64 protein-coding genes and 1 riboswitch (2 of these 65 only partly in view) are annotated in these 55292 nt (G+C 48.2%); of the genes, 15 read left to right on the top strand and 49 right to left on the bottom strand.

The window, feature by feature from the left end:
- Window positions 1-164, bottom strand: partial view of a lipoate--protein ligase family protein gene (locus BCOA_RS31785; protein WP_014098036.1) — the 5' end (the start) only. It extends 673 nt beyond the left edge of the window; 164 of the gene's 837 nt are visible here — the first part of the coding sequence; the start codon lies at window positions 162-164; its stop codon lies off the left edge, out of view.
- A gap of 246 nt (window positions 165-410) precedes the next feature.
- Here BCOA_RS31785 and BCOA_RS31780 point away from each other — a divergent pair, with 246 nt between their 5' ends.
- Window positions 411-797: a rhodanese-like domain-containing protein gene (locus BCOA_RS31780; RefSeq protein WP_014098035.1), complete on the top strand. Its 387-nt coding sequence runs from the start codon at window positions 411-413 to the stop codon at window positions 795-797.
- Between the two features lie 34 nt (window positions 798-831).
- On the opposite strand, the gene gcvPB is transcribed toward BCOA_RS31780, so the two are convergent.
- Genes gcvPB through gcvT form a run of 3 tightly spaced genes read right to left on the bottom strand, consistent with a single transcriptional unit; the run spans window position 832 to window position 4752 of the window.
- Complete coding sequence (gene gcvPB / locus BCOA_RS31775) at window positions 832-2292, bottom strand: aminomethyl-transferring glycine dehydrogenase subunit GcvPB (protein WP_014098034.1); 1461 nt, start codon at window positions 2290-2292, stop codon at window positions 832-834.
- Window positions 2282-3634, bottom strand: a complete 1353-nt coding sequence (gcvPA, locus tag BCOA_RS31770) for an aminomethyl-transferring glycine dehydrogenase subunit GcvPA (protein WP_041818157.1) — start codon at window positions 3632-3634, stop codon at window positions 2282-2284. Before gcvPA ends, gcvPB begins: the two co-directional genes overlap by 11 nt.
- Window positions 3631-4752, bottom strand: a complete 1122-nt coding sequence (gcvT, locus tag BCOA_RS31765; RefSeq protein WP_014098032.1) for a glycine cleavage system aminomethyltransferase GcvT — start codon at window positions 4750-4752, stop codon at window positions 3631-3633. Before gcvT ends, gcvPA begins: the two co-directional genes overlap by 4 nt.
- 168 nt (window positions 4753-4920) lie before the next feature.
- A riboswitch (glycine riboswitch) is annotated at window positions 4921-5011 on the bottom strand.
- A gap of 218 nt (window positions 5012-5229) precedes the next feature.
- Here gcvT and BCOA_RS31760 point away from each other — a divergent pair.
- Window positions 5230-6933 carry a DEAD/DEAH box helicase gene (locus tag BCOA_RS31760; RefSeq protein ID WP_014098031.1) on the top strand — a complete coding sequence of 568 codons (1704 nt, stop codon included), beginning with the start codon at window positions 5230-5232 and terminating at the stop codon, window positions 6931-6933.
- Entirely contained in the window at window positions 6902-7693 is a 792-nt protein-coding gene (locus tag BCOA_RS31755) for a YqhG family protein (protein ID WP_014098030.1), read from the top strand. Before BCOA_RS31760 ends, BCOA_RS31755 begins: the two co-directional genes overlap by 32 nt.
- Before the next feature lie 32 nt (window positions 7694-7725).
- On the opposite strand, the gene BCOA_RS34860 is transcribed toward BCOA_RS31755, so the two are convergent.
- The 9 genes from BCOA_RS34860 to comGA form a co-directional block, all read right to left on the bottom strand.
- The gene (locus tag BCOA_RS34860; RefSeq protein WP_014098029.1) at window positions 7726-7902 is read right to left on the bottom strand and encodes a YqzE family protein; all 177 of its coding nucleotides are present in this window, start codon (window positions 7900-7902) and stop codon (window positions 7726-7728) included.
- Window positions 7889-8446, bottom strand: a complete 558-nt coding sequence (locus BCOA_RS31750) for a shikimate kinase (protein WP_014098028.1) — start codon at window positions 8444-8446, stop codon at window positions 7889-7891. The genes BCOA_RS34860 and BCOA_RS31750 overlap by 14 nt, the downstream gene beginning before the upstream one ends.
- Window positions 8443-8811: a competence type IV pilus minor pilin ComGG gene (comGG, locus tag BCOA_RS31745; protein ID WP_014098027.1), complete on the bottom strand. Its 369-nt coding sequence runs from the start codon at window positions 8809-8811 to the stop codon at window positions 8443-8445. The genes BCOA_RS31750 and comGG overlap by 4 nt, the downstream gene beginning before the upstream one ends.
- On the bottom strand, window positions 8808-9293 hold the full coding sequence (gene comGF / locus BCOA_RS31740; protein ID WP_014098026.1) for a competence type IV pilus minor pilin ComGF: 486 nt from the start codon (window positions 9291-9293) through the stop codon (window positions 8808-8810). Before comGF ends, comGG begins: the two co-directional genes overlap by 4 nt.
- Window positions 9256-9564, bottom strand: coding sequence for a type II secretion system protein (locus tag BCOA_RS31735; protein WP_014098025.1), 309 nt, complete (start codon window positions 9562-9564; stop codon window positions 9256-9258). The genes comGF and BCOA_RS31735 overlap by 38 nt, the downstream gene beginning before the upstream one ends.
- Entirely contained in the window at window positions 9551-9994 is a 444-nt protein-coding gene (gene comGD, locus BCOA_RS31730; protein ID WP_014098024.1) for a competence type IV pilus minor pilin ComGD, read from the bottom strand. The genes BCOA_RS31735 and comGD overlap by 14 nt, the downstream gene beginning before the upstream one ends.
- Window positions 9991-10302: a competence type IV pilus major pilin ComGC gene (gene comGC, locus BCOA_RS31725; RefSeq protein WP_014098023.1), complete on the bottom strand. Its 312-nt coding sequence runs from the start codon at window positions 10300-10302 to the stop codon at window positions 9991-9993. The genes comGD and comGC overlap by 4 nt, the downstream gene beginning before the upstream one ends.
- A 68-nt stretch (window positions 10303-10370) precedes the next feature.
- Window positions 10371-11333, bottom strand: a complete 963-nt coding sequence (gene comGB / locus BCOA_RS31720) for a competence type IV pilus assembly protein ComGB (protein WP_014098022.1) — start codon at window positions 11331-11333, stop codon at window positions 10371-10373.
- Window position 11334: 1 nt separating this feature from the next.
- On the bottom strand, window positions 11335-12459 hold the full coding sequence (comGA, locus tag BCOA_RS31715) for a competence type IV pilus ATPase ComGA (RefSeq protein WP_014098021.1): 1125 nt from the start codon (window positions 12457-12459) through the stop codon (window positions 11335-11337).
- 194 nt (window positions 12460-12653) lie between these two features.
- On the opposite strand from comGA, the gene BCOA_RS31710 reads away from it, so the two are divergent.
- Both BCOA_RS31710 and BCOA_RS31705 read left to right on the top strand, forming a co-directional pair.
- A complete protein-coding gene (locus BCOA_RS31710) occupies window positions 12654-13361 on the top strand; it encodes a helix-turn-helix transcriptional regulator (protein WP_014098020.1) in 708 nt (235 codons plus the stop codon).
- 77 nt (window positions 13362-13438) lie between these two features.
- A complete protein-coding gene (locus BCOA_RS31705) occupies window positions 13439-13681 on the top strand; it encodes a DUF2626 domain-containing protein (protein WP_014098019.1) in 243 nt (80 codons plus the stop codon).
- A gap of 68 nt (window positions 13682-13749) precedes the next feature.
- On the opposite strand, the gene BCOA_RS31700 is transcribed toward BCOA_RS31705, so the two are convergent.
- The gene (locus tag BCOA_RS31700; RefSeq protein ID WP_014098018.1) at window positions 13750-14379 is read right to left on the bottom strand and encodes an MBL fold metallo-hydrolase; all 630 of its coding nucleotides are present in this window, start codon (window positions 14377-14379) and stop codon (window positions 13750-13752) included.
- A gap of 129 nt (window positions 14380-14508) precedes the next feature.
- Here BCOA_RS31700 and BCOA_RS34855 point away from each other — a divergent pair, with 129 nt between their 5' ends.
- A complete protein-coding gene (locus BCOA_RS34855; protein ID WP_014098017.1) occupies window positions 14509-14682 on the top strand; it encodes a DUF2759 domain-containing protein in 174 nt (57 codons plus the stop codon).
- Window positions 14683-14986: 304 nt separating this feature from the next.
- Here the strand turns inward: BCOA_RS34855 and BCOA_RS31690 are convergent, their stop codons facing one another.
- The 5 genes from BCOA_RS31690 to rpmG all read right to left on the bottom strand — a co-directional run bounded on the left by BCOA_RS31690 (window position 14987) and on the right by rpmG (window position 18256).
- On the bottom strand, window positions 14987-15955 hold the full coding sequence (locus tag BCOA_RS31690) for an ROK family glucokinase (protein WP_014098016.1): 969 nt from the start codon (window positions 15953-15955) through the stop codon (window positions 14987-14989).
- Complete coding sequence (locus tag BCOA_RS31685) at window positions 15948-16169, bottom strand: YqgQ family protein (protein WP_013859652.1); 222 nt, start codon at window positions 16167-16169, stop codon at window positions 15948-15950. The genes BCOA_RS31690 and BCOA_RS31685 overlap by 8 nt, the downstream gene beginning before the upstream one ends.
- Window positions 16170-16450: 281 nt before the next feature.
- Window positions 16451-17605, bottom strand: a complete 1155-nt coding sequence (locus BCOA_RS31680; protein ID WP_041818155.1) for a rhomboid family intramembrane serine protease — start codon at window positions 17603-17605, stop codon at window positions 16451-16453.
- 105 nt (window positions 17606-17710) lie between these two features.
- Window positions 17711-17887 (bottom strand): hypothetical protein, encoded by a 177-nt coding sequence (locus BCOA_RS35415; RefSeq protein ID WP_014098014.1) that lies wholly within the window; start codon window positions 17885-17887, stop codon window positions 17711-17713.
- Window positions 17888-18106: 219 nt separating this feature from the next.
- Window positions 18107-18256: a 50S ribosomal protein L33 gene (rpmG, locus tag BCOA_RS31675; protein ID WP_014098013.1), complete on the bottom strand. Its 150-nt coding sequence runs from the start codon at window positions 18254-18256 to the stop codon at window positions 18107-18109.
- A gap of 273 nt (window positions 18257-18529) precedes the next feature.
- On the opposite strand from rpmG, the gene BCOA_RS31670 reads away from it, so the two are divergent.
- Window positions 18530-18886 carry a hypothetical protein gene (locus BCOA_RS31670; protein ID WP_014098012.1) on the top strand — a complete coding sequence of 119 codons (357 nt, stop codon included), beginning with the start codon at window positions 18530-18532 and terminating at the stop codon, window positions 18884-18886.
- Between the two features lie 46 nt (window positions 18887-18932).
- Here the strand turns inward: BCOA_RS31670 and BCOA_RS31665 are convergent, their stop codons facing one another.
- From BCOA_RS31665 to sodA, 3 genes are all read right to left on the bottom strand, one after another.
- Entirely contained in the window at window positions 18933-21116 is a 2184-nt protein-coding gene (locus BCOA_RS31665) for a peptidoglycan D,D-transpeptidase FtsI family protein (protein ID WP_014098011.1), read from the bottom strand.
- A gap of 102 nt (window positions 21117-21218) precedes the next feature.
- The gene (locus tag BCOA_RS31660) at window positions 21219-22433 is read right to left on the bottom strand and encodes an MFS transporter (RefSeq protein WP_014098010.1); all 1215 of its coding nucleotides are present in this window, start codon (window positions 22431-22433) and stop codon (window positions 21219-21221) included.
- Window positions 22434-22555: 122 nt separating this feature from the next.
- Complete coding sequence (gene sodA, locus BCOA_RS31655) at window positions 22556-23164, bottom strand: superoxide dismutase SodA (protein WP_014098009.1); 609 nt, start codon at window positions 23162-23164, stop codon at window positions 22556-22558.
- 182 nt (window positions 23165-23346) lie between these two features.
- Between sodA and BCOA_RS31650 the strand changes: the two genes are divergently transcribed.
- The 3 genes from BCOA_RS31650 to BCOA_RS31640 all read left to right on the top strand — a co-directional run bounded on the left by BCOA_RS31650 (window position 23347) and on the right by BCOA_RS31640 (window position 25604).
- Window positions 23347-23679, top strand: a complete 333-nt coding sequence (locus tag BCOA_RS31650) for a hypothetical protein (protein WP_014098008.1) — start codon at window positions 23347-23349, stop codon at window positions 23677-23679.
- Between the two features lie 107 nt (window positions 23680-23786).
- The gene (ispG, locus tag BCOA_RS31645) at window positions 23787-24887 is read left to right on the top strand and encodes a flavodoxin-dependent (E)-4-hydroxy-3-methylbut-2-enyl-diphosphate synthase (protein ID WP_128890997.1); all 1101 of its coding nucleotides are present in this window, start codon (window positions 23787-23789) and stop codon (window positions 24885-24887) included.
- A 123-nt stretch (window positions 24888-25010) separates the two neighbouring features.
- Window positions 25011-25604, top strand: coding sequence for a 5' nucleotidase, NT5C type (locus BCOA_RS31640; protein WP_014098006.1), 594 nt, complete (start codon window positions 25011-25013; stop codon window positions 25602-25604).
- Window positions 25605-25841: 237 nt separating this feature from the next.
- Here the strand turns inward: BCOA_RS31640 and BCOA_RS31635 are convergent, their stop codons facing one another.
- The 3 genes from BCOA_RS31635 to BCOA_RS31625 are packed head-to-tail and all read right to left on the bottom strand — an operon-like array spanning window position 25842 to window position 27906.
- Window positions 25842-26273: a Fur family transcriptional regulator gene (locus BCOA_RS31635; RefSeq protein WP_014098005.1), complete on the bottom strand. Its 432-nt coding sequence runs from the start codon at window positions 26271-26273 to the stop codon at window positions 25842-25844.
- Window positions 26274-26275: 2 nt separating this feature from the next.
- Complete coding sequence (locus BCOA_RS31630) at window positions 26276-27133, bottom strand: metal ABC transporter permease (protein ID WP_014098004.1); 858 nt, start codon at window positions 27131-27133, stop codon at window positions 26276-26278.
- A 14-nt stretch (window positions 27134-27147) separates the two neighbouring features.
- Entirely contained in the window at window positions 27148-27906 is a 759-nt protein-coding gene (locus BCOA_RS31625; RefSeq protein WP_014098003.1) for a metal ABC transporter ATP-binding protein, read from the bottom strand.
- Between the two features lie 208 nt (window positions 27907-28114).
- On the opposite strand from BCOA_RS31625, the gene BCOA_RS31620 reads away from it, so the two are divergent.
- The gene (locus BCOA_RS31620; RefSeq protein ID WP_014098002.1) at window positions 28115-28369 is read left to right on the top strand and encodes a DUF2624 domain-containing protein; all 255 of its coding nucleotides are present in this window, start codon (window positions 28115-28117) and stop codon (window positions 28367-28369) included.
- Between the two features lie 41 nt (window positions 28370-28410).
- Here BCOA_RS31620 and BCOA_RS31615 read toward each other — a convergent pair whose 3' ends face one another.
- The 3 genes from BCOA_RS31615 to BCOA_RS31605 form a co-directional block, all read right to left on the bottom strand.
- Window positions 28411-29781 (bottom strand): C40 family peptidase, encoded by a 1371-nt coding sequence (locus BCOA_RS31615; RefSeq protein ID WP_014098001.1) that lies wholly within the window; start codon window positions 29779-29781, stop codon window positions 28411-28413.
- Between the two features lie 263 nt (window positions 29782-30044).
- Entirely contained in the window at window positions 30045-30944 is a 900-nt protein-coding gene (locus BCOA_RS31610) for a deoxyribonuclease IV (RefSeq protein ID WP_014098000.1), read from the bottom strand.
- A 15-nt stretch (window positions 30945-30959) separates the two neighbouring features.
- Window positions 30960-32270, bottom strand: a complete 1311-nt coding sequence (locus BCOA_RS31605; protein ID WP_014097999.1) for a DEAD/DEAH box helicase — start codon at window positions 32268-32270, stop codon at window positions 30960-30962.
- 211 nt (window positions 32271-32481) lie between these two features.
- Between BCOA_RS31605 and vrrA the strand changes: the two genes are divergently transcribed.
- Together vrrA and BCOA_RS31595 are read left to right on the top strand one after the other, a co-directional pair.
- Complete coding sequence (gene vrrA / locus BCOA_RS31600) at window positions 32482-33120, top strand: VrrA/YqfQ family protein (protein WP_017550547.1); 639 nt, start codon at window positions 32482-32484, stop codon at window positions 33118-33120.
- 290 nt (window positions 33121-33410) lie between these two features.
- Window positions 33411-34376, top strand: a complete 966-nt coding sequence (locus tag BCOA_RS31595) for a 4-hydroxy-3-methylbut-2-enyl diphosphate reductase (protein WP_014097996.1) — start codon at window positions 33411-33413, stop codon at window positions 34374-34376.
- A gap of 265 nt (window positions 34377-34641) precedes the next feature.
- Here the strand turns inward: BCOA_RS31595 and BCOA_RS31590 are convergent, their stop codons facing one another.
- From BCOA_RS31590 to rpsU, 19 genes are all read right to left on the bottom strand, one after another.
- Complete coding sequence (locus BCOA_RS31590; RefSeq protein ID WP_014097995.1) at window positions 34642-35760, bottom strand: Nif3-like dinuclear metal center hexameric protein; 1119 nt, start codon at window positions 35758-35760, stop codon at window positions 34642-34644.
- On the bottom strand, window positions 35757-36455 hold the full coding sequence (locus BCOA_RS31585; RefSeq protein WP_041818152.1) for a tRNA (adenine(22)-N(1))-methyltransferase: 699 nt from the start codon (window positions 36453-36455) through the stop codon (window positions 35757-35759). Before BCOA_RS31585 ends, BCOA_RS31590 begins: the two co-directional genes overlap by 4 nt.
- A gap of 90 nt (window positions 36456-36545) precedes the next feature.
- The gene (gene cccA, locus BCOA_RS31580) at window positions 36546-36917 is read right to left on the bottom strand and encodes a cytochrome c550 (protein ID WP_014097993.1); all 372 of its coding nucleotides are present in this window, start codon (window positions 36915-36917) and stop codon (window positions 36546-36548) included.
- Between the two features lie 218 nt (window positions 36918-37135).
- Window positions 37136-37672, bottom strand: coding sequence for a hypothetical protein (locus tag BCOA_RS31575; RefSeq protein ID WP_014097992.1), 537 nt, complete (start codon window positions 37670-37672; stop codon window positions 37136-37138).
- Window positions 37673-37822: 150 nt separating this feature from the next.
- Entirely contained in the window at window positions 37823-38956 is a 1134-nt protein-coding gene (gene rpoD / locus BCOA_RS31570) for an RNA polymerase sigma factor RpoD (RefSeq protein WP_014097991.1), read from the bottom strand.
- A 77-nt stretch (window positions 38957-39033) separates the two neighbouring features.
- Complete coding sequence (dnaG, locus tag BCOA_RS31565) at window positions 39034-40839, bottom strand: DNA primase (protein ID WP_014097990.1); 1806 nt, start codon at window positions 40837-40839, stop codon at window positions 39034-39036.
- A gap of 463 nt (window positions 40840-41302) precedes the next feature.
- On the bottom strand, window positions 41303-42103 hold the full coding sequence (locus BCOA_RS31560) for a pyruvate, water dikinase regulatory protein (RefSeq protein ID WP_014097989.1): 801 nt from the start codon (window positions 42101-42103) through the stop codon (window positions 41303-41305).
- 17 nt (window positions 42104-42120) lie between these two features.
- Window positions 42121-42762 carry a helix-turn-helix transcriptional regulator gene (locus BCOA_RS31555; RefSeq protein WP_014097988.1) on the bottom strand — a complete coding sequence of 214 codons (642 nt, stop codon included), beginning with the start codon at window positions 42760-42762 and terminating at the stop codon, window positions 42121-42123.
- A 236-nt stretch (window positions 42763-42998) separates the two neighbouring features.
- Entirely contained in the window at window positions 42999-43766 is a 768-nt protein-coding gene (gene recO / locus BCOA_RS31550; protein WP_014097987.1) for a DNA repair protein RecO, read from the bottom strand.
- Between the two features lie 39 nt (window positions 43767-43805).
- Window positions 43806-43949 carry a YqzL family protein gene (locus BCOA_RS34850; protein WP_014097986.1) on the bottom strand — a complete coding sequence of 48 codons (144 nt, stop codon included), beginning with the start codon at window positions 43947-43949 and terminating at the stop codon, window positions 43806-43808.
- Window positions 43950-44067: 118 nt separating this feature from the next.
- Window positions 44068-44976: a GTPase Era gene (gene era / locus BCOA_RS31545; RefSeq protein WP_014097985.1), complete on the bottom strand. Its 909-nt coding sequence runs from the start codon at window positions 44974-44976 to the stop codon at window positions 44068-44070.
- 495 nt (window positions 44977-45471) lie between these two features.
- Window positions 45472-45867 carry a diacylglycerol kinase family protein gene (locus tag BCOA_RS31540; RefSeq protein ID WP_014097984.1) on the bottom strand — a complete coding sequence of 132 codons (396 nt, stop codon included), beginning with the start codon at window positions 45865-45867 and terminating at the stop codon, window positions 45472-45474.
- Window positions 45851-46321, bottom strand: coding sequence for an rRNA maturation RNase YbeY (ybeY, locus tag BCOA_RS31535; RefSeq protein ID WP_014097983.1), 471 nt, complete (start codon window positions 46319-46321; stop codon window positions 45851-45853). Before ybeY ends, BCOA_RS31540 begins: the two co-directional genes overlap by 17 nt.
- Window positions 46322-46355: 34 nt before the next feature.
- A complete protein-coding gene (locus tag BCOA_RS31530) occupies window positions 46356-48452 on the bottom strand; it encodes an HD family phosphohydrolase (RefSeq protein ID WP_014097982.1) in 2097 nt (698 codons plus the stop codon).
- 136 nt (window positions 48453-48588) lie between these two features.
- Complete coding sequence (locus BCOA_RS31525) at window positions 48589-49542, bottom strand: PhoH family protein (protein ID WP_014097981.1); 954 nt, start codon at window positions 49540-49542, stop codon at window positions 48589-48591.
- Window positions 49539-50732: a sporulation protein YqfD gene (yqfD, locus tag BCOA_RS31520; protein WP_014097980.1), complete on the bottom strand. Its 1194-nt coding sequence runs from the start codon at window positions 50730-50732 to the stop codon at window positions 49539-49541. Before yqfD ends, BCOA_RS31525 begins: the two co-directional genes overlap by 4 nt.
- 12 nt (window positions 50733-50744) lie before the next feature.
- Entirely contained in the window at window positions 50745-51029 is a 285-nt protein-coding gene (gene yqfC / locus BCOA_RS31515) for a sporulation protein YqfC (RefSeq protein WP_014097979.1), read from the bottom strand.
- 192 nt (window positions 51030-51221) lie between these two features.
- A complete protein-coding gene (locus tag BCOA_RS31510; protein WP_026104524.1) occupies window positions 51222-51668 on the bottom strand; it encodes a GatB/YqeY domain-containing protein in 447 nt (148 codons plus the stop codon).
- A 14-nt stretch (window positions 51669-51682) separates the two neighbouring features.
- The gene (gene rpsU, locus BCOA_RS31505; RefSeq protein ID WP_014097977.1) at window positions 51683-51868 is read right to left on the bottom strand and encodes a 30S ribosomal protein S21; all 186 of its coding nucleotides are present in this window, start codon (window positions 51866-51868) and stop codon (window positions 51683-51685) included.
- Window positions 51869-52068: 200 nt separating this feature from the next.
- On the opposite strand from rpsU, the gene BCOA_RS31500 reads away from it, so the two are divergent.
- Together BCOA_RS31500 and BCOA_RS31495 are read left to right on the top strand one after the other, a co-directional pair.
- On the top strand, window positions 52069-52353 hold the full coding sequence (locus BCOA_RS31500) for an acylphosphatase (RefSeq protein WP_014097976.1): 285 nt from the start codon (window positions 52069-52071) through the stop codon (window positions 52351-52353).
- A gap of 66 nt (window positions 52354-52419) precedes the next feature.
- Window positions 52420-53343, top strand: a complete 924-nt coding sequence (locus tag BCOA_RS31495) for a Na/Pi symporter (protein ID WP_014097975.1) — start codon at window positions 52420-52422, stop codon at window positions 53341-53343.
- Between the two features lie 159 nt (window positions 53344-53502).
- Here the strand turns inward: BCOA_RS31495 and mtaB are convergent, their stop codons facing one another.
- Together mtaB and BCOA_RS31485 are read right to left on the bottom strand one after the other, a co-directional pair.
- Entirely contained in the window at window positions 53503-54855 is a 1353-nt protein-coding gene (gene mtaB, locus BCOA_RS31490; RefSeq protein WP_014097974.1) for a tRNA (N(6)-L-threonylcarbamoyladenosine(37)-C(2))-methylthiotransferase MtaB, read from the bottom strand.
- 5 nt (window positions 54856-54860) lie between these two features.
- On the bottom strand, window positions 54861-55292 hold the 3' portion of the coding sequence (locus BCOA_RS31485; RefSeq protein WP_014097973.1) for a 16S rRNA (uracil(1498)-N(3))-methyltransferase. The gene runs 321 nt beyond the window's last position; only the last 432 of its 753 coding nucleotides appear in the window; its start codon lies beyond the right edge, outside the window; the stop codon is at window positions 54861-54863.

Genomic DNA, 55292 nt, shown 5'->3' with positions numbered 1-55292 from the left:
TGGAAATACCCGATTGAAAGGGTGGCCGGATCCCAGCCGTAAAAGCGGATGGCTGGCGGGATCTCCCCTTTGCTGTGCCAGTCAAGCAGGGCCTCATCCAGCGCCATGTTAAAAAACGGCGGACAGTGGCCTGAATCTACAAACAACCAGGTTTCTTTTCCCATATGTACCCCTCTTCTTTAAAATATCACTTTACCAGTTTACCAAAAAACGACGAAAAACGGCAAAGCCCCGCTCAAGTTTGTGCCGATTTTTCCGCTGGTGCTTAAAACAGAACGGTTACGGGCTTTTCAGACGGAAAAAACGGAAAAAATAGCGGTGACATGTTTCTTAAAAAAAGATTTTGATTCAGAAGCGCAACACGAATATAATAGTAGATAGCGCATCAGGTAAGAAAGGGGGCACGAAAGATGTCACAATCGTGGTACACACTCATCATTGTTATTGTTGCGGTAGTAGCATATACTCTCGCCAGATACTACCGGCAGAAAAAAATCCTGAAAAGCTTGACGGAAGAAGAATTCAAGGCGGGTTACCGCAAAGCGCAGCTCATTGATGTGCGCGAACCGAATGAATTTGCAAACGGACATATTTTAGGCGCACGCAATATTCCGCTGTCTCAGCTGAAAATGAGATTAAAAGAGATCCGGACCGATAAACCGGTTTATTTATATTGCCAGAACGGGACGCGCACCGGGCGCGCCGCTGAAATGCTTTATAAAAACGGCTGCCGCGACCTTTACCAGTTGAAAGGCGGCTTTAAAAACTGGACAGGCAAAATCAAATCAGGGAAATAAAAAATGCCGCGGCAATGCTGCGGCATTTTTCTTTTTATTTTTTCACATAACGCAAAACCGGTTTTCGTGCCGCCCGCGTTTCATCCAGGCGTTTGACAATGGTTGTATGCGGGGCTTCCTGGACGATTTCCGGATTTTCCTCCGCTTCTTTTGCGATTTGGATCATCGCGTCAATAAAGGCATCCAGCGTTTCCTTCGACTCTGTTTCCGTCGGCTCAATCATCATGCACTCTTCCACATTGAGCGGGAAATACACAGTTGGCGGATGGAAGCCGAAATCAAGCAGCCGCTTGGCAATATCAAACGTCCGCACCCCGAGTTTTTTCTGGCGCCTGCCGCTTAACACAAATTCATGTTTACAATGGCGGTCATACGGCAGGTCGTAATACGGCGCCAGTTTCCTCATCATATAATTGGCATTGATCACCGCATTCTCGGTCACTTCCCGCAAGCCATCCGGCCCCATTGAACGGATATACGTATAGGCCCGGACATTGATGCCGAAATTGCCGTAAAACGGCTTTACCCTGCCGATCGATTGCGGCCGGTCTTCATCCAGCACATAGCGGTCGCCTTTTTTCGCAACAACCGGCACCGGCAAAAACGGGATCAGCTCTTTTTTGACGCCGACCGGACCCGAACCCGGGCCACCGCCGCCGTGGGGGCCTGTGAACGTTTTATGAAGATTCAGGTGGACAACATCGAATCCCATATCGCCCGGGCGCGCCTTCGCAAGCACGGCATTCAAGTTGGCACCGTCATAATACAGTTTGCCGCCCGCGTCATGGATGATCTCCGCCATTTCAAGGATATGCGCTTCAAACAGCCCGAGCGTATTCGGATTGGTAAGCATGAGCGCCGCGGTATCTTCCCCGGCAATTTTTCTTAAGTCGTCGAGATCGACAAGCCCTTCTTCATTCGACTTCACAGTGACCGTTTCGAAGCCGGCAACGGACGCGGAAGCCGGGTTGGTGCCGTGGGCGGAGTCGGGAATGATCACTTTTGTCCGCTTTGTATCCCCGTTTGCTTCATGGAAAGCACGGATCAGCATCAGCCCGGTCCATTCCCCGTGGGCGCCGGCAGCAGGCTGCAAGGTCACCTCATCCATGCCGGTAATCTCTTTTAAATGTTCCTGCAAGTCATACATCAGCCCGAGCGCCCCCTGGACGGTGCTTTCATCTTGAAGCGGGTGGATATGGGCAAATCCCGGAAAGCGCGCAACCGTTTCATTGATTTTCGGATTGTATTTCATCGTGCAGGATCCGAGCGGGTAAAAGCCGGAATCGACGCCGTGGTTGTTTTCTGACAGCTTTGTGTAGTGCCGCATTAAATCCAGTTCCGACACTTCCGGCAGTTCCGCATCCTGTTTGCGGACGTATTCAGGCGGAAAAATGTCAAAAGCGTCCACTTCCGGCACGTCCATTTCCGGCAAGCTGTACGCGATCCGGCCCGATTTGGACCGTTCAAAAATGAGCGGCATTCCTTCATTCGCCATCACACACGACCCCCATTTCTTCAGCCAATTGGTCAATTTCTTCTTTTGACCGCAATTCCGTCACGGCAATGAGCATGCAACCGGCAAATTCCGGGTAATCCTTGCTCACATCATAACCGCCGATGATTTTTTTCTGCAATAAATGTTCATTTACTTCTTGAACACTTTTTGGCAATTTCACGGGAAACTCATTGAAAAAAGGAGACGAAAACGGAATTTCAAACCCTTTTTCCGCCAATTTCTTTTTTGCGTACTGTGCTTTTGCCATATTGGCCAGTGCCATTTCTTTTACGCCTTTTTTGCCGAGGGCGCTCATGGCCACCGATGCGGCAAGGGCATTGAGCGCCTGGTTAGAGCAAATATTGGACGTCGCTTTATTGCGGCGGATATGCTGTTCGCGCGCCTGGAGCGTAAGCACATACCCCCTTTTCCCGTTCTCGTCGACCGTTTCGCCGACGAGCCGCCCCGGCATTTTCCGCATTAGTTTTGACGTTGTAGCAAAGTAGCCGCAATGCGGGCCGCCGAATGCAGTTGGAATGCCGAAAACCTGGCAATCGCCGGTTGTAATATCGGCGCCGAAATCCCCCGGCGGCGCAAGCACCCCAAGGGCAAGCAGATTGGCGGATACAACAAACAAAGCTTTTTCGGCATGGGCCAGTTCGCCGATTTCTTTTAACCGTTCAAGCGAACCGAAAAAGTTCGGGTACTGGACGATGACAGCAGCTGTCCCGCCGTCTATTTGTTTTTTAGCTGCTTCCAGATCGGTGCAGCCGTCTGCGAGCGGTATTTCTTCCACGGTGATGCCTTTTCCCTTGGCATAAGTATGTAAAACGGCCCGGTACTCCGGATGGACAGCTTTTGAAACCAATACTTTCTTTCTCTTCATCTGCCCGGCCGCCAGCATGGCCGCTTCAGCCATGGACGTGCCGCCGTCATACATCGAGGAGTTGGCCACATCCATGCCGGTCAGCTCGCATATCATCGTCTGGAATTCAAAGATAGCCTGCAGTTCACCTTGCGAGATTTCCGGCTGGTAAGGTGTATAGGCCGTATAAAATTCGGATCTTGAGATCACATGGTCCACGACCGTTGGAATATAGTGGTCGTAAACCCCCGCCCCCAAAAAAGAGGCATATTCTTTTAAATTGGCATTTTTCCCCGCAAGTTCTGACAGTTCTTTTAACAGCGCCGTTTCCGATTTTGCTTTTTTGATCCGGTAATCCCCTTTAAACCGCACTTTTTCGGGAATGTCGGAAAACAGTTCCCCGACGCTTCGGACTCCGATCGCATCCAGCATCTCACGTTTATCTTCTTCCGTCATCGGCAGGTAGCGATGCATCACTTTTCCCCTCCTCCGTTTTTTGGCTTTTTATAGAACGGTGTTTGGACAACGACGGCTTTAATCTTTTTGGAACGGACGTCCACTTCTACTTCGGTGCCGGGTGCGTCCCACGGTACACGCAAAAGGGCAAGACCGATATTTTTCTTTAAAGTCGGCGACTGTGTCCCGGTTGTCACCGTGCCAATCCGCTCATCCCCTGCATAAACGCTGTATCCGTGGCGCGGAATGCCGCGACCGATCATTTCAATCCCAGCAAGGCGCCGTTTCAGGCCTTCTGCTTTCTGTGCAAGGAGCGCCTGCTTCCCGATAAAATCCGCTTCCTTCTTAAGCTTTACAGCAAAACCGATGCCGGCTTCAAGCGGGGAAATGTCTTCCGCCAGCTCCTGGCCGTAAAGACAGAGCCCGGCTTCAAAGCGGAGCGTATCCCTTGCTCCGAGCCCGCACGGCAAAACGCCTTTTTCCCGGCCTTTCGCCAATATCTCATCCCACAGCTTCAGCGCATCTTCACTGCGGCAGTAAATTTCAAAGCCGTCTTCGCCCGTGTAACCGGTTCTTGAAAGCAATACTTTACAACCGGCAACCTTTGCGTTTTCAATAAATGAAAACGTTGGAATGGAGAAAACATCCGCTTCTGGCGCAAGTTTTTGCATCACTTCCGTAGCAAGCGGCCCCTGGAGCGCGAGCTGGGCAACCGATGCGCTGATGTCCGTTATGGAAACATCCTCCGTCCGGTGTGAAACAAGCCACTTATAATCTTTTTCCGTATTGGCGGCATTCACCACGAGCCAATACCGGTTTTCGCCCAATTGGTAAACCAGCAAATCATCGACTGTGCCGCCGGCTTCATTGCACATGGCGGTATATTGGGCAGCACCCGGCTTCAATTTGGACACATCGTTCGTCATCATTTTTTGAAGAAAGCCAAGGCTTTGAGGCCCCTCCACCAGGATTTCGCCCATATGCGAAACATCAAACAGGCCTGCCCGCGTACGGACGGCTTCGTGTTCGGCTTTAATGCCCGAAAATTGCACCGGCAGTTCCCAGCCGCCGAAATCGGTCGTTTTTGCACCGTATTTCCGGTATACATCATATAATGGCGTCCGTTTTAATTCCGGCATTCGTACCCCTCCATTTTGTTTTTTATCCGGACGTGGATCCGGGGGCAAAAAAACAGGGAATATTCCGCCTGCTTCACGAAATATTCCCTGTCCTTGCACCTGAAAGTTTACCGAAAGACGGTTTTCCCCTTTGGTGGCTTCCCGAAAAGAAGCGCTCTCCAGAGATGCGTCAAATTAAGAGTCTTTTTGCCTGAGAGATTCACGTTTCCGCTTGCTCCGTCGGCGCTGCAAAAAATGCAGTCTCTCCTCTTATTCTCATCCGCCAATATTCAGTTCAAAATCGGGCATACTAAAGTTAAAATGCCTGATGCAGGCTGTTCGATACGATTTTTCCCTGTATAACCTGTAAAAACTCTTGATCAGTTTCATCGTATCATGACACCATTCTGAAAATCAATTGAATTTTTTAAAATAAAAAGCGGCTGTAAGAAATCGAAAACGATGATCGGGGACGATTGGAAAAGGAGTGCAGGCAGCATGGAAGTCAACATTGAATTTGACCGCTCATGGGAAACGGGATTGATGGAACGCTATCAGGACGACGGGCCGTGGGGAAAATGGGAACTTTATAAGCTTGCAGTGGAAATGGAAAAACGGCTGGTCATTCCTGAATTTGAAGGATTGCAGGCGCCAAAGCATCTGGCCAATGTCAAACCGCTTGCGCACCAGCTGGAGGTTGCCCGCCAGGTCGTTGAAAAAATGAACGGCAAAGCCATTTTGGCGGATGAAGTCGGGCTTGGAAAAACGATTGAAGCCGGCCTTATTTTAAAAGAATATATGATTCGCGGGCTAGCAAAAAAAGTGCTCATTTTAGTTCCGGCGTCGCTCGTATCGCAATGGGTCGCGGAACTGAACAGCAAATTCCATATCCCCGCTGTCGGGCAAAAGAAAAGTTATATGTGGGAGCAGTATGACTGTGTTGTCTCTTCCATTGACACCGCAAAAAGAAGCCCGCACCGTGACATCATTTACAAGCAGCAGTATGACATGATTATTATTGACGAGGCGCATAAGTTAAAAAATCCGAATACAAAAAATTACGCCTTTGTTCAAGGCTTAAAGAAGAAATTCTGCCTGCTTTTGACGGCAACACCGATTCAAAACCGGATCGATGAAATCTTCCACCTTGTCTCCCTTTTAAAGCCAGGCCATTTAGGCAGCGAATCGAATTTCAGCAAAAAATATAAAAAAGGGGACAGGCAGGTGAAGGAAGACGAACATTTGCGGGAGCTGGTCAGCAAAGTGATGATCCGGAACCGGCGCACAAACACCGGGGTGGAATGGACAAAACGGCGCGTTGAAACGGTGCTGATTGACTTCAGTAAAGAAGAGCGCGAACTGTATGACGCGCTGCAAACGATCCGGCAAGGCAGCGAATCGTACAGCCGCGCCGGCTTTTCGCTGTTGACGCTGCAGCGCGAGGCGTGTTCGAGCCGGGAAGCCGTTTTTGTAACCTTAAAAAACCTGCTGAAAAAAACGGAGCAGCCCTCGCCCGTTTTAGAAGAAACCGTTGCTGCGCTGATCCAGAAAATTGAAGCGGTAAAAACCAATTCAAAAGCGGAAAAAGCGCTCGAGCTGATCCAAAACATTGATGATAAAGTGATTATTTTTACGGAATACCGGGCAACACAGCTTTACCTGCAATGGTTTTTAAAACAACACGGCATTTCATCCGTCCCGTTCCGCGGCGGCTTTAAGCGCGGCAAAAAAGACTGGATGCGGCAGCTGTTTGAAAACCACGCCCAGGTGCTCATTGCGACAGAAGCGGGCGGTGAAGGGATCAACCTGCAATTTTGCCACCATATGATCAATTTTGACCTGCCGTGGAACCCGATGCGGCTCGAGCAAAGGATCGGGCGCGTCCACCGCCTCGGCCAGGAAAAGGACGTGCATATTTACAACTTTGCGACCAAAAATACGGTTGAAGAACATATTCTGAAACTGTTGTACGAAAAAATCCATTTGTTTGAGCGGGTGATCGGGGAACTCGATGAAATTCTGACCCGGCTCGAATTCGGAAAACTGGAAGACCATCTGCTGGATGTCTTCCAAAACTCGCAATCAGAAGGCGAAATGAACATCAAAATGGAAAATCTCACCCAAATGATCGAATTTGCGGAAGCGATACGGAAAGAGGAGGGGCATGCGGATGCTGCAGGAAGAAATACATCAATATCTTGAACGCTTTTTTGAAGCAAACGGCGCTGTATTGGTTGAAAACCGCCCCGGCTGGATGACGGTGCAATTAACCATTGAACTCGATAAAGCGTTAATGAACCGGCCGTTTTACTGGTCCTATCTTGAAAAAACAGGCGGCATCCCGAATCCGATGACCGTCACGTTCATTACGGACCGGGAAAAAGCACCGGATACGGTGAAAGGAGAGCCGGTCCATTTTGGAAGCCCCCGCCTGAACCAGATTTTCGAGACGGCAAAGCAGTTTTCCCGCTATATCCGCCTGTTTGAAGACGTCCATCCCGGGCAGAAACAGGTGCCGCTTTACCCTTGGCTTGGGATGAATGTTAAAATTTCGTACCGCTGTGATTTAAAAAAAGATGTGTTCCGTTCGATCGGGTTGAATTTGATCCACGGCACAATGGCTGAAAATTTTCAGGACTTGTTGGAGCAGCGGACGCTGGCGCCGAAAATTCCGGATTATTGTTTTACCCTGACGCCGATCATCATGCTAAAAAGCGCCGTCAAAAGGATTGAACATTATATCCGGCAGGGCCTGGCGAAAGAGCCGCATCATTGGGCGGAAGAAGCGGTAAAACGGTGGCACCAGGATCTCGCGCTGTTGGACCATTTTTACGAAGATATGGAAGAGTGCCCGGAATCGTATGAAATTGAAAAACAGGCGCTAAAGGAACAGTATGAGCCGAAAATTACCGTTCATGTCCTAAACGGTGGCCTCTTTTATTTAAAAGATGCGTTTATATAAGCAGGCAGCCCTCAAAAAAGGCTGCCTGCTTTCTACTGTTTTCTTTTGAAAAAGAGGAAAAAATAAGGGAGGATACCGAACCATCTTTCGGCAAAAGGCGGCATCTCTTCCTTTTTCTCGTTCCGCTTTTTCTGCCGCTCGCTTTTTGGCGTGCTCACATGCTGCATCCATGTTTGTGTCAGCAATTTGACATAATCATTTGTCGACATTGGCGCCACCGTCCTTACAGGCGCCAGTATACCCGAAAGCTTCCGTTTTTATGCGGCCGGAAATTTCCGCAACAATTTCCGCCACCGATTTTCCCGTCGTATCAATAACCAAATCGGCACAAGAAAGGTAAAACGGCCGCCTTTTTTTATAAAGGGAGATGATCTCCTCCTTTGTCCTTCCTGCTGCAACAGGTCTTGAGGGGTCATTTTGAATGCGTGAAACCAATATTTCCGGATCGCAATCCAGAAAAACCGTCACGCCGTCTCGTTTTAATAGACAGACGTTTTCTTCCCGCATGACAATTCCCCCGCCTGTCATGATCACCCCTGCAAGCGATGTGGCCCGTTTCAGCATCTCTGTTTCTTTCCGGCGAAAATAGGCTTCTCCTTTTACAGCGAAAATGGCAGCGGGCGGCATTCCTTCCTCTTCTTCAATCCAGCGGTCCAAGTCCGTCGCCCTACTTCCCAAGAGCGAGGCGAGCGCATGGCCGACAGTCGTTTTTCCGGCACCCATAAACCCGGTCAAATAGATCCTTTTGTTCATCGTTCCTCCCATTGAAACACCTTTTTTTCTGTCTGATTATATCGTATCGTACTTTTAAACGGTTCACCACTCTCATTTTCCGCAGTTAAAGAAATCACTGCAGTATCTCCGTCCTGTTTGATACTGTAAGACACCTTTCCGTCTGAAAAACGGAGTTCCCCCGGGCTTTTGTCGCCTTTTTCCAATTTTTGCGCCGCCTCCCTGATGGCGAAAAGCGACATGGTATTCCGCAAATAATATTCCTTCACCAGCACGGCATATTTCTTTTCGCCGAGATAAATGTCCGTTCCCGAAATGACCATACTGCATGCGGCAAGCGCCAAAAACAGCACCACTGGCAAAATAAACCCTTTTTGCCTGTTCATCGGGCAACGCCTTCCGATTGGCCGGGATCAACCGCATGGCGGGAAAGAAAGGTCATTTCCGCTGTTCTTTCCGCGCCATTCGGATAAACGGCGGCCACTTTGACCCCGTTTCCTGTTGCCGCAAATTGGATGGACTGCACATTTTGAAGCACAATTTGATGCCCTTCACCGTCCACTCTCCGCCGCAGACTGTTCTGGTATGGTTCATACGTAATCGTCCTTCCTGCCTCGTTCAGTTTCAAAGTATTTTGGGCTGCCTGGCACGAGGTGCTTATCCGGATTTCTTTACGCAACTGCATGAGAAAAAGATTCCACTCTTCATCTTCTTCCGGCCGGAATGCTTCCCCGGCTGTCCCGAATGTTTTCACTGCCAGGGGAAAAAGTGAGAACAAGGAAGTGACGAGAAGCAGTACGCACACGCTTTCAAGCAGCGTAAAGCCTTTTTCATTGCTGGAGCGAAACGCAAGTCGTGTTTTGTTCATGTTTGACACATGCCTTTCTGCCATTGTCTTTGATTTGAAATGTCCATGTGGCCCCGCCCGCCTTTTTTTCTTTTTCAACGACTTTTCCGGTAAAAATCCATTCCTCCGTTTTTTCGTATAAAAAACGGGATGCCTCCATCTCCTGCTTTGTCTCTTTGATTTGACCAAGCATATGGAGAAACGGCGGGAATAAGCAGGCCGCCATCAGGCAAAATACGGCAAACGCAGCGATGACTTCCGGAAAAGTAAAGCCCCGTTCATTCTTCGACATAAAACCGCCCGCTTCCAATATGCGTAACCAGCTTGATTTGTTCTTGGCCGGACTGGAAATAGAGCGTGCCGAACTGGGTGACATTCCCGTCCGGCCCAATTGCATAGGAATGAAAGCTGCCGTTTTCGAACATTTTGATGCCTTCCGGAAGCCTTCTTTTTATAATCGTCGCATTTTTCCTCGCTTCGAAAATGGAGTACATATTGTTCTGGCGGAAAAATTGGACGTATACATTCGTCTGGCGGGAAATCGCGTCCGTTTGCGCCAGATACAAATCATTTTCAAGCTGGTTAATGAACATTTTTTTGACGATCGTATGTTTCACCGGCTTAAAACCGGCAAACGCAAGGGCGGTGATCACGGATACAATCAACAAAACAACGAGCATTTCCGGAAAGGTAAAACCGGCTTCATTTTTTGGCCGTTTCACTTTGCAACCTCCGTTACTTTCCCGTCCGCCCCGATGTTCACTCCGTTTCCATTCGGGCAGCTCGTTTTCGATACATAGCCGCCGTCTTTTAACTGGTTGATAGATGACGGATATTCATTGTGGTCCATTTCATACGCCTGCACCTGTCCCTGCACCATCGCAATGAACGCATCGCAGCCTTTATTATTGATCGCATCGGTATGCTTGGAAATGTTCGGAATCATCAAAAACAAGAGAACCGTAATGACGAGCAAAACAATCAGCATTTCGATCAGCGTAAACCCTTTTTCATTTTTGATAAAAGACATGGGCAATTTCTCCTTTCTTTTTTTAGGGGGAAGGCTTGAAGCCCCGCCATCCGGCACGCCTTCCCCGGTTAAACCGCGTCAATCATCTGGAACATCGGCAGCATGATCGACAAATAAATGGCGACCAAAAAGAAACCGATGAAAATAAACACAACCGGTTGAATCAGCCCGAACAGGCTTTGGATTTTCTCTTCCATTCTTTTCAAGCTAATTTGGCTGTAATAATAGAGCTCCTGATCAAGGCGCCCGTTTTTCTCCCCGTGGCGGACCAAAATGACCAGCTGTGGCTCGATAAACGGGACAGAAGCCAGGGCCCGGGAGAACGTCTCACCAGCAAGCAGTTTTTCGCGCAAATATTTTGCAGTATCGCGCCAAAGCGGCTTAAAATTTTGCGATTCCATGACATGCAAAATTTCATAGACGGAAAAACCGCTTTTCAGCATAAAGCTCCATTCTCTTGCCAAAAACTGGCTGTAATAGCTGGTATAGTAAAAGCGGGATACCGGCAGCCGCGAAAGCCACGCCGCCTGCCTCAGCGGTTTTTTTCGTTTAAAATAGAGAAAAAAGAGTGTGAAAAATAGGAAGAGAAAAATACTTGAAACCAGGATAACATGCGGGGCCTGTTCCATGATAGTAAGGAACAGCCGGAGATTTCGCGAAGGTTTGTAGTCCATTGCGACATACATATGTTCAAATTGCGGCAGCAACACGTTTCTCACAAAAGCCGTGGCGATAAAAAGCGCGGCTGCCAATAGGAGCGGATAACGGATCAGTTTCCAAAAGGCAAGGGCATCCTCATGCTTTTTCAATAAGTAAGCGCCCGCCTCTTTAAGGGCAGCAACCATCTCCCCGTGCCGTCCGGCAAAATAAATTTGCATGCATGCATTGGCATCAAACCGGTGTTTCAGCAGCACGTCATGGAGCGGTGTTCCGTTTTGCAGCTGTTTGTTCATGGAACGCGCATCCAGTTCGCCGTCCACATGCCCGAGAAAATCGATAGCATCTGCAATTGGAAATCCGTTTTCGAGCATTTCACCGACCCGGGTAAGAAAGCGCCCCTGCAGTTTGAGGCTTATCCGCTTCTTCCTCTTCGGCAATCCAGCGGTGATACTCTTCTTCAGAAATGTATCCAAGCACAATCCCCTTTCTGAGCCATTCTTTCAGTGTCGGATAATGATAGTAGACCTGTTCCCCCTTTGCTTCTTTCAGCACTCGCTGCAAATTTTTCCCGTACAGCAGCTCATATACCGCGGTTTGCCGCTTTTCTCGGCTGCGTGGGCAATCTTGCGAATCATGCGGACAGCGGATCCCACCGCATACCGGGCATCGCAATGTAATCAGCCGCTGTGCGCTGACTGCGAGCAAAGTCTGCTCCATTTCGTGGATGCTCACCCCAAATTCCATCAGCCTGTAAATCGCGCCCTTTGCGTCACGCGTATGCAATGTCGTCAGCACGAGATGGCCGGTGAGTGATGCGCGGATCGCAATTCTTGCTGTTTCGGCATCACGGATTTCCCCCACCAGGATAATATCCGGATCATGGCGCAAAATCGCTTTCAGCCCTGTGCTGTAAGTAATACCTGCTTTTTCATTCACCTGTACCTGCAAAAACGAGTCGCTTTGTTTTTCAACAGGGTCTTCCAGTGTAATCACATTCCGTAAAAACCGTTTTGCGCAGTGCTCAACAAGCGTATACATCGTCGTAGACTTGCCGCTTCCAGTCGGGCCGCTGAAAATCAGCATCCCATGCGAATGGTTGAGCAGCGCCATTAATTTTTTTGTGCTCGATGGAAAAAGTGAAATTTGGCTGAGCTGGAATTTTTCTTCATGGGGCAAGATCCGAATAACGAGGCTCTCTTTGGAAAGAGAGGTTGGCAGCGTCGAAATTCTTAAGGAGATCGTCTGCTGCAAAACATTCATGGCGAACGACCCGCTTTGGGGTTTCCGTTTTTCACTGATATCCATGGAAGACATAAATTTCAAATGGGATATCAGCCTTTCCCCGGCTTTCGCGGAAAGGTTGCGGTGGGGGTACAGCCTTCCGTACTGCCGGAACTGGACATGGTAATGCTTTTCTTTCGGAACGATATGGACATCGGTCACATTGTTTTTTACCGCCTGTCCGATCAAAAGTTCCGCAATTTTTTCAACTGACATAATCCATCACATACCACCTTTCTTTTTGGGATATTCTCTCATTTCGACACGGCTTTCAAAATTCCTGCTTTAAAACAAAAATTTTTTCGCTATTTTTTCTCTTAGCGACAAAAAAGTGTGTGATTTTTGTCACAAATTTTGGCGTTGTTATCATTTATAATATAAATAGGATAAAAAATATAGAGGTGTTTCATATGGAACCAACATTAAAAGTGATCAATGCCCTTTCTGACCCGACCCGCTACTCGATTTACCAATTTGTACTGAAGAAACGGAGCGAAGTATCCGTCCAGGAAGTGGCCAATGAATTTCATATTCATCCGAATGTGGCAAGGCTCCATTTGTCCAAGCTCGAAGATGTTAAGGTGATTTCATCTGAACTGAACAAAACCGGGAAAGGCGGGCGCCCGGCAAGGCTGTATAAAAGCTCTGAACAAGTGGTAGAACTCTCCTTCCCGCACCGTGAATACAAATTGCTGTCCAACATTTTGCTTGAAGCAATCAACAAAATGAAACTGGCAGATGCAGGCCTTTTGAAAGATATCGGCCGGGAGTACGGAAAACGGATCATCGAAAACATCTTAAAAAACATGAATAAAACAAAAGACCAGCTGACATTTAACGAAAAATTATCTGTGCTCGCAAGCGTGTCCACCGTGGACGGATATTGCATCGAAACGCTGGAAACAACAGACAAGAACGAACTCGATTACCATGTATACAACTGTCCGTTCCGGGAATTAATCCATCACTCGGCGGATGTTTGCGAGATGCATGTCGCCTATATTCACGGGTTGTTTGAGGCACTGTTTGACGATTTCGACATCAACCAGCAGGAAACGATGCTCCATGATTGCAGCGAATGCATTTATCATGTGAAAGTTGCTAAAGTTGCGAATTAAGCACCGGTTGTGTTTACACCCCTTCTTTATTCCTTTATAATAAAACTTGATGGACATAAAAAGAAGGGGTGGTTCATTTGGATCGTATGTACCGCGTACTGGGTTTCTGGACTGGTGTAATGGCCGTCATGTTTTTTCTCGGCGGCATGAAAGAAACCGCTTTATTGTTTCTGGCCCAGACCGGTTTCTTTGTGCTTGTCAGCTACTTGAAACTGTCCGAACGCATGTATATGTACATCTTTGGGGCATATTTAACGATTTTCTTCGCCGGCTTTACGTACTACACCACGTTTATACTCACACCCGGCTTCGGCGAATAACCTGTTCCTCTTAAAATCTGCTTGCTTTTTTCTTGCACTAAAAAAACCGGCAGCGCATGCCGGTTTTTTTATCCCTCCAAAAACGGGTTGGAGTCTTTTTCCGCCCCGATCGTTGTCTGCGGCCCGTGTCCCGGGAGCACGATCGTGTCCGGATGCAAAACCAATAATTTTGTATGAATGCTTTCCAGCAAAACGCCGTGATTCCCACCCGGTAGATCAGTCCGTCCGATGCTGCCGGAAAAAAGGGCGTCCCCTGAAAAAACAATGTTGTGTTCAGGCAGCCAGTACGAAACACTGCCCGGTGAATGGCCCGGTGTTTCCAGCACGTGAAGCGAAAAAGCGCCGATTTTCAATATGTCTTCCCCGGTGATCAGCTTTTCCGCCCCGCGCGCGCTGATTTCTCCCATCCCGAAAAAATAGGACCCGTTTTGCCCGGGATCCCCAAGCCACATCTCTTCCTTTTGATGGACATAGGCCGGGATCTTGTACGCATCCCGCACTGCATCAAGAGCACCAATATGGTCAAAATGGGCATGCGTTAAAAGCACCGCGTGCGGTTTCAACCCATTTTCCCCGATAAAAGCATGAAGTCTGTGAAATTCAGCGCCGGGGTCAAAAATCAAACAGTCTTTTTCGTCATTCCACAGGATATAGCAATTCGTCTGAATGGGCCCGACCGGCAATTGTTTCCATTTCATTCGTATCCCTCCTGTCCTATTGTATCATGTTTTCATCCGCAAAAAATGCCTGTTCATTTACTCGACAAATCACCAGACTGGTTGTAAAATAAAGATAATTGAATGCCTTTTCATTATAAGGGGGATGTCATGGGTACAGTCATTATTTTCAGTCTCGTCTCCATTCTGTCACTGATTGGTTTCATTACTGCGGCCAAAAACAAAAATATCCTCGGATTTATTTTCGGTATCATTTCTTTTGCCCTTTTCGGCTGGTTTGCCATCATGACCGTCATCCATTCGGGCTACCCGACCTTTACTTAATGCTTAAAAAAGCGGCGCCATGCCGCTTTTTTGCATCTTTGCATCACCAAAAACCGAAGCAAGTTCCCGTAATTCAATTTGTCTTAAAGCTTAGTGCGCGCTAGCACACAAGTTTGCAACAGGCTGCCCGTCTCTAGATGATTCAGTCCAAAAAAACCATTTCTTTTTCTCTGCAGCATAAAGACTTGCGCAAAACGGCCATACCGCCCTTGTAGTACGGAGGCTGGAAAAAAACTCCTCTTTTCAGATATCGCTGTTTCTCGTATGGCAAAATCAGCGCGTATCATGAAAGAGGGAGCTTTCCTTATATTTTATTTAACGCCAACCACGCTGCCCCGAGCACGCCAGCATCGTTTCCCAATGTGGCAAGTTCCAGTTTTGTCGATTTGCCGACCGTGTTGAACGCGTATTTCAAAAAATAAGCGCGCACTGGGTTTAAGAGCGTTTCGCCTGCTTTTGACACCCCGCCCCCTAACACGATTTTTTCCGGATTTAACGTATTTGCCACACTTGCCAGCGCAAGCCCGAGGTATTTTGCCGTTTCGTCCACAATTTCACAGGAAAGGGCATCGCCCGCTTTCGCAAAATCAAACACATCTTTAGCGGTTACCGAGCCGCTTTGGGCATACAAATCTTTTAACGGAGACGCGCTGCTAAATGCAGCCAGTTTCGCCATGGCTGTCCTGACCACGCCTGTTGCAGAAGCGACCGTTTCAAGGCAGCCGGTTTTCCCGCAGTTACACTTTGCCCCGCCTTCCGGAATAACGGTAATATGGCCAATTTCGCCTGCCGCCCCTTTTACACCGTGGACGATGTCGCCGCCTGTAATGATGCCGCCGCCGACACCGGTGCCAAGCGTAACGAAGACCATTTCCCCGGAACCTTTCCCGGCACCCTTCCACATTTCACCGAGTGCCGCAACGTTTGCATCATTATCGATCACCACTTTTAACCCCGTCCATTTTTGCAATGTCCCGGCAGCCGGATAATGCTGTGCCCAGCCGATATTGACGGTTTCATAGATCACGCCGGCTTCCATATCAACCGGTCCCGGTACGCCGAGGCCGATCCCTGTGATATCTTTTTTCTCCCGCTTTACCCGGGCCAATTCGTCCTCAATCGATTTTGCGATATTCGGAAGGATCGCTTCCCCCTGGTTAGCCGTCACAGTCGGGATCTCCCATCTGTGTAAAATATCGCCTGCTTCATTCACAAATGCCAGTTTTGTGGTGGTGCCCCCCAAATCAATGCCAATGATCCATTTCTCAGCCATTTCGCTCACCCTCAATTTTTTTCTCTTTTTCCAACCGTTTTTCCTGCCTGATGATCAACAGGGCGGTTTCGTATTCGCGGTTTTCCAGCACCCTTGCCTGGTACAATTGTCTCAGTTCCAATTCCATCAGCTCGAGATCGGCAAGCCGGTCCCCGATATAGACAATAATGCCGAATTTTTTCAAAAGCTGCTGCACATCATAAAGCGTTCTCATTTCGACCCAGCTTTCGTTTGATAAAAATCTGTTCCAAAGAAAAGTATAATCGATTGTGCAGCTTCTAACAAGCATCAAATTGCGGCAATTTGCCGGATCATTTGGCCGCTCGGCATGGAAGTGCGCTGTGAAACCATGCCCGGAGCATTTTTTGAAGAATGGCCGTGACAACCCGCGGTCTCAAAGAGGGAATTTTTTATCCCGGCAGAATTCGTCCCCCGAAAGGCCCGCGCTTGCACGCCAAAGAAGCGGGCCGGAACCGAAACGGGGGGCATACTTTATTAGACGCTGCGCAGGCCCATATAAACGAGGAAAGCAGCAAGAAGAAGAGCCGGAAGCTGTACACCGATGCGCTTCCGTTTCGGAAAGTGGACGATGCATGCTGCGAGAAAACCGCCGAAAAGCCCGCCAAGATGCCCGAAATTGTCAATGCCGGAAACGGAGAAGCCGAAAACGAGATTTATGATGATGAGCGTAATGACACTCGATCCCATTGTCCGGAAAAAAAGATCGCGATAAGCCGTCCCGATGTAAAGCAATGCGCCAAACAAGCCAAAAATCGCACCGCTTGCGCCGGCGGAAAGGCTTGGCGAAAACAGAAAGCTGGCCAGGCAGCCTGTAAACCCGGCGAACAAATAAATCAGGGCAAAACGCCCCTTGCCGTAAATCCGTTCGACAAGCGGTCCGATATAGTATAGAGAGAGCGAATTCATAAATAGGTGCATGAACCCGATGTGAATAAAAACCGGCGTAATCAGCCGCCAATATTGCCCTTCCATAATCAATGGGTTGTACTTGGCGCCGAAACGGATCAGGTTTTGCGTATTCTGTGTCCCGCCCGTAAGCGACATAACAATAAACACAGCAATCTGTAAGGCCAGAAACACGTATGTAAAAAACGGCCTGCCCGCATCAAACAGCTGCCGTTCCTCCTCTTCCCGGCGCGCCTCGGCTGCAAACACCATCCGCTGTAAGGCATAGGCATCCCCGCCCATGGTTTCGGGTGCAATCGCAAGCCGGCCTTCCGTGAACGGGCGCAGCTTATTGATCCCGGAATCAGGATTCTCCCCTTCAATCAATACGCTGCGGAGTTCCGTTTTTCCGCCATTAATATGCATCGGTTCATCCAAATAAATGTCATAATCGTCAACCGGCGCATACGCACTCACATAAATATTGAGTACGCGCGGAGCAAGCCGCCTTATTTGTTTGCATAAATCTTCAGCCTGTGCGCAACAATCACGAATGTCGCGGTACAACCAGTTGCCCCAGTCGATGTCATACCGCAAAAGACGCACAAGCGGCAAATCCTTCTTTTTTGGATTGACTAGCCACATTTCATCTCGGTTTTCACTCAAAAGCATGATCCGGTACTCATTTTCCACGACAAAATGGCGGCTGATTGCCCAAAACAAAACATCTGCCCTGCTGTTCACGATTTCCCCTGCCTTTTTCCATCCATTTTATCCTAACTATATCGAAAAAAAGAGCGGAGTGTAAAGCGTTTGGCCTTTTACACTTACACCCGCCCTTTTTCGCCGTTATTGAAAAACCTGGCCCATGACGCGTGACCGCAATCCTGGAATCCGCATTGCTGCCGTGACCGCCAATTTTCTCGCAGGGCCGTACCCCAATACAGTGTTTAATACCCGGTAACGGTTCCGGTAAGCTGCTGAAAACAGAAGCAGTACCGCCATCCACTTCAGCCATCTGTTCATGGCGATTCCTCCCCCCAAAAAATTTTCCGCCACTCATTTTTATTTTTCCTGCCGGGAGAAAAATTATCCGCTATATAAAATGAGCGAAACTTCGCTACTTTGTTGCCGGCTGCAAAAAGAAATCTGTGCAAATGGATGACCTTGTTTCAGTGTAAAATATACGTTCATTTTATATGGAAGTCCCGGCAAAAGAAAAAACAGCAGGAAAACGCCTGCTGTTTACTTTGTTTCGCGATGTACGGTTGCACGTTTGTCCCGCGGGCAATACTTTTTCAATTCAATTCGGTCCGGGGTCGTACGTTTATTTTTCGTTGTAATATAGTTACGCTCACCGCATTCCGTGCAAGCCAGTGTAATGTTTACACGCATGTTTCATCCCTCCATCTTTCTCAATCGATCGTGCATACGACTTATCTATCATAGCATTTTTCACAGACGATTGCCAGTATGTTTTTTCGAGCAAAACCGTTCTTCCCGCCGGCTGCCGGAATATGTGAAATTTTCACTTGAATGGGGGCAAGTCCGCCGCTCCCCCTTTTCTTGCACGATTTCGCCCCCTCTTGCCAGAAAGGCGGTACACTTCACCGGAAAATCGTGATATAACTAACAATAGTACTTTGCAATGAAAAAGGAGAGAAATGGATGGTTATGACGCTGATGGTGTTACTGGCGCTTTCTGTGGTATTGTTTCTTATTTCGTTTTTCCGCCAGGACCGCGTGCATCTGGTAGAACAAGAACTGGAAGATTTGTCTTTAAAATTTTTCCAGGAAACGTACCAGATCAAAAAAAGATTACAGACGCTCGAAGAAGAATTCATGGTTCCCGGAGCCGACCCGCTTCTTCCAGATTCGTCCGGCGAAAGGGTGCCGGTGAATGAAATTGTAAAAAACCAGGTGCTCGCTTTGTTCCGGCAGGGCCTTTCATTTGAACAGATTGCAAGGCAGTCCGCCCTCCCTGTAAACGAGGTGAAACGCATCATTACGGGTGCCATGGAATAGAAAACGGATAGCGGGAAACCCCGTTATCCGTTTTTGATCACAGCCATCAGTTCGAACCGCTTGCCTCGTCTGCATTTTCGACTGTTGGTTCGGCCGTGTTGGCAGCATGGCTTTCTTCTTTTTTCTTCAGGTTAAAATAAGCTTTAAACACACGGTTCGCAATCTTTAAATTTGTGTGCGGGTCGGAAGCGCCTCCCATGTAAGACCATGGCACAACAACCGAAATGGCAATTTCCGGGTGATTGTAAGGCGCGTAACCGACAAAGGTGGAATTCCATGCATCTGACCAAATGGAAGGATGTGCCCTTCCGGCCGCATCGTATTTTTCCACCAGTTCACCGCCATAAACCGCCTGTGCCGTCCCGGTTTTCCCTGCCACTTTCAGACTGGAATCAATCCGCCCGTAAGCTGTTCCGTGGGGAACGTTCACCACGTTATAAAAACCTTGTTTGACGCGGTTGATGTATGACTCCTTCATATCCACACGGTTTAAGACCGTCGTGCCGATTTCTTTTTCAACAGGCCCGAGTGTCTTGCCGTCCGGGCTCGGTTCACGGATTTCCTTCGCAATATGCGGCTGCACGCGATAACCGCCGTTTGCAATCGTGGAAACATACTGGCAGAGCTGAAGCGCAGTATACGTGTCAAACTGCCCGATCCCAAAGTCGAGCACGTTCCCGCTGTTCGGCGGGACTTCCGTTTGATAGCCGCCGACTTCACCCGGAAGGTCGATACCGGTTTTAACACCTAGCCCGAATTGGGCAAAATATTTGCGCAATGTCCGGATCGTTTTCATTTTGTCAATATTAAGCGAGCCATTCGGTACATAATTGTGCTGCCCGCCGATCGCCATCACCGTCCGGAACATATATACGTTCGATGAAACCTGCAGGGCCTTTAAGTCGTTAATCGCACCAAAACCAGACGTCACCCACGATTTTTTCACAGGGGTGCTGGCGAAATGGAGCGGCTGGTCGACAAATACACTCCCGGGCGAAATGGCCCCGGTCTGATACCCGGTCAAAACAGTCGCACCTTTCACTGCAGAACCCGAAGGATAAGCAGTTGTCATATTCCCGAGCGCAAAGTCCTTGATTTTCGCAGACCCGTTTTTTGTGACCACCTGTTTGCCGGCCATTGTCAGCACTTCGCCGGTATTCGGGTTCATAACGGTGACAAAGGCACGGTCAACAAGCGGATTGCTTGCGCGGGCCGCTTTGATTTCATCGGTAATAATTTTCTCAACTTCTCTTTGCAGGTCAATGTCAACAGACAAAACAAGGTCGCTGCCCGGCTTCCCTTTGCTGATTACTTTTGAAGAGATGACATTTCCTTTTTTATCCTGCTTCGCTTCTACTTTTTCTTTTTCGCCGTTTAAGACATCTTCATACTGCTGTTCAATGTAACTTTTCCCGACGCGGTCATTGCGGCTGTATCCGCGGGCCGTGTAGTACTGTTCCTTATCGGCAGGCAAACCTTCTTTTTCGGTTGTCACATCACCGAGGATTGACCCTAAAACCGAATCGTTGCTGTTCGCCTCTTTGAACACATAGTTTCGCTCCCAGTCGGTTGTAATATCCACGCCCGGCAGCGCTGAAAGATTCTCGCTCACAGTCGCATACTCTTTATTCGTTACGTCCGTGTTTTTGATAATTTGCGGGGACAGCACATAGCCGGCCGACATTTTGCTGTAGATCGCGAGCACATTGAGATCATCCCGCGACAGTGAATCCAGATCCTGTTTCGTAATCCGATTCAGCTGCAACTTGTATATTTTGTCGCTGTCGTTGTCGAGCTTTGCCTGTTCCGCTTTGGGAACGAGTTGTTTTGCCGCTTTCGGATGGGTTAGGATCCAAAAGTCTTTTTTATCCCGGTCCGTCAGCCGTTTCACATCAGCATCCGGCACTTTGATGATTTCCCCGAGTTTCCTTGCCACTTTCAGCATTTTCCCGCTATCATCCGCCTGGGTTCTCGTATATGTGATCGCCTTCAGCGCTTTATTGCCCACAATCACTTTATAGTTCCGGTCAAGAATTCTTCCTCTTGGAACAGAAGTATGGATCGTCTTGTCTTCCGTCTGTTCAAGTTCTTTTTTGTAATCCTGGCCGTAGACAATCTGCACGATGCCCAGACGCACGACTAAGACCGAAAAAAGCACAAAAACAGCAAAGAACAGCATATTCATTCTAAATGGAATATGCGACCGCTTTTTTCGCTTCTTTTTCTTCAACCTTTTTCTGCTCCTCCCTTCGCCATCGGCTATACATTCCATTTTAGCGAAAAAGTGCGGACATGGCTATAAAAAATACCGCCATTTTTGGAAACGGCAGCCCTACATATTCCCAATCCGGATATTCCTTGTAAAAAGCGAAATGCATAAATGCCCTGCCCCAATCACAAGCATCAGCACGCGGATGCTTACCTGGCTGTTGAAAAAAGTGACAGCCGCAATGAAAAGCAAAATCGAAACGACTCTGCCGGCATTGGTAAATATTTCAAGCACGACAACATACTCAATCCGTGCTTCCGCTGCTTTCCATGCCCTGCCGATCACATCGTATGTCATCGAATTATATGGGACAAGCAGAAGCGGGTAAGCAATCGCAATCGTTGCGGCATAAAGCAGCATTCTCGGATAGGTGACTTCAAAAATAAACAAAAACACGGCCGCATACAGAAGCAGCCCGCCCAAAAAAATGGAGCGCTGGCGGTGCTTGATTTTAATATAACGGGCAACGAGCGTGTACCCGAGAAACTGCAGGCAGGAATTGATCAGCCCGAACGTGCCGAGAGAAAGCTCGCTCCCCGTGGAAAGGAACACAAAAACGGAAATCATAAACACAAACGTGCCATCCCTTAAACCTTGGACAAAATGGGCGCTTGTAATCCGTTTCCAATTCGGGTTGCGATGCCGTTCCTTTACGATTTGCTTAAACAAATAACGGCCGTGTGCAGGTCGTGGTGCAATAAAAAAACTGAGGACGACGGCAAGAGCAAACAGGATGAGGGAGAGCGCAAAAACGACAGTATAACCGCTTTTCCCGATCGCTGAAATGATCAGCCCGGCGGCAAACGGTCCGGCCATGCCGCCGATGGAACCGAATGCCCCCATAAAGCCGTTAAAAAAATCCCTCGTCTCGGGCTCCGTAATTTCAAACGTCAGCACGTTATAGGCGAGCCAATAAAAGCCATAGCCGATCCCGAGCAGCCCGCCAAGCAAAACGATAAAATCGCCGGCATGCCCCCGCGAAAACAGCACGCTTAAATAAAACAGTGCCAAAAAGGCAACCCCGATCCTGAACACCATGACCCTGTCCACTTTTTTCGCCCATCTTCCCGCGATGATAAAAGTAAGCGGCTGCAGGATAACAACCGATAAATTATATACCGCCAGATCTATGTACTTCCCTGTCTGCTTCCATAAATATATGTTAACGAAAGAATTGGACAGCGAAACGCTTAGAGAATAAAGCCCGCCGATCGCAAGTAGCAGCAGCAGATCTTTTGACAGTTCTATATCTCCGAACCATTTTTGCACACGTTTCATAAATCAAAACTCCCCCCATTCCCCTATATTGTTTTGAAAAACGGGGGCGTTTATGCACGAGCGCATGCAAAAAGGGCGTGCACGCAAATGGCGCGGCACGCCCTTTTTTAAATGGATCGCGATTATTTCGCTGCTTCGTACAGTTTTTCCACTTCGTCCCAGTTCACGACATTCCAGAATGCAGAAATGTATTCCGGACGGCGGTTTTGGTATTTCAAGTAGTAAGCATGTTCCCAAACATCAAGGCCAAGAATTGGTTTTTTGCCTTCGGAAAGCGGGTTGTCTTGGTTCGGGGTGCTTGTAATTTCAAGCTCGCCATTATTGACAACAAGCCATGCCCAGCCGGAACCGAAACGACCCGCTGCAGCCGCTGCAAATTGTTCTTTGAATTTTTCAAAGCTGCCGAATTTGCTGTTGATCGCGTCAAGCAGTGCGCCTTTCGGTTCGCCACCGCCATTTGGCGAAAGCAACGTCCAGAACAACGAGTGGTTGGCATGTCCCCCGCCATTGTTGCGAACCGCTGTACGGATTTCTTCCGGAACCGCATTCAAATCCGAAATTAAGTCCTCAACGGATTTGGAAGCAAGGTCGTCATGGCCTTCCAACGCTTTGTTCAAATTGGTGACATAAGTATTATGGTGCTTCGTATGGTGGATGTTCATCGTTTCCTTGTCAATATAAGGCTCCAGGGCATCATACGCATACGGCAATTGCGGTAAAGTGTACGTCATATCTTTATTCCTCCTTTATGTAGTGTTTTGAACCGAAAAGATTCAAAGATTTGTCATATTTAATGTACCAAAACCGATTGATAAATGGCAAATTTTTCGCCTGCATTTTTGAGAATCATCCCGGGTTCTAATTACAGCATACCGGCATATACTGGTAGCACTCATAAAAGGAGGGAATGTCCATGTTGAAAAAAATATTTGCGCTCTTTATCGTTGCCCTTATCTCTTACAGCATCTACTACGATCTCCACGCAGGCACAATCCCGACGAATGCTAAAGAAACAACCGAAAAAAACGTTGCCATACAACCTGAAACAACCCACGGTCCGTATGTCACAGCCAAGGTCCATTCCGGTGACACGGTGCTTACGATTGTCAAAAAAATATCAGGCGGGACGGCGCCTTCGATTGAAAAAGTGATCCGCGATTTCAGCAAACTAAACGGCGGAATTGCACCGGAAGACATCCAAATTGGACAAACGTACCGGTTTCCCATTTACGGCGAATCCCGGTAAAAACCGGAGTATGTCTTGTCAATCGGGGCAGTAAATTGGTAAAATGTAAGTTGGTAAAATGTTTATGGACTGATAGATCATTAAAGGAGCGAATATCCTTGGGTGAGATCATACACCGTACAAAAACGCGCCCTGTCAAGGTAGGTAACTTGACGATCGGGGGCAGCAATGAATTATTCATTCAAAGTATGACGACGACGAAAACACATGATGTCGATGCAACTGTCCGCCAGATTGAGCGGCTTGAAGAAGCAGGCTGCCAGATCGTGCGCGTTGCCGTCCCGGATGAACGGGCGGCAAGGGCTATTCCCGACATAAAAAAAAGAATCCATATCCCGCTTGTCGCGGATATCCACTTTGATTACCGGCTTGCGTTAATCGCAATTGAAGGCGGCGTCGATAAAATCCGGATTAACCCGGGTAATATCGGCAAGCGCGAAAAAGTCGAAGCGGTCGTGAAAGCGGCAAAAGAGCGCGGCATTCCGATCCGGATCGGCGTCAATGCTGGAAGCCTTGAAAAACCAATTTTGCAAAAATACGGATACCCGACAGCAGACGGCATGGTCGAAAGCGCCCTGCACCATATCCGGATTCTGGAAGACCTGGATTTTCACGACATTATCGTTTCGATGAAAGCCTCGGATGTCCGCCTTGCCATCGAAGCGTACGAGAAAGCGGCCCGGACATTTGACTACCCGCTCCATCTCGGTATTACTGAATCCGGGACGCTGTTTTCCGGCACCATCAAAAGTGCCGCCGGGATTGGGACGCTTTTAAATATGGGAATCGGCAACACGCTCCGCATTTCTTTAAGCGCCGACCCGGTGGAAGAAGTGAAAGTCGCGCGTGAACTGCTGAAAATATTCGGGCTTTCCTCCAATGCCCCGACGCTCGTTTCATGCCCGACTTGCGGCCGGATTGCGATCGATTTAATCAGCATTGCAAACGAAGTCGAAGAATATTTACAGACCATAAAAGCGCCGATTAAAGTTTCCGTCCTCGGCTGCGCCGTTAACGGCCCCGGTGAAGCAAGAGAAGCGGATATTGGGATCGCCGGTGCACGCGGGGAAGGCCTCCTGTTCCGCAAAGGGAAAATCATACGGAAAGTGCCGGAAGATAAAATGGTAGAAGAATTGAAAAAAGAAATCGACATGCTTGCCGAAGCGTATTACCAAAAACAGGCCGCGCAAAACGTGAACCCCGTCTGACCGAAACACCGGCGTAAAACAAGCCGGTGTTTCTTCATGCGCGGCAACTTTTATCTTCCAGGCCTGGCCCGGACAACAGGCGGCACGACCGCTTCACATTCAAAACGGAAAAGGAGGCGCACCATGGTGAAAAAATACCGTTTCGGCATTGACATTGACGGGACTGTGACAGATCCTGAAACGCTTATTCCGTTCATTAACGATGCCTTTCACATTGACCTGAAATATGAAGACTTAACGAAGTATGAGATCACAGATGTCGTCGATATTCCTGCCGGGACATTTGCCGACTGGTTTATCCGCTCGGAGCCTGTGATCTATGCAAAATCCCCGGTTGCAAAAGGGGCAAAAGAAGTGTTAAACAAATGGGCAGACCGGTTTGAGCTGTATTTTATCAGCGCACGCGCATCCTATCTCCTTGATGTGACCAAAAACTGGTTTACAAAACAACAGCTGAAATACCATCATATCGAGCTGATCGGCACGCATCACAAAGTGGAAACCGCAAAAAAGTACAACGTTGATTTGTTTTTGGAAGACAAACATGACAATGCGGCCGCCATTGCGCAAACGCTCGGCATCCCCGTCCTTCTGTTTGACACCCCATACAACCGGGATCCCGTCCCGGACAATGTATACCGGGTGAAAAATTGGAAAGAAGCGGATGACTGGGTCAGACGCTGGATCACCCAGTCCAGCCGCTCCGCACGCGATTAAGGGCTTATCCGGGTTTCTGTAAGGGACAGGCTGGGTTGCGGATAGCTTTTTGCGGTGACCCGCATGCCTGCGCCCGGGTTATTTTTCCCGGAAGGCGTCTTGAAAAATATCCAAAATCATAAAATGAACTTCAGTTTTTCGCGCCAACATCTACTACGATCAGGATCGATATGGATTCTGGCAACACATTCGTTCAACTTATATAGCAAAAACAAACCCTGCCGGAAGCAGGGTTTGTTAAATATTTTGCCGCGTTTCATCTGCCATGCATTCCGGGCACGTGCCGTAAATTTCAAACTTATGGCCGGAAATGGCATACCCTTCCAAACCGCTCACCATTGGCATCGGGCAATCCGGGATTTCTTTCGTCTTCCCGCACGCCAGGCAAATAAAATGGTGATGGTGGTGGTTTGTCGAGCATTTGAAACGGAAATGCTTTTCACCGGACAGCTCTGTCACTTCCAGTATGCCAAGTTCAGCAAAAAGCGATAAATTCCTGTAGATCGTATCAAAACTGAGGCCCGGATACGCATCTTTCATCCATTCGAGCACGTCTTTTGCCGTCAAATACTTATTGCTCTCCGAAAACAAATCGAGCATTTTTTCCCTTTTTCCTGTATGCTTATAGCCGTTTTCCTTCAAGATTTCAATTGCCTCATCCAAAAGCATGTTCACACCTTCTTTTTGTTCAAACCGGCACCGGGCCGGAATCGTTTCATATAAACCGCCAAAAGCAAAATGACGATGGAAATCACCACAATTGTACCACCGGGCGGCAAATTCAGATAAAATGCCGTAACCAGCCCGCCCAAAACGGAAATTTCGCCAAAAAGAACGGAAAACAAAATGGTCTGTTTAAATCCCCGGCTGATGCGGATGCTGGCCGCTACCGGGAGCGTAATCAGCGCGGATACAAGCATAATCCCCACGATCCGCATCGCAGCCGAAATCACAAGCGCAATCAGCACCATAAACAGCAAATGGATCGTTTTCGCAGGAATACCGGACACTTTTGCATATTCTTCATCAAAAGAAAGCAGGAAAAGTTCCTTATACAGCAAAAGGATCACAGCCGCCACAATGACGGCAATCCCCAGAATGAGCCAAAGATCAGCCTGGCTTACCGCGCTTACGCTGCCGAACAGGTAATTCATCAAATCTACATTATACCCTCCGGCCACAGAAATAAAGATCAGCCCGATGCCAATCCCGCCCGACATGATAATCGGAATCGCAAGTTCTTCATAATGCCGGTAAACCCCGCGCAACCGCTCGATCAGCACGGATCCGAGCACGGAAAAGCCGGTGCCAATATAAAGCGGGTTCAACCCGGCAAGAATAGAAAGCTTGCTGCTTAAAAACAGGCTGATCGCAATCCCGGACAATGTGACATGGCTGAGCGCATCCGCAATCAGCGACAAACGGCGTACGACAATAAAACTACCGATCAAAGGGGCAATCAGGCCGATTAAAATGCCGGCCAAAAATGTATTTTGTAAAAAATGATAATGAAAAAGTGCAGCAATCATTCGGTTTCTCCTTCTCACCCATGTTCATGCGCCAGCAACCGGACATCGTGGGCATACCAGGATGAACGTTTTTCTTCATCCAACTGCTGAAACGCGTGGATGTCGCCATGGAAATATAAATGCTGGTTCAAGCATGCAACATGCGTCACTTTGTCGGAAACGGCGCCGATATCATGTGTGACAAGAATCAGGGTAATGCCCCATTCCCTGTTCAGCTGCTCCAGCATTTCGTAAAAAGACCGGACATGGCGCTGGTCCACACCAACTGTCGGCTCATCCAGCATCAAAATCTCCGGCTTGCTGACAATGGCCCGCGCGATAAACACACGCTGCTGCTGGCCGCCACTTAGCTCGCCAATATTTTGATGGGCGTACGCCTCCATCCCGACTGAGCGGATCGCTTCCATTGCTTCTTTTCTGGCGCCGGGGCCAAGGAAACGGAACAGGCCGGTTTTTTTCACCAGGCCGCTTTCGACCACTTCTAAAACGGTCGCAGGATAACCAGTATTAAATGCATTGGCTTTTTGCGAGACAAAACCGATCCGGCTCCAGTCTTTAAAGCGGCTGAGCGGCGTGCCGAAAAGGCGGATTTCCCCTTCCTGCGGTTTTAACAGCCCGAGCATGAGCTTTAGCAGGGTTGATTTTCCGGAACCGTTCGGGCCAATGATGCCGAGAAACGCTCCCTTTGGTATGTTTAAATCGATCTGTTCCAGCACATTCTGCCGGTCATAACGGAAAGAGAGGCCAGAAACTTCTACAACATATTCTTCCATACGCAAACTCCTCAATCAGAATCATTCCGATTTAAACATTATACCTTCTTTCCGAAAGATTGTAAAGCGCGGAGGGGTTCACGTGGAAATGCCGGTAATTGCCGCCTTCTTATCGCTTTTCTTCCTCCGCGGCAATATCCCCTTCCATAAGCATCTGAAACATTTCTTCCCGGCCCGCATATACATGAAGCGGGGAGAGTGATGGATATTGAAACTGATTCAAAATATGGTCAATTATAAGGTGAATATCATTACCGGCGCGGAACTTTTTAAATACGCGCGGCAGTTTAACGTGAAAATCAGCCGCGAAGATGCGGAAAAAATCGCGGATTATGTGCGGGGAAAACAGTTGGACATCTTTGATGACGAGGCCCGCAGCAAAGCACTGAAAGACATTGCAAAAATTACAAGCCCGCTCACCGCAAAAGAAATCAACCGGGTGTTTGTCTTATTGGCAAAATAGAAAAAGAACCGGCCGGAAAAAGCTTTTCGGCCGGTTCTTCCTTATTTCACTACGCGCCTGACAACGCCATTAAAGCACTGTTTCCAGTAACCGCTGCTCATGGTGTCGATGGAAACGCCATCTGAACTATTGCAATCGAGAAATTTGCCGCCGCCCAGGTAAATGCCCACATGGCCGTTGTACTTATAAGTATTGAAAAAGACCAGGTCTCCCCGTTTCATATGCGAAGCACTGACCGCTTGCCCAAGCCCTGCAAGCGTATCCGTATTCGCACCGGAGCCACCCAGGTTCACGCCTGCCTGTGCGTAGGCCCAATGAACAAATGAGGAGCAGTCAAAAAGCCCGTTTGCAATGTCGCTTTTCGTTCTTCCGCCGCCCATTTTATAGGAAGTGTGCCCGATTAAAGCTGAACCGGCGCTGATCGCTTTTTCAACCGTTCCGGAACCGTTGTTTGAAGCGCTGCCGTCATCAGAAAAGGAAGGTACGCGCGCCACATGTTTTGCGCGGGATCCGGACTTTGTCTTTTCCTTCTGTGTATGTGCCGCAGTTTCTCCATTTGAATCGTCTCTTCCGGTGCTCGTGCCGGTAGAGGCGGAATCATCCTGCTTCGATTCCTGAGGCGCGGAAGATTTTGCAGCAGTAGCAGATGGTGCGGTCTCGGTCTCTTTGCTTTCCAGTTCAGCGAGCGCTGCTTTTTCCTGCGCGTTTAAGGAAGCTTCCTTGTCTTTCAGCTTCGCCAATTCAGCTGCAGCAGCTTGTTTTTGCTCCTTCAGCGCCGCTTCTAAGCTTTTCTGGTCCGCAAGCTGGTATTTGTTTGCTTCTTTCAACTCCTCAAGCTCAGCTAAATCCGACTGCACTTTCTGAAGCTTCTTTTCCACTTCAGCTTTTGCTGTATTTAATGTTTTGTTGTCTTTTTCCTGCGCTTTTAAAATGGCGCGGTCTGCTTGGACAAACGTTGTTAACGCTTGCGCTCGGCTGACAAAATCGCTCAGGCTGCTGGATTCAAGCAGCACATTCAGATAACTATCCGCTCCGCCTTTTTGTTGAATGTCACGCGCACGCCGGGCAAGCACGTTGTTGCGCTCTTCTATTCTTTTTTGCGTTTCTTTCATTTTTTCATTTAACGATGCGACCTCGTCTTTCGTCTCTGACACTTCTTGCGTTTTTTCACTGATTTTCTGATTGGTTTGGCGGATCTTAGCCGAAATTTTTTCCATATCCGACTGAAGCTGCTTCGCGTTTTCTGCGATCTTCGCAATCTCGTTTTGCTTGCCGGAAATGCTTTCCTTAACGGCCGACTCCTCGTTTTGAATGCTCTTGACAGCGGTTTCTGCATTTGCTTTGCTAAGCGGGACGAAAGCGCTGCCTGCGATCACTGCAGCAGCGGTTAACGACAAAAACTTCCTATTCACCTTAACGCCTCCATTGCTATGTATCGGCTTTTTCTCATTATGTGTAGATTCCGTTCTATTAATCTATTGATATTTCTGATTATAGCATTGATGGTTTGATAAATAGATTACAGTTATATTTCATTTTGCAAATGGAGGTTTATTTTTAAAAAATCCCGGCCAAACGAAAACCACTGAAACTGTCCAGATGCAAAAAACGATGAGACACTAAGAATGTAGTGTCTCACCGTTTTGTTTCAGCGGCTTTAAAACCTGACCGGGATTCAAGCGGGCTGCTCCACAATTTTGGCCAGCAGATTTTCGTCAAATTTCCTGTTTCTAAGCATGGCAATTTCGTATTTGTACGGCGGCTTGCGGTTCTTTTTGTCTTCGCCGACATAAGGGGTTTCCAAAATTTTCGGGATGTCAGAAAGCGCCGGGTGATGCACGATATAGTCAAGGGCTTCAAATCCGATATGGCCAAACCCGATATTCTCATGCCGGTCTTTGTGCGAGCCGGCTTCATTTTTGCTGTCATTGACATGCAATACTTTCAGGCGGCCAATGCCGATGATCCGGTCAAATTCATCCAGCACTTCATCAAACCGGTTTTTCACATCATAGCCGGCATCATGGGTATGGCAAGTATCAAAGCAAACGGAAAGCTTGTCATTGTATTTGACGCCGTCTATAATTTCCGCCAGTTCCTCAAACGTCCTGCCGCATTCGGATCCTTTGCCGGCCATCGTTTCAAGCGCAATCTGGACGGTTTGCTCCGGAACAAGCACCTCATTCAGCCCTTCAATGATTTTCTTGATCGCTTTTTCCGGCCCTGCACCAACATGGGCGCCCGGGTGCAAAACGATCTGCTTCGCTCCGATCGCCTCCGTCCGCTCAATTTCCGACCGCAAAAAACGGACACCGAGTTCAAATGTCGCAGGATTTGTTGTGTTGCCGATATTGATGATATACGGCGCATGGACGACAATCTCCTCTATGCCATGTTCTTTCATATGGGCAAGGCCGGCTTCAATGTTCAAGTCCTCAATTTTCTTCCGCCTTGTATTTTGCGGTGCGCCCGTATAAATCATGAATGTGTTGGCGCCGTATGAAACCGCCTCTTCACTTGACGCAAGCAGCATTTTTTTGCCGCTCATCGAGACATGTGAACCAATTTTAAGCATGCTGTTTCTCCCCTTTTATTTCCGTTTTTGCAATTTCCTTTGCCGTTTTTTCAGCATTTCGATCTGCCGTTCCATTTTCTTTTTGTAGCCCGGCTTCACTTTTTTCGGCCTGCCGATTGCCTTTCTCGCCGCAGTCTCCGTTTGATCCGCCTTTTTTACCCGCTTTTTGCGGCGGTTCCGATCGCCCAGTTCCACCCATTCGCCGCGGCGCACATCGCGGTAGAGAAATGCAATCCCCATTTTCTCAAGCTGGGTGAGGGCAAACTCATCGGAAGGTTCGTAAATGGTCGCGCATATGCCCGACAGATCGGCGCGGGCCGTTCTGCCGGCGCGATGGACGTAAAACGTTAAATCTTTTGGCAGCTCGTAGTTTACAACATGGCTGACCCCTTCGATATCAATCCCGCGCGCGGCCAAATCAGTGGCAATGATGTACCGGTATTCCAGGTTTTTGATTTGTTTCATCGTTTTCGCCCGTTCCCGCGGCGAGAGGTCTCCGTGGATGCGGGCCGTTTTCATCCCTTTTGCTGAGAGCCCTGCTGCAATTTCATCCACCATCGCTTTTGTGTTTGCAAATACAATCGCCAAGTACGGGTTAAACGCCTCGAGGACATCATGCAACACGTCCATTTTCTCCCGCGCGCGTTTTGGGATCAAAATATGTTCAATTTTTTTCGCTGCGATTTGGCGCGGCGCTACCTGCTCGAATTTCGGATTTTCCATGTACTTTTTTAAAAACGGCTTTAATTTTTCGGGAATGGTTGCCGAAAACACGAGCATTTGCAGTTTTTCAGACATCCTCCCCGCGATTTGGTCGACATCCACGATAAAGCCCATATCGAGCATAATATCCGCTTCATCGACAACAAACGTTTTCGCTGTATGGACAAATAACGCCTGTTCTTTCACAAGATCATTTACCCTGCCCGGTGTGCCAACTACAATTTGCGGTTGTTTTTTCAGTTTGCTGATATCCCGCTGCTTGTCCGTCCCGCCGATAAATAGTTTAGCGGTAAGACGGCCTGTTTCTTCCCATTTTAAAATTTCCTGGATTTCATGGTATATCTGTGCCGCCAGTTCCCGCGTCGGGGCCGTAATCACCGCCTGGACTTCCGCAAGAGACGGGTCTGCTTTTTGCAAAAGCGGCAACACATAAGCATGTGTTTTCCCCGTTCCCGTCTGCGACTGTCCGATAGCGCTTTCCCCCCGCAAAACAAGCGGAATCATTTTTCGCTGTATTTCCGTCGGTTCGGCAAAGCCTTTATGTTCGATCGCTTTTTCGATAAATGATTTAAAACCGAAATCTTCCCATTTTGTTCCGTTCATGTTTCCACTCCTTCTCTCATGCAGCAGAACGTCTTGTTATTATAATCGACATCCGCGAAAAATGCCAATTTCCGCATGCCCCCGTATGCAAATGGAAATTTTTGTGCCGTTTACAGGCAGAAAGAAACTTTTTTTGCATGCCAGACGTTTCCGTTTGGCCTGCATATTGTAATATTGAACGAAAAATCCAAACAGAAAGGGGGTCAAATGGATGCCGCCAAGAAATATGTCGCCCTTTTTCGGCCGGCAAAGTCCGTCCCCGTTCGGCGGAATGCAGCGAAATCCGTTTGCCGGGAACCGCCTGGGCGGGCCGGGCATGCCCGGGCAATTCAGAGCCGGAGGGCAAATGCCGGGATTTCCGGGTAGAGCAGGCGCAACTGCAGGACGGGGCGGAGGACTTTTATCCAGACTGTTCCAAAGGGGCGGACAAAGCGCAGCCGCCAACCCGGCAGCTGCCTTCCAGCGGGGTGCCGCCGGGGGAGGCGGATCGCTTTTCAAATCCATCGCAAATCCTTCTTCGATCAGTTCGTTTTTAAACAATACACAAAATGTCTTAAAAACCGCGCAGCAGGTCGGCCCGATGATCCAGCAGATTCAGCAGGTCGGCCCGCTCGTCAAAAATCTGCCAGCGATGTGGAAACTGTACCGCGGCCTGAAAAATGCCCCGAATGAGGATGAGCAGGATGAGCAGGAAAATCGCGAATTAAGCAGCAAAGACAAAAAACCTGCGCCAGCAAAAGAGAAAAAAAGCAACCGGCAAGCGGAGCGTCCCGCATCTCAAGCCGCAGAAAGCAAAAATGACGAAAAACGCCCGGAAAAAGGAGTCTCCGTGCCGAAATTGTTTATTTAAGGCGCCAAAACCGTTTGTACCCGTGTGCAGACGGTTTTTTCTGTGGCCGGGAACCATTCGGTATCTGGCGCACCAAAAGTTTGCACCCGCGTATAGACGGTTCGTTCTATTAAAAGCTGGCATTAGCCTCTGCTTTTCCATCCTTCCGGGAGCGCGCCATATTTCGGGCACGGCCGGCTGTGCAAAAACCCGTTTTGTATTCTTTGCCGCATTCCGATATAATACAAATGTAATAGACTCATTTCCCAGCCCGGATGCCGGTGTTCCGGCACCCTGTTAGGAGGATCGCGATGGAAGTGCTGAAAATTTCCCCCCGGGGTTACTGCTACGGCGTTGTTGACGCAATGGTCATTGCCCGCAACGCCGCAATGGATAAAACTTTGCCGCGTCCCATCTATATTCTTGGCATGATCGTCCACAACCAGCATGTGACTGATGCCTTTAAAGAAGACGGGATCCTTACGCTCGACGGCAAAAACCGCAAAGAAATTCTCGAAAAGGTGGAGAAAGGCACCGTTATTTTTACCGCGCACGGCGTCTCCCCCGAAGTGCGCGAACTTGCCCGGAAAAAAGGCTTGACGGCCATTGATGCCACATGCCCGGATGTAACGAAAACCCATGATTTAATCCGTGAAAAAGAAAAAGAAGGCTATGATGTGATTTATATCGGTAAAAAAGGCCATCCGGAACCCGAGGGGGCAGCCGGTGTCGCACCTGCGATTGTCCATCTCGTCGAAACGGAAGCAGACGTTAAAGCCCTCGATATCCGCAATGATAAAATCATTGTAACAAACCAGACGACGATGAGCCAATGGGACGTGGCGGATTTAATGGAACTTATCCAAAAGAAATATCCGCATGCAGAAACGTACAATGAAATTTGCCATGCGACGCAAATTCGCCAGGAAGCCGTTGCCAGGCAGGCCGGGGAGGCTGATTTGCTGCTTGTAGTCGGCGACCCGCGCAGCAACAATTCAAACCGCCTCGCCCAAGTATCAGAAGAAATTGCCGGCACGAAAGCATACCGGATTGCCGATGTCGAAGAAATTGAGCTGGCGTGGCTTGAAGGTGTACAAAAAGTTGCCGTAACGGCAGGGGCATCAACACCGACGCCGATCGTACGTGAAGTCATAGCATTTCTTGAAAAATTTGACCCGGAAGACGAATCAACCTGGGAACGAAAGCGGAACGTACCGTTAACCAAAATTTTGCCGAAAGTGAAAGCGCCGCACCGTTCTTCCGGCCAAAAAGCTTGAAACCTGGTTGAAACGCTTCCGGCCGGAATGGAATATAAGCAAAAGGGCGGATCCCCACCGGACTCCGCCCTTTTGCCTTTCATCATCCATGCTGGAAAAAATGCAGCATCATGAAAATCAATTGGTGTGTATTTTTAGTCCATACGAGATGCAACGGGGCCCCGTCCAAAAGAAGGAAAATGAGCTATCGCAATCTTTTTAGGATAACGGGACCCGGGTTAAAAAAGGCCGTCTTTTTCCCTACTTCGAGCGGCCCGGGCGTTTTTTAAAGAAACTGAAACGGGTCTGTGTTCACTTCGGATGCAATAAAGCGGACATCGAGCTGATGCTCCCGGCATGCTTTCTGCATATAAGCCGCGACCCCTTTTTTCATCACCTTCTCCACGTTATGTCCGGGGTCTACAACATTCAGCCCGAGCGCCAGTGCATCGTGGGCGTTATGGTAATAAAAATCCCCGGTGACGAACACATCGGCCCCCGCCTTTTTTGCCTCAGCAAAATATTTGTTGCCGTCTCCGCCGAGAACAGCTACTTTTTTCACTTTTTCGTCGAGATTTCCGACGACGCGCAATGCCGGAACTTCGAGCGCTTTTTTAACATGTTCCGCAAATTCCCGCAGTGCCATTTCCCGTTCGATTTCGCCGATCCGGCCGAGCCCATACTTCCGGCCTTCATTTAAGACCCGATAAATATCATAGGCAACCTCTTCATACGGGTGCGCCTCAAGCATCGCAGAAAGCACCTGTTTTTCAATCGACACGGGATAAATCGTTTCAATCCTTGTTTCATCTGCTGCTTCGAGCTTTCCCGCTTCCCCGAGGAACGGGTTTGTCCCTTCCCCCGGCAGAAAACGGCCGGTACCGCGGGCAGAGAAAGAACAATGGCTATAATTCCCGATCGCCCCCGCACCGGCATTTCCAAGCGCCGTTCTTACGGCTTCTTCATGGGATACCGGGACAAAAACAACCAGTTTCCTCAATTTGTCTTCATAAAGAGGCGATAATACTTCCGTATCGCGGAGCCCGAGCGCCTCCGCCAGCAAATCGTTTACACCCCCTTCTGCGATATCAAGGTTCGTATGGGCGGCATAGACAGCAATCCCGTGGCGGATGCATTTTTCAATCAGCCGGCCCTGGGGGGTATCTGTCGCCATGTTTTTTAACGGCCGGTAAACGGAAGGATGGTGGGCGATAATCAGCTGGACATCCTTTTCGATCGCTTCGTCCACCACATCTTCCAACACATCAAGCGCCACCAGCACATTTTTCACCGGCCCGTTTAACTGCCCGATTTGGAGCCCGACCGGATCCCCGTCCATTGCAAACTTTTTCGGTGCGAACTGCTCAAATAGCTGGATGACATCATGCCCGTTCGCATGCTTCATGTTAAAACCTCCTCTGCCAAAGCAATCAAATGGCGATATACACGCTTTTTTTCTTCAATTTCCGGGCTTGCGTCTGCCTGCTCCAGATGGCTGAGCACGGATTGCCATTTTTTGATTTCAGTACGCCATTTTTTCCGGAAAGCTTCATTTTGGTTTTTGATTAAAACCGGGCCCATCAGGCGTTCCGCTTCCGTGAGCGCGATACGGCAGCCCGCGTACTCTGCCGCGATAATTTCGTATATTTTCCCGTCTTCCTCGAGAATGTCTTCTCCTGTGACGGCCCATCCGTTTTCCGCCAGCCATCTGCGGACAATGTGCGACCCGGTATTCGGCTGCAGGATGAGCGTTTCTTTGCCGTTTAGTTTTGCTTTTCCGCGATCGAGGATAGAGGCGATTAATGCGCCGCCCATCCCGGCAATCGTAATGCATCCCGCTTCGCCCGGAGCCAAGATCTCAAGCCCGTCTCCTTTCCGGACGCTGATTTTTTCTGTCAGCCCTGCTTTTTCCACTTGCTTTTGCGCCGAATGGTACGGCCCTTCCGCCACTTCTCCGGCCACCGCCGCTGTTACGCTACCGTCCTTCACGCAGAAAACGGGCAAATAAGCGTGGTCAGACCCGATATCTGCCAATACAGTGCCGGCCGGAATAAAAGCCGCCACCGATTCAAGCCTTCTTGAAAGTTTCCCGCTGTTCATTTCTTCACCACTTTACATGTGATACCTCTATTGTAGCCACTTTTTGCCATAAAAAAAAGGGGGATGCCCCCCGTACGGTGAACCTGCCCTTTATTTTAGCTTTGATACCCAGTCCACCATTTCATCAATATGGTCTTCTTCGACAAGTCCGGCTGGCATACCGCCGCTCGTGCCGTTCCTGAGTACATCTTTAATCTTATCTTTGGACAATTTCTTGCCGATGCCGTGGAGATTCGGCCCGGCCCCGCCTTGCAAATTATTTCCGTGGCAGGTCACGCAAGTCTTTTTGGCAAAGCTCTCCGGATCAAACTTTTCCGAGGAGGCGGTTTCGGTTTGCTTCGGATGCTCCTTTTCTTTGGCCACTTCTTTCGCATCCCCGATCCCTTTCACGGAAAGAAAAAAGATAAGGGCAAGCCCGAATACCATAATCAGCACATATGGGATTACAGGATTTCTTTTCAATGCATTCCCCCCTTGTTTTTCCGCTTTTCCAGCGTATTTACCGTGCCCATCTCTTCCATTTTAACTGAAAATTCTTTTGAAAGAAAGCCTTTCCACTTAAAAATAACGGTTGAATGCGCTTTCATCTTGTATTATAATAAAAGCAGCAAAAAATTCAATAAAGTGATACAATTGCAGGCGGGCCGGAAAAGGGCAACAGGAAAACTGAAAATTATACATTATATTACTATAGAGACCAGCAAGATGACGAGGCCGAGAAACCCCGATAAGGTAAAATACAGCAGCTTGTATGCCTTTCCGGCGATAAGCCACAACCCGCAGTTGACAAAAAGCAGCAAATATAAAGTATAGCGGTGATTTCCAAACACCTTTTCATTCAAAAACACACTGAGAAGCAGCAAAATAATCGCGGCGCCAACAAAGAAAACCGGGTAAAAAATTTCTTTATTAGCATAATGAATTCCCTGAAAAAGTAAGCATCCGACAAAAGCTGTCAAAATCATCGTTTGCAAAATAAAATGTAATTCAGTAAAATAAATGACAAATACAGCGATTGCAATGAGGGCAAGAATGAAAACAGAAACCGCGACTTGTTTTTTAACGGATTTCCCTGCGCCGTTTTGTTTGCGGGTATTGGCCTCATTCCCCTCCGTATAGATCGCGAGTAGAAAATCGCAGTATTCTTGTGGAATCATTTTGGTCTCTTTCCACATTTTAATTTCGTTGACAATGATTTGTCTTCTCTTATCGTCCATTTTTCAACACATCCTGTGTAACCTATTCGACAAACGGGCGGAAAATCCTTTTTTTTGCAAGAAAAAAGTTTACTTCCCGAGGAAGTAAACTAAAAACAAGGCGCCTGTAATAACAGATGCACAAGCGCCATGTCTGTTTCTTTTTCCGGCTTATTCAAGAAAATCTTTCAGGCGTTTGCTCCTGCTTGGATGGCGGAGTTTCCGCAAAGCCTTTGCTTCAATTTGCCGGATTCGTTCCCTTGTGACACCGAATACTTTGCCGACTTCTTCAAGTGTCCGAGTGCGCCCGTCATCAAGCCCGAACCGGAGGCGGAGCACATTTTCTTCCCTGTCGGTCAATGTATCAAGCACATCTTCCAGCTGTTCTTTCAGCAGCTCATAAGCGGCATGGTCAGAAGGTGATGTGGCATCCTGGTCTTCAATAAAGTCTCCAAGATGCGAATCATCTTCTTCGCCAATCGGCGTTTCAAGTGAAACCGGTTCCTGGGCAATTTTAATGATTTCCCGAACTTTATCCGGAGAAATATCCATTTCTTCAGCAATTTCTTCCGGTGTTGGTTCCCTGCCCAAATCCTGGAGCAGTGACCGTTGCACACGGATGAGTTTATTGATCGTTTCCACCATATGGACCGGTATCCGGATCGTCCGTGCCTGGTCTGCAATCGCGCGCGTGATGGCCTGGCGGATCCACCATGTGGCATAGGTGCTGAATTTGTAGCCTTTTTTGTAATCGAATTTTTCAACCGCCTTGATGAGGCCCATATTGCCTTCCTGGATCAAATCCAGAAACTGCATGCCACGGCCGACATACCGTTTTGCAATGCTGACAACAAGGCGCAAGTTGGCTTCAGCGAGCCGGCGTTTTGCTTCTTCATCGCCCTGCTCGATTCTTTTGGCCAGTTCGATTTCTTCGTCTGCGGAAAGAAGGTCGACCCGCCCGATTTCTTTCAAGTACATGCGTACCGGATCATTGATTTTCACACCTGGGGGAACACTCAAATCATTCAGGTCAAACTCTTCGTCATTCTCTTTTTCCAGTTCGAGATGGGAAGGGGCATCCTCGTCGCTGGTGTCATCTGTCACATCGATTCCTTGTTCACCGAGCGATTCATAAAATTCATCCATCTGATCGGATGTTAAATCAAAATGGCCGAGTTTTTCGGAAATGGTATCATAAGTGAGAAACCCCCGCTTTTTCCCGCGTTCAACGAGTTGCTCTTTTGCTTTTTCTACTGTAAACTCACTTTCTTCTACTTCTTTGGAACGTGCTGACTTTTCAGCCATATGTTCCCCTCCTTCCGACAATTTCAACACTTTCAATGATCCAACAGCAACTTGATCATTTATAAAAAGCAGAGATTTCAAGTCATAGACTTTCTCAGTGCCACAATTTCACCCGCCAATTGCAGCGCTTTTTGGAAATCATTCTGCCGTTCGGCATCTTTTTGTGCCCTCAGTTTTTCCTGAATGCGCAGCAACTTCTGGTGTTTTAGCACATATTGCACATAATCTTCCAATTCCTCATCCGTCAGCTCCCCGCCTACCGTCATCATTTCGATTTCGGCAGCAATCCGCTGCAGTTTTGCATCGGGCAAATAAGACAGGAAAGCGCTCGTATCAGGCGGATTCCCTTCTTCGTACCAGCCAAGCAGGTAAGTAAAAATTGCCTGGTGTTCATCCCCGTAAAAGCTGTTTTCGCCAAGGAAATCTTTCACTTTATAGGCAATTTCCCCGTCCCGCAGCATATGCCAAAGCAGCCTTCTCTCTGCGGTCATATTGGCAGGGAGCATCCGGGCTTCCTCATGTGCAGGCACCGGATTCTCTGCAGGGCGGCTTCTCTTCCGGGTCCCGGTTTCACGGGAACCGTATTGCCTTTCCTGCTCTTTCAGGGCGTCCAAAGACAACGAAAATTCTTCGGACAGCTGGCGCAAGTAAAGGTCTTTCTCCACCGGATTCTCCAGTTTGGCAATTTCCTGAATGACTTCTTCTATATACGCCAGCTTTTCTCCTTCATTTTGGAGATTTTTATTCATGCGGAAATATTGCATTTTAAAAGCCATAAAAGTCAGGCTGGCCCCTATTACATCCATGCGGAACTTTTCTCCGCCATGCTGGTTTATGTAGTCATCAGGGTCCAGCCCATCCGGCATTTGCGCAACCCGCACTTCACAGCCGTTTTCACTGAGCATTTTCCCCGCACGGAAAGCAGCAGTGAGGCCGGCCTGGTCCGAATCGTAGCAAATGACAACGCCGTCCGTGAGCCTTTTTATCATCCGGACGTGTTCCGGTGTAATCGAAGTGCCCATTGTGGCAATACCGTTTTCAACGCCAGCCCGGTCGGCGGAGATCACGTCCGCATAGCCTTCGAAAATGACTGCCTGCTGTTTTTTGCGGATCGGCCCTCTTGCCCGGTTCAGGTTAAAAAGCAGCTTGCTTTTATTAAAAAGCGGCGTCTCAGGGCTGTTTAAATATTTCGGGTGTTCCTGTTTCCGGACCGCTCTTCCGGCAAATGCGACCATGTTTCCCTTTTCATCCATGATCGGAAACATAATCCGGTCCCTGAAACGGTCGAAATATTTGCCGTCCTTTTCATTGCGGATGACAAGCCCGCTTTCTTCCAGCACGGAAAGGGGAAAACCGCGCTTTTGTAGCATATTGGCGGCAAAATCCCAGGCAGGCAGCGCATATCCGATCCCGAACTTTTCGATTGCTTCGTCTGTAAATCCACGCCCGCGCAGGTACTTTAGCGCAGGTTCTCCTTCTTTTGTATGCAAAAGCAAATGGTGGTATAATTTTTGCAGCAGTTCGTGCGCTTCCAGCATCTGCCGGCGCTTCGGATCGATGTTTTTCTGCTCTTCGTGCCGTAAAACGACGCCAAGCTCGATATGCGCTTTTTGTGCCAGTTTCTCTGCCGCTTCCTGAAAAGAGATGCCTTCGATATCCATGAGAAAAGTAAATACATTGCCGCCTGCGCCGCATCCAAAGCAGTGAAAAATCTGCTTATCTGGGGATACGGAAAATGACGGCGTATGCTCACCGTGGAACGGGCACAGGCCGAAATAATTGCGGCCCTGCTTTTTGAGCTGTACATATTCGCTCACGACCTCCACAATATCGGAAGACCGGCGGATCTCATCAATTTTTTCATTTGGAATCATCCCTGTCATCAAACAATCCCTTCTGCTCCACCTTTATTCACAGCATTTCATCCGGGATACGGCAATGCTTATTCGTTTGCTGTTTTTCTTTTCATCCTAAAATATTCTACATTGCTCCGCAGAATCCTGCATGTTTTGCGCTTCTTCCCATAATTTTTTTGGCCCTGTCGAAATTTATTCAAATTCAGACTTGACATTTACTCATAAATAGTTTATTCCTTAAAAGCTTACTCTAAACCCGTATCATACATTTTTATCACAATTTTTTATTATAGTACACTTGCTCCATTTTGACTATAAATAAATACTGAAAAACAGAAAAAAATATGCCTCGTTTTTTTCAAAAGAAAAATTTTTAAAAAAACGGGTGGAAGCAAAGACCGTTTCAGCCTGCTTCCACCGTTTCAATTGGATTTATTTTCATCCGGCCGATGCCGCAAAAAGGCATGCGCTTCTCGAACCTTGACCGCTTTTACTTTCTCATTTCATCCATAATAATATTTGCCGTTTCTTCGACCGCTTTGTTGGTGACATCGATCACTTTGCAGCCAAGCCGCTCCGCTACCTGATTAAAATAATCCAGTTCGTATTTGATGCGTTCAATGGTCGCATAACTTGCCGAACCATCAAGCCCGAGTGTTTTCAGCCGTTCTTTCCGGATATGATTTAATGTATCAGGATCAATTTTTAAACCGATACATTTTTTGGAAGGAATACGAAAAAGTTCTTCCGGCGGATCCACTTCCGGCACAATCGGCACATTCGCAACTTTATAGCGGTGATGCGCCAGGTATTGTGAAAGCGGCGTTTTGGACGTACGGGAAACACCGATGAGGACAATATCCGCCCGGACAATGCCGCGCGGATCCCGGCCGTCATCATATTTCACCGCAAATTCGATCGCTTCCACCTTTTTAAAATAAGCTTCGTCCAATTTTCTGACGAGCCCCGGTTCATAGAGCGGCTTGGATTCATACAATTCGAGCAGCCGGTCCATGAGAGGTCCCATTAAATCGACAGCAGCAAGGCCGTGTTTTACGGCTTGGTCGTTCATGTATTTCCGCATTTCCGGCTTCACAAGCGTATAGACGATCATGCCGAAATTCATGGATGCAAGCGAAACCACTTCATCAATATGGATCGTATCTTCCACATACGGGAAGCGTTTTAATTCTGCGTCCTGGTTTTCAAACTGGCTGATGGCCGCCTTTGTGACGAGCTCCGCCGTCTCTCCGACCGAGTCTGAAACAATATAAATATGGGGTTTTGCCAAAAATGATCACTTCCTTTTTAATCGCCGTCTGCAAGTTCAACGAACGCTTTCGTGATATTCGTTTTCGTTATCCGCCCGGTCACTTCAAGCCCGCTTTCTGTTTCTTTCACAACGGGCACCGAGTCAATTTGTTTTTCAATCAGTTTTTTTGCCACATCAATCAGAAGATCATCTTTTTTACAGCAGGTAATATTCGGCATTCTTGTCATAATGATATGCACCGGCAATGCCGATAGGTCTTTGTTTCCAAGGCTTGCCCGCAACAAATCTTTTCGCGACAAAACACCGATCAGATGGGATGCATTGTCGACGACATAAAGCGTGCCGACATCTTCAAGAAAAACCGTTACGATGGCATCGTACACGGACATATTCTCGTTCACCACGACCGGCAAAGACTGATAATCTTTTACGTAAATATGTTTTAAATTTTCCGTAAGAAGCTGCGTGCTCGTTTTTCCGGTATAAAAATAGCCGACGCGCGGGCGTGCATCCAAGTAACCTGCCATTGTTAAAATGGCAAGATCCGGCCGGAGTGTTGCCCTCGTTAAATTCAGCTTTTCGGCGATGTGCTCGCCTGTAATCGGCCCGTTCGTTTTGACGATCTCGAGAATCTGTTCTTGCCTTTTCGTTAATTCGATCGTAATCACCGCCTTCATTCACACAACCATGCAAGACAATAGTATAACACATTTACGGAAATCTGTCCTTATCTGCCACTATGATACATAAAAATGCCATTGATATTTTGGAAGACAGCTGCGTATACTCAGATAGCGGGTCATGATTTTTCGGCCGGGCAAAAACAGTTAAAGCAGAACCGCGGGCCGTGCGATGCATCATCCGGCCCCGGGCAGCAAGGAAAGTCCCCCTTTTTCTTCGATAGGGGGATGTCTTATGCATTGTCCGGCCCGAGCCTTTTTTCGAGCGACTCTATCTGGCTAAGAAACCGGCCGGCTTTCAGTTGCAGGCCGGTATATTCATCATAGTACATGGAAATCGCCGTTCTCAGCTCTTTTTTTGTCGAGTCTTTAACAGAAATGCTGCCGAGCCGGTTGATGTCCAGAAAATAAAAAAGCCGGAGCAGGCGGATCGCAGGCTGTGACAACGGGAGCCGGTACGGGTCGCGCGCAAAACAGCGGGGGCAAAGAAGGCCGTTTTCCCGGATGGAAAAAGCAAAGGGCCCTTCCGTGTTGCCGCATACCGCACATTTGTCCATCACCGGGTACATACCGAGTACATTCAGCATCTTCATTTCAAAGATGTCCCTGATAATTTCCGGGTCATAGCCTTCATCGATATATTCGAGCGTCCGGAGCAAAAGCTCAAATAAAGACGGATTCTTTTTTTTATCTTCGACCGCCCGGCCCAAAAGTTCCACCACATAGGCAGCATACGCCGTTTTGAAAATATCTTCGCGGATATGGCGCATCGGTGAAACGGTCTCTCCCTGTTGGAGGGTGGCAAGACCGCGCGACGGCTGAAAAAGGAAATTCCCATATGTAAAAACCTGGGAAACCGCCGCCAGTCGGCTGTTCGGCTTTTTGGCTCCGCGCGCCATAAAGCCTAGCTTCCCAAATTCTTTTGTGTAAATATGCAGGATTTTATTGGATTCGCCGTAGTCTGTATTTTTAATGACGATCCCTTCACATTTTTCAAACAACCTCTCCACCTCTTGCCCGACAGGCAGTACGGCTTATCCTTAAGTAATGGAAAAATCCGCATCTGCCGGATCTTCTTCACGTTCATACCGGTCTTGACGCCGGTCCCTTTCCAGTTCCTTAAAAAGCAGGTACGTATCAATATTGCCGGTATCCGCAAAGACTTTCCAGGTAAATTCTAACATATTCACCACGCCTTTCATGTTGTAGGTCATGAAATTTCTTTAAAAGCCTTTTATAGCTTCACCAGGGGACACGCAAACATTCGGGGTAAAAATTTACAACCAGAAGCGGGCGCCAAAATCAATATTCGTCTTCCCGGAAACCGAAATCGCGCAGCTGGCTGATTTTATTCCGCCAATCTTTCTGCACTTTTACCCATAATTCCAAATAAACTTGCGACCCGAGCAAATTTTCGATATCAGCCCTTGCTCTTTTGCCAATCTCTTTCAGCATGCTTCCCTGCCTGCCGATGATAATCCCTTTTTGGGACGGCCGTTCGACAACGATCGTCGCCATCACGTGAATGACATCCTTGTTCTCTTCCCGCTCCATTTTTTCAATAACAACCGCAATCGAATGCGGCACTTCTTCTCTTGTAAGCTGCAGCGCTTTTTCGCGGATCAGTTCCGAAATGATAAAGCGTTCCGGATGGTCTGTCACCTGGTCTGCCGGATAATACTGCGGCCCTTCCGGCAAATATGCCTTGATGGTATCGAGCAGCCGGCTGACGTTGTTTCCTCCGAGTGCGGAAATCGGGACCACTTCACGGAACGGGTATAAATCTTTGTACTGTTCTATGAAGGCAAGCAAATCATCCGGATGAACGAGGTCAATTTTGTTGATGACCAAAAAAACAGGCGTGCGCACGTGTTTAAGCAGTTCGATAATGTACTCGTCCCCGCGGCCGCGTTTTTCTTCCGCATTGACCATAAATAGAATCAGGTCCACTTCTTTTAATGTATCCGTGGCTGATTTTACCATGAAATCGCCCAGCTTATGCTTCGGTTTATGGATGCCGGGTGTATCGATAAAAATCATCTGTGCGTCATCAGCTGTGTAAACGCCCTGTATCTTATTCCGTGTTGTCTGCGGCTTATCGCTCATGATGGCGATTTTTTGCCCGACCACCTGGTTGATGAAAGTGGACTTCCCGACATTCGGGCGTCCAATGATAGAAATAAAGCCTGATTTATATGTTGGTTGTTCCATGCAAATCCTCCGTTGAATAAGTGCCCGAAAGCAGCTTTACCATTGTTTCCATATCTTTTCCCCTTACCTGTATTTTACTACAAATAGACCCGAAAGTTAAAATGTATTTTTCATCACTTTTGAATATTTTAAAAGTTCGTGAAAATATTGTCGACTCGTGGTGAATTTACACTGATTTTAGCGTCACTTAGTATGCCATGGCCGTTTTCAAGTAGTGTGATTACCTTTATTTTAGCGCAACGGCCTGTGCCTTTCAAATTGCGGCATATCCATGGGAAGACCTCTCTCTTGATGTTCATTTAACGGTGTACATTTAGATAATAGAGTGTCTCCCCATTTTTTCCACTCATCTGCCCTTCGAGTAAAATTTTACACATACCAGATCTCGTATGCCGTTTCTGTACGACAGTCCGGCTGAAGCAGGGCATCTGCTTTTTTACGCCGAAATCGCGCAGGTAAGGACATTTGGGGGAGGGCCATAAAAAAGAAGCCGCATTAAAAAGCCGCTCCCTGGAATACATGCCATAATTTTGGAAGAAATACGATGCAGCCGATAATGGCCGCAAGCACGGCCCACATCAGGACTGCTGCCGCCGCTGCGTCTTTCGCAAGCTTGGCAAGCGGGTGGTATTTCTGCCCGACAGTCAGGTCAACCGCCCGCTCAATTGCTGTGTTCATCAGCTCCATTGCGATCACGCCGAAAATGGAAATTAAAATGGCGATCCATTCTGTTTTGGAAAGGGAGAAGAAAAAGCCGAGCAAACAAGCGCAAAACGCCGCCAGAAGATGAAAACGGAAATTCCGTTCCTGCCGGATGGTTGCAAACAGTCCTTCCACAGCCGGCCGGAAAGGGGTGCGGTATTTCGGGATTTTTTTATCGTTTAAGTCCATAGCGATCGAGGATCTCGTTTTGGCGCCCGAACATTTCCGTTTCATCTTCTTTTGTCATATGGTCATAGCCGAGCAGGTGAAGAAATCCGTGAACCGCCAAAAAGCCGAGTTCCCTTTCAAACGAGTGCCCGTACTCTTCGGCCTGCTCCCTTGCCCGCGGCACGGAAATAATGATATCCCCGAGTACGCGCGGTATTTCTGCACCAGTAATTTCGATCTCCCCTTCCCCCATTTCTTCAAGCGCGAACGAAATGACATCGGTCGGCTGGTCTTTGCCGCGGTAATCGCGGTTGATTTCGCGGATCCCTTCATTATCCGTAAACGTTACCGACAACTCGGTGCCGTCCTCCACCCCTTCCTGACGGGCAGCATAATCGAGCAATGTCCGGACAAGCTCGAGATGCTCCGCTTCAAGCTCATTTGTTTCATCCATCATATCGAGTGATAATGTCATGTCAGCCATCCTTTTTCTTATTTTTACGGGATCCTTATTTCGGATACTGGATCCTTGAATGAAAGATGCCGTTAAGCGTCTCGCAAAGCGTGCGTTTAACGGTCTCCAGTTCTTTCAAAGTAATGTCACATTCATTAAATTGCCCATCCATGATCCGCCCTTGCACAATATTGCCGACTAAATTTTGAATATCATCGGGCGTCGGATGGTTCATGGACCGGACAGCCGCTTCCACGCTGTCCGCAATATTGATGACAGCCGCTTCTTTCGTCTGCGGCTTTGGACCTGGGTAACGGAACGCTTCTTCTTTTACATCCGGGTTTTGCGCTTTTGCCTTATGGTAAAAATACTGCAGCAAAGTCGTGCCGTGATGTTGTTCGGCAATATCCGAAAAGGCTTTCGGCAGCTTATATTTTTTCAATGTTTCCGACCCGTCTTTCGCATGGGCAATAATAATGTCCCTGCTTGTTTCAGGCGAAAGGCGGTCATGCGGATTCGGGACGTTCAGCTGGTTTTCGATAAAAAATGCGGGCCGTTTTGTTTTCCCGATATCATGATAATAACTGCCGACCCTGGCAAGGAGGCCGTTCGCCCCGATCGCTTCACAAGCCGCTTCGGCAAGATTGGCAACCATCAGGCTATGGTGATACGTGCCCGGTGCTTCCGTTAAAATCTTTTTCAAAAGCGGGTGGTTCGGATTGGACAGCTCCACAAGGCGGATCGGCGACAAAATGCCGAACGCTGCTTCAAAAAACGGCTGCAGCCCCATCACGAACACAGCGGACAAAATGCCGGAAAGAAACGCAAATAAAAGGGTATATAAAAAGTCCGCTTTTACGATTTGGCCGGCATTCAAAAAATAGATGACACAGACGGCAAGCACATTCAATAGCGCTGCAAAAATCCCGGTTTGAAACAACCGGGTGCGCTCCGGCCGTTTCGGTAAAAGCAAAATGCCCCCTGTCCCTGTAATAAGCGCGTATACAACCATCTCGGCGTTAAATGTATCTGCAATGTCGCCATGAAATTCGATGCTCGCACAAGCGGCAAGCAGGGCTGAAAGCAAAAATGCGGAACGGTCCCTGAGCAAAATCCGAGCGAGCAGCGGCGCCATTGCGGCCGGATAAGCGTATTCGATACCCGGAATCTCAAGATGGGTTAAAATACCCGCCAGCTTCATCAATGCCAGGGCGATGACAAGAATCAGCCCGGCCATGACAAGCCGGTTTTGCTTTTCTTCTTCCGTTGCGCGCATCCGGCTCGTATAGAGGTACAAAACGCCAGATGCAAAAAAGGCAAATAAAGCCAATCCGATATACGGCTTAACCGATCCGCTGCTTTTTAACAGCCCGAGCAGCTGGAGTTCGCGGTAAGTTTCCCGGTCGATCAGATGCCCTTCCTGGACGATAACCTGTCCCTGCAGGATTTTCACCGGTTCAACGTTATCCCTCGCCTGCTGCCTTCTTTTTTCCGTCAGCTTTGCATCGTACACATAATTGGGCACGATCGCATATTGACCAAGCTCGGACGCAGCATTCCGGATACCCGCTTTTAACCCCGACCTTTCGATTTGCGAGGCCACCCGGCTTTTGGCTTCAGCCGCATTGTTTTCTGTCACTTTTTGGCTAAGTGCCTCATTGACATTCGTTTCGACAATGTTTCTTGCCGCTTTCAATTCATCCGGGGTAGCGGACAAAAGCGCGCGAAAACTTGTGTCGGAAATCGAACCGGTCACATTGCCGGACACATTTTCAGACAATATTTCCTTCAATTTTGCCAGCTTCTCTTCCTGCAGCCCGCTGCTGTTTTTTCCGCCGTGTTTTTTATTTTTATATTCCGCGTTCACTTCTTCTGCAACGTCAAAAATCGAATCCATCAGCGAAACCCGGTTTTGTGCCAGGCCGCTGTCAAACGTATAGACTTTCGCAACACTGGCGGCCGCCAGCTGTTTTTCTTCTTTTGTTTTTTCATCATCGACGATCGTTTTTGGAGAACGGATCGTATTGTTCGCAACTGAAAATAACTTAATATCATACGTCTGTGGCCTGATGTTCGGATAAAAAATGCCGAATAAAATAAGGGCCAGTAAAAACAGGATCACGAATGTAAACCATTTAAAGCTTAACATCATCCGCAACCTGCCCATTTGCCCGGGAATTTTCATTTGCTTTTCGTACACCGCCTTTTGCAATCGCTCTTAACGGTACCATCATATCAGTTTTCTGGAAAAAATGCATGGCAAAACAACCCGGGTGCCACGGCCCGGGTTATGCGCTTTGATAAGCTTCGATAATTTTCGCAACAAGCGGGTGGCGAACGACATCACTTTCTTCCAGATAGACGAATGAAATGCCGCGGACTTTCTCCAGTACTCTTTCAGCCGTCAAAAGGCCGGATTCCGCGCCTTTTGGCAGGTCAATCTGCGTTCTGTCCCCTGTAATCACCATTTTAGAGTGAAAACCGAGGCGCGTTAGAAACATTTTCATTTGTGCCTGTGTCGTATTCTGCGCTTCATCGAGAATGACGAACGCATCATCAAGCGTGCGCCCGCGCATATAGGCAAGCGGGGCAATTTCGATTGTTTCCCTTTCAATCAGGCGCTGTGTATGCTCCGCGCCGAGCACATCGTTTAATGCATCATAGAGCGGGCGCAAATACGGATCGACTTTTTCCTTCAAATCCCCCGGCAAAAACCCGAGGCTTTCCCCCGCTTCAACAGCCGGGCGGGTTAAAATAATCCGTTTTACTTCGCCATTTTTTAAAGCATTTACCGCCATGACAACGGCCAAATACGTTTTTCCCGTTCCGGCCGGGCCGATGCCGAACACAAGGTCATGATGGCGGATTGCCTGGATATAGTCGCGCTGCCCGAATGTCTTGATCCGGATCGCTTTCCCTTTCGCATTCCGGGCAATTTCTTCTTCGTACAGGCTTGCCAAATATTCAAGATGGCCCTTTTTTTCCATTTCGACAGCGTAAAGCACATCGCGCCCGCTGATCGGGATGCCTTTTTTAATCAAACCAAGCAGTTCGGACATGACGGCGATCACCCTTTGTGCCGCATCTTCTTTGCCGCTTGCCTGGATCGTTTCGCCGCGGGTGAGGATGTGGACCCCGTAGGCATCCTCAAGCATTTTCAAATGATGGTCGGAAATGCCGAATAAAAGCACTGCTTCGTTTGTATTCTCCAATTGAAGTTTTGCCGTACTTTCTTCTGTCATTCTAAGTCTCCTTGAGCAATTGGTTTTGCGATTGCGATATTTTCTACTACTTCATAATAAATCATCATTTTTAATGTACCATTGCGGACATGTTCTTGCAAAACATATTCATCCGTAACGGTTGCTTCTTTTGGCAGTTTTTTGTGCAAATCCTGCCTTGCTAATTTTTTTGCTTCTGCTTCGGCCTCTTTTTTGGTATAATTTCTGTCCCGCTCTTCTTTCTCACGGACCGTTTCCCTGATAAAGCGGATCGGCAATGTCCATTTTAAAAACTTGACTTTTTCTGCTTCTTCCGATGTCCGGTACTGTTTAAAACGGGGGTTCCGGAAGCCCCATACGTGCAGCTTCATCGACCCGATTCCAATATAATATTTTTGGGCTGCATTGCCGGTGTAGACTTGAAAACGAGAGGAAAGCGGAAGTTCAACCGCCGTTTTATACCACGTTTTTCCGTATACTTTCCCTTTGGCTGCCACAGGGTATTTTTCTTTATCATTCCCAATGACACCGGAAACAAGCAGCTGGCCTTTTTTCACATACTGGTTAATTTTTACAACCGGCTTACCTTTTTCAACAAACATATTTTCCACCACTGCTTTCTGTGAAGCGACAAGATGCTGTGGGCCCGGATGTTTCACCGGTTCCGGCATGTTTTTCTCCACAACGGTAAAATGATAGGTTGTCCCGCGCAGCTCCACGCCGACCCATGTCACGTCCGGAAGATTGTTTGTCAGCTTGCGCTGGATGGTTTCAATATCATCGAGAAAAAACTGTGAATGCCCTGTTTGAATACCCAGTTTGTCCAATTGTTTGCGGATTTCGTGCTCGGTTTTTGGTGTTGCACCTTTGATCTCCACGCCCCAAACCATGTTGGAAAGCACCGTGATCACGGCAAGAAAGAGAAAAAAACCGAACAGGAATCCGGCGTTTTTCAGCGTCCTTTTCCATAAAAAAGGAACGCCGCGCCCCCTTAAAAAGCGGACATGCAAATCTTGTCCCCTTACTGCTTTTCTGAGCTGGTGAATGTCTGAAAGGCGCAATTCGAACGTGACGGCCATAGTGCCCTGCCGCCTGACATTCCAAACAGCGAGGCCGGCCCTTGTCAGCTGGTTGATAAAACGTTCGATCCCTTTTCCCTCAATTTTTACAGCCACCGACCCCTGTAAAAAAGTTACCCAATGATTTTTCAACCATAGCCACCCCTATCCGTTCAAATACAACACTTCATCTATTTTGCCTTCCAGTAAAATTTCTTCGGGCAAGATCGTTTTGATGACAAAAGACCGGCCTTTGATTAACAGCTGCCCGTTTTTTAAAAGCAGCCGGACTTCTTTATCGGAAAAAGTCAAAAGGCCGCGGTGGTTCTCAACATAAATATGGATTTGACCGATCATCGTGATTCTCGGAAGGTCCATCATGACATCCTGCGGAAGGTCCATTTTTTGTAACATCCAGTTTTGCAAATGCTGCCGCCATTTTTTTGCCATAAAAAGAACCCCCTTTCATCTCATATTTATGAAACAAAAAAGGGGTTCATCACTTTATTTGCAGTTTTTTTGTCCGAAACGTCCAGGGCCGTTTGGAAACCCTCGTTTCCTGCTCAAGGATACGGCAAAGAGGCGCAAAAAACATAGCGAAAAGCCGGAAATCATAATGATTTCCGGCTTATATGAGAAAGGTCAGGATAATTGCTGCTGCACAATATTTCTCACAACCGTACCGTCAGCTCTGCCTTTTACTTTTGGCATGACGGCTCCCATGACTTTTCCGAAATCAGCTTTTGACCCGGCATGCACTTCTTCAATGGTCTGCCGGACAATTTCACGCACTTCGTCTTCAGAAAGCTGCTCCGGCAAATATGCGTTCACATATGCCAATTCGTTTTGGACTTTTTCAACAAGGTCACTGCGACCTGCATTTTTAAATTCTTGGAGGGAGTCTTTCCGTTGCTTTACTTCGCGAGAAAGGACTGTTAACTCTTCATCATTCGTCAAACCGTCTTTTCCGAGCCTGATCGCTTCGTTTTGAACAGCTGCCTTAAGCATACGAATTACGGAGAGTCTTTCTTTATCTTTGTTCTTCATCGCTTGCTTCATATCGCTATTTAAACGCTCGAGAAGACTCATCATTCCACCCTCTCTTACCACTTACGTTTTTTAGCAGCTTTTCTAGCAGCTTCTGATTTCTTTTTGCGTCTTACGCTTGGTTTTTCGTAAAATTCGCGCTTTCTATATTCCTGTAAAGTTCCGGTTTTCGAAACAGTACGTTTAAAGCGGCGAAGCGCATCATCAAGCGACTCGTTTTTTCGAACGACAGTTTTAGACATTTCTTTCCCTCCCTCCGAACACAAACGGTTACATGTCAGGTTGAGCAACCCGTGCACTTTATTATTATATAATATCCTCCATAACCGGTCAACATTTGCGCCTTGTCTTTCGTGATTTGGCTTTTGTTTATTTGCCCCGCCTGTTCCTCCTTTTGGTATAATAGAGATCAAAGATGGATGGATACGATTGGAGGGAGACGATGAATCAACAGGAGACGCTACATATCATTGTTTCAGGAAGGGTGCAGGGCGTCGGCTTCCGCTACCAAACCCAATTTTTGGCAAAACAATACAATATATGCGGGTGGGTCCGCAACAAAGACGATGGCACTGTCGAAGTGATGGCGCAAGGCGAGAAAAAAGAGATGGAACAATTTATCCGCGGGCTGAAAAAAGGGCCGTCGCGCTTTGCAAAAGTAACCGGAATGGATATTGACTATTTACAGCAACAAGAACAGTACCGTGATTTTCGTGTGTTGTATTAAATGAATTCCCAAATAAAAAGGCATGTTCCTTCTCCCCTTTCCATATGATCATACGGGGGGAAGGACATGCTTTATTTACTTTCATTTCTTTTGTTAACGGTGACGTTTTTATTCGGCATTCACCGGCTGCGGACCGGGCTGTTTGCCTTATCCGGCGGCCATGCCGGAAACATGCTGAAAAAACTGGCAGGCCGGCCGCTGTCCGCGATGCTGTTCGGGATGGTTTTGACGGCGCTTTTACAAAGCAGCTCCGCCGTGATGGTCATCACTGTCGGGCTCGTTTCTGCCGGAATGCTGACGTTTTCGCAATCGATCGGAATCATTTTGGGCACAAATATTGGCACGACTTTCACACTTGAATTGCTGACATTTGACTTCTCCTCTTTGAGCCTGCCTTTTTTGGGGGCAGGGGCAGTTTTCTATTTTTTCGGAAAAGGCCGCGTCAAAAGCGCCGGGATGATTCTGTTCGGCCTCTCGCTTGTGTTCGGGGCGATGCGCGGATTTGAGCAGCTTGCCGTGCCGGTATCAAAAACCGCTTTTGTCCAGCATTTGTTTACCGTTTTAAATACCCACCTCTTGTCCGCTTTCTTACTCGGAATCTTGCTTTCTGCAGCGATCCAGTCTAGCACCGTGACGATCGGGATGGCGATGGGTTTTCTTGCAGCCGGGGTATTCCCGCTTGAAACCGGGATTAGCATCATGCTCGGGGCCAATATTGGGACATGTATCACCGGTCTTCTGGCAAGCATCGGGGCCGGAGAGGAAGCAAGGCTGACGGCATTTACCCATGTCTGGCTGAATGCCGGATGGGCGCTTGTGTTTTTGCCTTTCCTCCATGTGCTCGCGGACACCTGCCGGATGCTGTCGGCTAATCCGGAACAGCAGCTTGCCCATGCAAGCCTATTGTTTAATCTTCTATCCTCACTGGCTGTTTTGCCCTTTTCCGAAAGATTTGGCCGGTTTATCATCGCTTTTCATGGAAAAAAATAAACAACCGGGCCCAAAGCCCGGTTGTTTTTGCCATATGCTTTAAAGGATGGGCATTTTATCCGAAAGCTGCCCCGGCCTCTTAAACGCCATTCTGTTTGTGGGGGGCTGCCTTTATATCGGGCACGCCTTTTCGGGCAAACAGGCCCATCTTGTTTTTCGTTACATGGCTTCGTTTACGGCCGGCATGACATCGTCCATCACTCTGACGAACTGTGCTTCATTATAAGGATACCCGGCTTTTGTAATTTTCACTTTGACGAGTTTTCCAACCATATCCGGGGTGGCCGGGAAAACGACTTTCAGGTAATTATCTGTATAGCCTTCGTACAGCCCGCTTTCCGGATCTTCTTTGAACGGCTCTTCCGGAATGACTTCAAGCACCTCGTTTTCAAATTGGGATGCATATTCTTTTGCCAGCTGGTCGCTTAATGCAATCATGCGATGGACACGTTCATTTTTGATTTCTTCATCAATCTGGTCCTTCATTCTGGCAGCAGGCGTGCCTGTCCTAGGCGAGTACGGGAAAACATGGAGTTCCGCAAACCGGTGTTCTTTTATGAAATTGTATGTTTCCATAAACTCTTCTTCCGTTTCACCCGGGAAGCCGACGATGACATCAGAAGTCAGTGCAAGACCCGGCAATGCTTCTTTCAATTTGGTAATCCGTTCCGCGAACTGGTCCATCGTATATTTTCGGCGCATTCTTTTCAGCACCGTGTCAGAACCGGACTGGATCGGAACATGCATATGGCGGACAACGACTTTCGAATGTTTAATCACGTCAATCACTTCATCCGTCAGCTGGCTGGCTTCAATGGACGAAATGCGGACGCGTTTCAGCCCCTGCACTTTTTCCTCCAGGTCCTTTAGCAGCATTGCAAGATTGTAATCTTTTAAGTCCTGGCCGTAGCCGCCCGTATGAATGCCGGTTAAAACCAGTTCTTTATAGCCTGCATTGACAAGCTTTTGGGCTTGCGCGATGACCTTTTCGGGATCTCTTGACCGCATCAGGCCGCGTGCCCACGGGATGATGCAAAATGTGCAGAAGTTGTTGCAGCCTTCCTGGATTTTCAAGGAAGCCCGGTGCCGGTCGGTAAAATACGGCACTTCCATTTCTTCATACACACGGTTTTTCATAATATTTTTCACAGCATTGACCGGTTTGCGCTCTTTCAGGTACTGTTCAATATACCCGAGCATTTTGGTGCGGTCCTGTGTGCCGACAACAACATCGACACCGGGAATTTCGAGGATCTCGCCCGGCGATGTTTGCGCATAACAGCCGGTCACACAAACTACGGCGTCTGGGTTTTGCCGGACTGCCCGGCGGATGACCTGGCGGCTCTTTTTGTCTCCTGTATTGGTGACCGTGCAGGTATTGATCACGTAGACATCGGCATTCGTTTCAAAGTCGGTTCTTTCATAGCCCGCTTTTTTAAACAGCTGCCACATGGCTTCCGTCTCATAATGGTTCACTTTGCATCCTAATGTATGGAATGCTACGGTTGACATCCTCTTCACCTCATTAATTCAAAATGGTAACTTATGGCAGAAAGTACATATAAAGGCGCCGTCTCCGCCCGCAAAATACGCGGACCTAAGCCGCAGGATACAAATCCGGCTGCTTCAAGCCTGCGGATTTCATCAAGGGACAGGCCCCCTTCCGGCCCGAAAACGGCCAGTACATTGCCGCCTTCCGACATGTTTGACAACAATTCCGCAAACCGGTGCTGTTCCCCTTCTTTTGCATTTTCTTCAAAAGCAACCAGCTTATATTGATATGTATGGCTTTCTTCGATCAGCTGCTGGAAAGAAACAGGGGGGCTGATTTCGGGCAAGTGGCTGCGGTGCGACTGTTCCGCGGCTTCCTGGGCAATCTTTTGCCAGCGTTCGCGTTTTTTTGCTTCTTTCTTTGTGTCCCATTTTACAACGGATCTTTCTGCAAGGAA

This window comes from Heyndrickxia coagulans 36D1 (genome assembly GCF_000169195.2).
Classification (GTDB): domain Bacteria; phylum Bacillota; class Bacilli; order Bacillales; family Bacillaceae_C; genus Weizmannia; species Weizmannia faecalis.
This window is presented reverse-complemented; position numbering and strand designations above follow the sequence as displayed.

What these genes read in the sequence shown, in the direction of transcription:
- BCOA_RS31595 (WP_014097996.1), top strand. Translation starts at nt 33,411, where the DNA reads ATGGAAGTGCTGAAAATTTCCCCCCGGGGTTACTGCTACGGCGTTGTT.
- BCOA_RS31605 (WP_014097999.1), bottom strand. Translation starts at nt 32,270, where the DNA reads ATGAACGGAACAAAATGGGAAGATTTCGGTTTTAAATCATTTATCGAA.
- BCOA_RS31500 (WP_014097976.1), top strand. Translation starts at nt 52,069, where the DNA reads ATGAATCAACAGGAGACGCTACATATCATTGTTTCAGGAAGGGTGCAG.
- BCOA_RS31640 (WP_014098006.1), top strand. Translation starts at nt 25,011, where the DNA reads ATGGTGAAAAAATACCGTTTCGGCATTGACATTGACGGGACTGTGACA.
- BCOA_RS31685 (WP_013859652.1), bottom strand. Translation starts at nt 16,169, where the DNA reads ATGAGAACGCTTTATGATGTGCAGCAGCTTTTGAAAAAATTCGGCATT.
- BCOA_RS31660 (WP_014098010.1), bottom strand. Translation starts at nt 22,433, where the DNA reads ATGAAACGTGTGCAAAAATGGTTCGGAGATATAGAACTGTCAAAAGAT.
- comGF (WP_014098026.1), bottom strand. Translation starts at nt 9,293, where the DNA reads ATGAACAAAACACGACTTGCGTTTCGCTCCAGCAATGAAAAAGGCTTT.
- BCOA_RS31690 (WP_014098016.1), bottom strand. Translation starts at nt 15,955, where the DNA reads ATGGCTGAGAAATGGATCATTGGCATTGATTTGGGGGGCACCACCACA.
- BCOA_RS31590 (WP_014097995.1), bottom strand. Translation starts at nt 35,760, where the DNA reads ATGAAGCATGCGAACGGGCATGATGTCATCCAGCTATTTGAGCAGTTC.
- mtaB (WP_014097974.1), bottom strand. Translation starts at nt 54,855, where the DNA reads ATGTCAACCGTAGCATTCCATACATTAGGATGCAAAGTGAACCATTAT.
- rpoD (WP_014097991.1), bottom strand. Translation starts at nt 38,956, where the DNA reads ATGGCTGAAAAGTCAGCACGTTCCAAAGAAGTAGAAGAAAGTGAGTTT.
- comGG (WP_014098027.1), bottom strand. Translation starts at nt 8,811, where the DNA reads ATGAACAGGCAAAAAGGGTTTATTTTGCCAGTGGTGCTGTTTTTGGCG.
- BCOA_RS31710 (WP_014098020.1), top strand. Translation starts at nt 12,654, where the DNA reads ATGGAACCAACATTAAAAGTGATCAATGCCCTTTCTGACCCGACCCGC.
- gcvPB (WP_014098034.1), bottom strand. Translation starts at nt 2,292, where the DNA reads ATGGCGAATGAAGGAATGCCGCTCATTTTTGAACGGTCCAAATCGGGC.
- BCOA_RS34860 (WP_014098029.1), bottom strand. Translation starts at nt 7,902, where the DNA reads ATGTCGACAAATGATTATGTCAAATTGCTGACACAAACATGGATGCAG.
- comGC (WP_014098023.1), bottom strand. Translation starts at nt 10,302, where the DNA reads ATGTCTTTTATCAAAAATGAAAAAGGGTTTACGCTGATCGAAATGCTG.
- BCOA_RS35415 (WP_014098014.1), bottom strand. Translation starts at nt 17,887, where the DNA reads ATGAACAGATGGCTGAAGTGGATGGCGGTACTGCTTCTGTTTTCAGCA.
- BCOA_RS31670 (WP_014098012.1), top strand. Translation starts at nt 18,530, where the DNA reads ATGGTTATGACGCTGATGGTGTTACTGGCGCTTTCTGTGGTATTGTTT.
- era (WP_014097985.1), bottom strand. Translation starts at nt 44,976, where the DNA reads ATGGAACAACCAACATATAAATCAGGCTTTATTTCTATCATTGGACGC.
- BCOA_RS31700 (WP_014098018.1), bottom strand. Translation starts at nt 14,379, where the DNA reads ATGAAATGGAAACAATTGCCGGTCGGGCCCATTCAGACGAATTGCTAT.
- BCOA_RS31575 (WP_014097992.1), bottom strand. Translation starts at nt 37,672, where the DNA reads ATGGACGATAAGAGAAGACAAATCATTGTCAACGAAATTAAAATGTGG.
- BCOA_RS34850 (WP_014097986.1), bottom strand. Translation starts at nt 43,949, where the DNA reads ATGTTAGAATTTACCTGGAAAGTCTTTGCGGATACCGGCAATATTGAT.
- BCOA_RS31555 (WP_014097988.1), bottom strand. Translation starts at nt 42,762, where the DNA reads ATGAAGGCGGTGATTACGATCGAATTAACGAAAAGGCAAGAACAGATT.
- comGA (WP_014098021.1), bottom strand. Translation starts at nt 12,459, where the DNA reads ATGTCAGTTGAAAAAATTGCGGAACTTTTGATCGGACAGGCGGTAAAA.
- BCOA_RS31750 (WP_014098028.1), bottom strand. Translation starts at nt 8,446, where the DNA reads ATGAACAAAAGGATCTATTTGACCGGGTTTATGGGTGCCGGAAAAACG.
- BCOA_RS31780 (WP_014098035.1), top strand. Translation starts at nt 411, where the DNA reads ATGTCACAATCGTGGTACACACTCATCATTGTTATTGTTGCGGTAGTA.
- dnaG (WP_014097990.1), bottom strand. Translation starts at nt 40,839, where the DNA reads ATGACAGGGATGATTCCAAATGAAAAAATTGATGAGATCCGCCGGTCT.
- BCOA_RS31495 (WP_014097975.1), top strand. Translation starts at nt 52,420, where the DNA reads ATGCTTTATTTACTTTCATTTCTTTTGTTAACGGTGACGTTTTTATTC.
- BCOA_RS31760 (WP_014098031.1), top strand. Translation starts at nt 5,230, where the DNA reads ATGGAAGTCAACATTGAATTTGACCGCTCATGGGAAACGGGATTGATG.
- BCOA_RS31530 (WP_014097982.1), bottom strand. Translation starts at nt 48,452, where the DNA reads ATGATGTTAAGCTTTAAATGGTTTACATTCGTGATCCTGTTTTTACTG.
- yqfC (WP_014097979.1), bottom strand. Translation starts at nt 51,029, where the DNA reads ATGGCAAAAAAATGGCGGCAGCATTTGCAAAACTGGATGTTACAAAAA.
- BCOA_RS31585 (WP_041818152.1), bottom strand. Translation starts at nt 36,455, where the DNA reads ATGAACAGCGGGAAACTTTCAAGAAGGCTTGAATCGGTGGCGGCTTTT.
- BCOA_RS31510 (WP_026104524.1), bottom strand. Translation starts at nt 51,668, where the DNA reads ATGAGTCTTCTCGAGCGTTTAAATAGCGATATGAAGCAAGCGATGAAG.
- BCOA_RS31625 (WP_014098003.1), bottom strand. Translation starts at nt 27,906, where the DNA reads ATGGAAGAATATGTTGTAGAAGTTTCTGGCCTCTCTTTCCGTTATGAC.
- gcvT (WP_014098032.1), bottom strand. Translation starts at nt 4,752, where the DNA reads ATGCCGGAATTAAAACGGACGCCATTATATGATGTATACCGGAAATAC.
- BCOA_RS31610 (WP_014098000.1), bottom strand. Translation starts at nt 30,944, where the DNA reads ATGCTTAAAATTGGTTCACATGTCTCGATGAGCGGCAAAAAAATGCTG.
- vrrA (WP_017550547.1), top strand. Translation starts at nt 32,482, where the DNA reads ATGCCGCCAAGAAATATGTCGCCCTTTTTCGGCCGGCAAAGTCCGTCC.
- BCOA_RS34855 (WP_014098017.1), top strand. Translation starts at nt 14,509, where the DNA reads ATGGGTACAGTCATTATTTTCAGTCTCGTCTCCATTCTGTCACTGATT.
- rpmG (WP_014098013.1), bottom strand. Translation starts at nt 18,256, where the DNA reads ATGCGTGTAAACATTACACTGGCTTGCACGGAATGCGGTGAGCGTAAC.
- rpsU (WP_014097977.1), bottom strand. Translation starts at nt 51,868, where the DNA reads ATGTCTAAAACTGTCGTTCGAAAAAACGAGTCGCTTGATGATGCGCTT.
- ybeY (WP_014097983.1), bottom strand. Translation starts at nt 46,321, where the DNA reads ATGACATTATCACTCGATATGATGGATGAAACAAATGAGCTTGAAGCG.
- BCOA_RS31540 (WP_014097984.1), bottom strand. Translation starts at nt 45,867, where the DNA reads ATGGACTTAAACGATAAAAAAATCCCGAAATACCGCACCCCTTTCCGG.
- BCOA_RS31735 (WP_014098025.1), bottom strand. Translation starts at nt 9,564, where the DNA reads ATGTCGAAGAATGAACGGGGCTTTACTTTTCCGGAAGTCATCGCTGCG.
- sodA (WP_014098009.1), bottom strand. Translation starts at nt 23,164, where the DNA reads ATGACGTACACTTTACCGCAATTGCCGTATGCGTATGATGCCCTGGAG.
- BCOA_RS31650 (WP_014098008.1), top strand. Translation starts at nt 23,347, where the DNA reads ATGTTGAAAAAAATATTTGCGCTCTTTATCGTTGCCCTTATCTCTTAC.
- comGB (WP_014098022.1), bottom strand. Translation starts at nt 11,333, where the DNA reads ATGCTCGAAAACGGATTTCCAATTGCAGATGCTATCGATTTTCTCGGG.
- BCOA_RS31755 (WP_014098030.1), top strand. Translation starts at nt 6,902, where the DNA reads ATGCTGCAGGAAGAAATACATCAATATCTTGAACGCTTTTTTGAAGCA.
- BCOA_RS31630 (WP_014098004.1), bottom strand. Translation starts at nt 27,133, where the DNA reads ATGATTGCTGCACTTTTTCATTATCATTTTTTACAAAATACATTTTTG.
- BCOA_RS31635 (WP_014098005.1), bottom strand. Translation starts at nt 26,273, where the DNA reads ATGCTTTTGGATGAGGCAATTGAAATCTTGAAGGAAAACGGCTATAAG.
- BCOA_RS31525 (WP_014097981.1), bottom strand. Translation starts at nt 49,542, where the DNA reads ATGACAGAAGAAAGTACGGCAAAACTTCAATTGGAGAATACAAACGAA.